Here is a 56,589-nt window from a genome sequence, read left to right as displayed (position 1 = left end):
CTCCGCCGCTCTCGCGCTGGGTGTCTCCCCGGCCCTGGCCTCCGAGGCCACCATCGAGCGGGCCGTGCCGGTCGTCGCCGCCACCGGGTACGGCGAGCCGGACGCCACCGACGAGGCCCCCACCCGCGGGCAGGGTGGCTACGGCACGCCGGGCACCAAGGCGCCGGCCGCCACCGCGGCCACCACGCCGGACACCGACACGCCGGACACCGACGTCCCGGACACCGACACCCCGGGCACCGACACGCCGGGCGACGAGCTTCCGGACACCGACACCCCGACCCGGGGCAACCCCGGCTACGGCCCGACGCCCACCGCCAGCGTCGACACGGTCGCGCCGTCCGCCGCGCCGACCACGAGCACCCCGAGCGGCGCGCTCCCGGCCACCGCCACCCCCGGTGGCGGCGTCAGCGCCGGTGGCGCCCTCCCGGTGACCGGCGCCCCGATGGGCACGGTCATCTCGCTCGGCGCCCTGCTGGTCGCCGCCGGTGCCGCGTCGGTCTGGTACACCCGCCGCCGCCGCAGCGCCTGACCTACCCGCTGCACCCAGCGCCTGACATCCCCGCTGCGCGCGTCGCCGCCACGCTCGACGCGCCCGCCCAGCGGGACCGCGGTGTCAGACGCACCCTGAAAAGAGGCCGCCCGACCCGGGTGGCCTCTTTTCGCGTTCCCGGGGGTGCGGCCGGCTGGGTGACGTCGTCTCGCGTTTCCGGACGGGGTGTGGCTTGCTGGGGGCGTGTCCTTGCGTCCCTGAACGGGCTGCCGGGCGCGGTCTTTTCGCGATTGCGGACGGGTGCGCCCCGCTCGGTCTCGTGCGGACAGTCCGTGGTGCGGTGTCCGCCGTGGTGCGGCGCCTGCCGGTCGGCGGCCGGCGCCGACCTGTCAGCGTGTGGATGCCGCCGGATCGCCGGCGGCCGTCACGGCGTGAGCTGGGCCGCCAAGACCGCGTGGATGTCGGGCGGATGCAGGCTCAGCTCTTCGAACTGGTCGGCGGTGGCCCACAGAAGCTCGAAGCTGTTGTCCGGACCGTTCTCGACGGCTTCCGGGCCGGACAGCACCGGCGTTCCCACGACGTCGGCCATCAGGAAGTAGAAGGCCGGGCGGTCGTTGTGCCGTCCCGCCCACAACTGCCGGTCGATCGTGGCGCGCAACCCGGTCTCCTCGGCCAGCTCGCGCAGCGCGGCCGTCTCGGCGGTCTCCCCGTCCTCGACGTGGCCGCCCGGAAGCACCGCATAGCGATGCCCGAGGCAGTCCGGGCCGGGCCGGCCTTCGTTCGCACACCTGACACAGGCCGCGGACGACTGCCGGCGGAGGAACCGCTTGATCACCAGCACGCGCGGGCCTTCGATCACGACCGCGACCGCCCGGGGAATCGTCACCGCAAAAGTATGGCCCTGACCAGCCCCGGAACGGTGCCGACCACCCACGACACACTCGAATCCACGCTGATCGTCTGCGGTGGGCCGGGCCAACTGTCGGCGGCCTGCGAGCCTGGCGCCGATTACTCGCGTTCCGTTGATGCGGTGCCTGTTTGCGCCTCGTTGTGACGCGCTCACCGTTCATGCCCGGCTGTTCACGGGCAGCGGCCCGCCCGACCGCTGTTCCCACCCGATCGGCTGCGAGCTCGCCCTCGCGGGGGCGGGGAGCAGCGCCGGGTCCGGTTGAAGCGCGGCCGCTCACGCAGGTCGCCCGGTCGGGTCGAGCGTTCTGGGCGCGCCGCGCCCTGCTCGGCGCGGCCGGGCCCTCGGCGGGAGCAGCGATCCGTACGCCCCACCCGGCTACGACCTCAGGCTCTTGATCGAGGCTTTTGACCAGGGCTCGTGATGGCTGATCACCCGGCCACGCTTACAGCACGAAGGCGTCCGTCCAGAGCTGCCGTGATTTGCCGGAGAGCGCCTGCATCAGCCCCACCGCCTGGTTGTCGGTCAGCCCGGCCACGAAGTCGACGACGGCTCGTCCCCGGGCGCGGTCGAGGCGTTCCGGGGTGCCGTCGGGCAGCTCGGCCTCGGCCAGCTCGACCAGGTCGCGCAGGCGGCTCGGGATGCGTTCCTCCTCGTCGGGGTCGATCAGCCAGGCCATCAGGGCGTCGACCAGGGACATGACCAGGCGGCCCTGGCCGCGCTGGTGCAGGGCCAGGTCGGGGCGGGCCAGCACGAAGCGGTTCTGCACGAACTTGAGGATCTGGACCTCGTGCCACTGGGCTGTGGCGAGTTGCACATGGCCGGACCGGACGGCGGGGTCGGCGATGGTCTCGACCGACTCGACCAGGCGCCGCGTCCAGGTGGCCGCGAACGCCGCGACCTGGGCTTCGGCGTCCAGGGAGCCGTCGAAGGGGCGGGCCAGCAGGCCGTCGACGAGTTCGGCCCGCACCAGTTCGACGGCGGCGGCGAAGGCGTCGTCGTCGGCCATCCAGGCGTCCTTGCGGTGCAGCTGGCGCCGCAGGGTCTCGATGGCGCCGCCGGCCCGGGTCAGATCGGTCGAGGGGCCCCAGCGCTGCCAGGCCATCAGCTCGGTGGCGACCGCGCCCTGCTGCAGGACGCCGACCCGGTGCACGTCCTCGAGGTCGTGGATCGCGTACGCGATGTCGTCGGCCGTGTCCATGACCGAGGCTTCCACCGTCTGCTGCCAGTCGGCGACCCGGCCGGCGAACGGCGCCCGGGCCGCGCGCATGTCGGCCACCTCGGTCGAGTAGGCGCCGAACTTGAGCGAGCCGCCCTCGGGGTCGTCGGGCGGTGGGGCGGCGCCGCGCGGGGCCGGGTCCAGGAAGCGCTGGGGGTCGCGGCGGGTCCACGGGTATTTCAGGATCGCGGCCCGGACGGCGTTGGTGAGGTTGAGCCCGATGGTGGCCTGGCCGCGGCTCTCGGTGCTGGTGACGATCCGGTACGACTGGGCGTTGCCCTCGAAGCCGTCGCGCAGCTTGAGCCGCTGGCGGGCCACCCGGTCGAGCACCCGCTCGCCGAGGTGGCCGAAGGGCGGGTGGCCCAGGTCGTGGGCGAGCGCGGCCGCCTCGACCACGTCGGGGTCGCAGCCGCCGAGCTTGTCGGCCAGGTCGGCGTCGACGCGCTCGGCGATGGCCCGGGCCACCTGGGCGACCTTGAGGCTGTGGGTCATCCGGTTGTGCACCAGCAGGCCGGCGCCCCCGGGGCTGATGACCTGGGTGACACCGGCGAGCCGGGCGAAGAACGGCGACGCGACGATGCGGTCGCGGTCGACGCGGAACGGGCTGGAGGCGAGGTCGCCGGGGGCGACCAGCCGGTCGCCGAAGAGGCGCTGGGCCCGGGGATCGTCCATCCCCGGAAGGTTACCGGGCCCGGCGGGCCTCGAAGATCATCGGGCCTGGAGGGCGTCCAGGGCGACGGACATGGCCGCCACCAGGCGACGGTCCACCTGCGGGTCGTGGATCGTGACGACGTAGCGGTCGCGCAGGCCCCACTTCTTGACGACCGAGAAGACCGGGCGGTCGGCCAGGACGAAGTCGAAGTGGTATGGCAGCCACGACAGCGACTCGACGAAACGGCGCAGGATCGCCACGAGCGTGTTGGTCTCGCGGCCGGTCATCTCGCCGTAGTTGGGCTGCTCGAGGTGCCAGGTCGAGCGGATCAGCGATTCCTTGAAGTTCTTGCGGAACAGGCCGATCGGGGCGCCGGCCGCGTCGGTGACGTCGTAGCTGGCGCCGAAGTCGATGCGCTGGCGGGCCTTGAAGCCGAGGACCGGCACCTGCTTGGTGTCGTCGGTGTAAAGGGTCACCTGCTCCTTGAACGCCATCCGCTTCTGCTGCGCGAAGGCGAGGAGACCGGCCTCCTGGCCGTCGGGGGAGACGGCATGGATCTCGTATTGGTTGACCATCAGCTTGACGCGCTGACGGATGATCAGCTGCTGCTGGTTCTGGAGGGTGTCGACAGTCACGGATGAGCAGTGTGTCACAACTGTCATCCGCTGGCGGGAGGCCGGTTGATCCGGTCAGACTGGTCGGATGGCGAAGCGAGGACGTACAGGATCATTGATCGCGCTGGCCCTGGGCGCGGCCGCGGTGTGGGTCGCACGGGACATCCCGCGCCAGATGGGCGCCCGGGCCAAGGGGGAACGGCTCGCCCGCATGCAGGCGTCGCCCCAGTTCGCCGACGGCAAGTTCCACAACACCGTCCCGGCCACGATGCTGGCCGCCTCGTCGATGCCGAAGATCCTCACCGAGACCTTGCGTGACCGGGACCGGCGGCACCCGCGCCTGCCGATCCCGGTGGTCACCCCCGAGACGGGAACGAGCGCCGACGGACTGCACGTCACCTGGTACGGCCACTCGTCCGCGCTGGTCGAGATCGAGGGCAAGCGGGTACTGCTCGACCCGGTGTGGAGTGAGCGCTGCTCGCCGTCGCGCCTCTCCGGTCCCAAGCGCCTGCACGAGCCGCCGGTGGCGCTGCGGGACCTGCCCCCGCTCGACGCCGTGCTGATCTCGCACGACCACTACGACCACCTCGACATGGAGACCATCCAGAACCTGGTCGACCTGCAGGCGGCGCCGTTCCTGGTGCCGCTGGGCGTGGGCGCCCACCTGGAGCGCTGGGGGGTGCCGGCCACCCGCATCGTCGAGCTGGACTGGAACGACACCCACACCGTGGCCGGCCTCGAGTTCGTCGCGACGGCGGCCCGCCACTTCAGCGGGCGTGGGTTCAGCCGGGACGGCACGCTCTGGACCAGCTGGGTGATCAACGGACCGACCCGCAAGGTGTTCTACTCCGGCGACACCGGCTACTTCCCGGGCTTCGCCGAGATCGGTGAGAAGCACGGCCCGTTCGACGTCTCCCTGGTGCAGATCGGGGCGTACAGCGAGAACTGGCCCGACATCCACATGTTCCCCGAGGACGGCGTGGCCACCACCGTCGACGTGCGCGGCGGGCTGATGATCCCGGTGCACTGGGCGACGTTCAACCTGGCCCTGCACGACTGGCCCGAGCCGGCCGACCGTACGTGGCGCGAGGCCAAGGCCCGCGACGTGCGCCTGGCCGTCCCCCGGCCCGGCGAGCGCATCGACGTCGACAACCCGCCCGCGGTGGACGGCTGGTGGCAGCAGATCGCGTAGCGGCCGCGCTCCTGGTCCTCGGCAACGGGCTCGTCCCCTCCCCGTCGGGCTTCACACTTTCGGCGGGGAGCCTGGCCCGGGTGCGGGCTGCGGTCTCCCACCCGTACGGGGAAAGAGTCGTCTTCTCCGGCGGCTGGGAGCAGGCCCGATCGGGCGCGGCCGAGCCACCGCCGGGGTGCCGCGAGGCCGACCTGATGCGGGCGGCGGCCGTGGGCCTGGGCCTGGATCCGGCGGTCGTGCGGGTCGAGTGCCGGTCGCGCAGCACGCTGGAGAACCTGCTGCACGTCCGGGCCGACGGCCTGCTCGACGGGTTGCGGCTGGGCCCGGAGCGGCCGCTCGGGCTGGTCACGCACGCCTGGCATCTGCCCCGGGCCCGCTATCTGGCGGCCAAGGTGCTGGGGCTGCGCGGTGACGCGTTGCTCGACGTGCCGGCGGCCGGGCGGCCGGGGGGCGGCTTCTTCGAGTACGGGATCCGGGCCGCGTCACGACTCTGCTTCCTCGGCGTCCGTGATCCGGACGTGTTGCTGCGGCGGGAGCGACGGATGGTGGCGATGATGCGCCGCGGGGTATAGCAGCGGCCATGGTGGTGCTTGTGCCGGTTTTTCAGCCGGATACCGGGTTGTCCCGTCTGGTGGCCGACGTGCGCGAAGCTGACCCTTCGACCCCGATAGTCCTGGTCGACGATGGCAGCCACAGCCCGGTCGACGTGCCCGGCTGCACGGTGCTGCGGCACCCGGTGAACCGGGGCAAGGGCGCGGCGCTCCGGACCGGGTTCGCGTACATCGCCGAACATCACCCGGACCAGCCGGTGGTCTGCGCGGACGGCGACGGGCAGCACGGGGTGGAGGACATCCTGCGGGTCGCCGCGCTGGTGGAGACGACCGGCCACCTCGTGCTGGGGGTGCGCCGGGTCCGTCGGATGCCGCCGCGGTCCCGGCTGGGCAACGCCGTCACCCGCGAGCTGTTCCGCGCCGCGACCGGGCGGTGGGTGCCCGACACCCAGACCGGCCTGCGCGGCTACCCGCCGGAGATGCTGTCCTGGCTGGGTGAGGTGCCGGGGGAGCGCTTCGAGTACGAGATGAACGCGCTGCTGGCCGCGACCCGCGCCGGGCATCCGATCGAGCAGGTGGAGATCGCTACCACCTATCTGAACGGGAACGCTTCGTCGCATTTCGGGTCGGTCAGCGATGCCGCCCGGGTCTATCGGGCGCTGTTGCGCTTCGCGGTCGACCGGTTCTCGTAGCCGATCGGCCGGCGGTTCGATCGGCTACGAGTTGGTCGGCCGGCGAGTTGGTCGGCCGGCGAGTTGGTCGGCGGGCGAGTTGGTCGGCCGGCGGCCGGTCAGGCTCCCGCGCTGTAGGCGGCCGCGAACAGGGCGACCAGCAGCAGCGCCACGGCAGCCATGATCCGGGCGGTGGGAATCCACGCGTACGGGCGGGTGGTCCGGCCCGGTGCCGGCGCGCGCCGCCCGGGCCGGCCGGTGAAGCGACCGCGACCGACGTGGTAGCCGGCGACGACGACAGCCGCCGCGGTCAGCAGGAAAGCGACGCTCACTGCGGAACTCTGGTGGAACGGCATGGCGTACCCCCGTGGAGATGCGTAGCGGTGCCGGATGGTGAACGCCAGTGTGGGGGCGACCGGCCCCCACAATCCACCGGATATGCGGGCAGATACGACGGGATGCGGCACTTCCGGGGACGAAGCTGCCTGTCGCCTATCCGACTGTCCGCAGCGCCGGACCGAGCCGCCGGACGGCCAGCACCGGCGCCAGCGTCACCACGAGGTAGAGGGCGCCCCCACCGAGCAGGGCGGCGCGGAGGCCGACGCTGTCCACCGACAGGCCACCGAGCAGGCCTCCGAGGGGGATGCCCGCGAACGAGAGCGCGCCGATCACCCCGAGGACACGCCCGCGCAGGTGCGCCGGGACGCGTTCGTAGCTGACCGCCATGAGGATCGGGTTGACCGTCGAGATCGCGATCCCGGCGCCGAACGCGACGGTCAGCATCAGCCACAACTCCTCGGTCAGAGCCATCGTGAACAGCCGTGGAGAGCCGGCGACCAGAAAGCACAGCACGAAGGTGATCGCCCGTGGCAGCCGGACGGCGAGCACCGAGTAGACCGCCGCGCCCAGCCCGAAGACCCCTCCGACCAGGCCGAAAGCGACGATCAGCACAGTCGCCGGGCCGAAGGCCGCCACCAGAACACCGCCGAGCGGCAGGCCGACGAGGAGGGCCGCCCGGCCGAAGCCGTCGAAGAGGGCGGTCGCCCGGGTCATCGGTGTGCCGGAAGCCTCCACCGCGAGCGGGAGCAGGGCCCGCTTGGCGATGTTGCCGCAGCCGCCGACCGCGCCGGCGATCATCACCGCCGCCACCAGCCGCCCGAACGTCAGTTGTCCGAGCAGATGCAGCACCGGGATGACGCTGACCGCCACCGCGCCGGCCACGTCGGCGGCGATGGCGACGCGGCGGGGGCTCGTCCGGTCGACCAGGGCGCCGCCGAGCACGCCGGCCAGGACGAACGGCAGCGTCTGGGCGAGAGCGACCACGCCGACCCGCGTGGCCGAGCCCGTCGTGACGAGGACCAGCCACGGCACGGCGACCGTCGCGATGTGGCTGCCGGCCAGCGACACCGCCTCGGCGGTCAGCAGCCCGGCCGGCGGTTTCATTCGCCGGTGTCGAGCATCGGCAGGATCTGCCACTGCACGCTGACCCGGGCCGTGTCGTCAGGCGCCGCGGCGGCGTACTCGTCGCGAGGGCCTTGAATCGCCGGCTCAGGTCGATGGCCTGCGCCGGGGACAAGTGTCAGGAAACCTCGGACGGGGATCGGGGGACGCAGATCTTCACCGCGCCGGGGACCACCTTGGCCGAGAACGACTTGGTCTTGGTCCGGGCGCCGCCGTCGAGTTCGTACTCCATCTTGGACTCGAGTTTGACGTCGATGCGGCGGGCGCGGGTCGTGCGGACGAACGGGGAGCTGTCGCTGCGGCCCACGGCCATCGTGCCCAGGGCCCGCGCCCACTGCAGGGCACCCTGCGCCGTGGCCACGCCGACGTCGAGCCAGCCGTCGTCGGGCTTGGCGTCGTCGAAGGCCCGGATGCCGCCGGTGATCTTGCTGACGTTGCCGATCAGCACGCAGCTGGCCTCGTCCTCGAACCACTTGGTGCCGTCGATGGTGATCGTCGCTGTGGCCGCCTCGCCGTTCACATGGCGCAGACCGGCCCAGACGTACGCGAGCTTGCCCAGCCGGTCCTTGAGGTTGCGGTCGGCGTCGCTGATCATCGCGCCGTCGAAGCCGATGCCGGCCATCACGCCGAAGTGTTCGCCCTCGAGTTTGCCCAGGTCGATCGCGTGGTCCGAGCCGTGCAGGGCGATGTCGACGGCCTTGCCCAGGTCGGCCGGGATGCCCAGGTTGGTGGCCAGCAGGTTGCCCGTGCCGGCCGGGATGATGCCGACCGGCACCTTGTGCTCGGACCGCGCCACCACGTCGAGGGACCGTTGCACGATGCCGTCGCCGCCCCAGACGATCAACCGGTCGGGTTTGTCCTCCAGCGCCGAGCGGACGGCCTTCGGCGCCTTCTTGCTCTTGGGCACCTCGTACCAGGCCAGGTCGTCGATCTCGGCGTCGGTCAGGCGGCGGCGGAGCTCGTCCAGGCCGCCGCCCAACGTCTTCTTCTGGTGGGCTACAACGGCGATCCTGCTGGGGGTACGCATGGGCTGCGCACTACCCGGACCGCCGGAAAAGTAATCAGCTGACGGTTTCGCGCATGCGCTGCTCGGCGGCCGCGCTGCGGATCACCATGAGGCGCAGCTCCAGCTCGTCGGAGACCATCGAGGCCAGGTGCTGCAGGGCCTGCAGCTGCCGGGTCGTCGCCTCGCGCGGCCGGTTGTCGATCACGTTGACGGTGCCGAGGCGGTAGCCGTCGTGGGTGCGGATCGGCGCCGCGGCGTAGAAGCGCAGGCCGAGTTCGCCCCGGACCAGCGGGTGCTCGAGCGTGCGCGGGTCGACCGCGGCGTTGTTGATCACGTAGACGTCGTCCTGGGCGATGACCGACGCGCACAGGCCCGGCTCTTTCCCCACTTCCCGTACGCCGACCAGGCCCTGGCAGGCGGCCAGCCACACCCTGTCCTGCTCGACGAGCGACACGGTCGCGATCGGAGTGTCGAAGATGGCGCCGGCCACGAACGCGATCCGGTCGTACGCGTCCTCGACCGGCTGGTCGACCAGCCGGTAGCGGCGGACGGCCTCGAGCCGCGCCTGCTCCTCCGGACCGACGGTGTCCAGATATTCGTACGCGTTCGACGACACGGGATTGCTGTTGGTCATGGCTGGTGATCCCCCTCACACGGGCAACGGTCCTGGAGAGCCTAGAAAGGGCATCGGTGTCCTGCAATGCTCTCGATGGGCGAATTCCGTTCACAGCCAAGCCTCAGGCGTGAATGTCGCACAAACAGTCGGTCGGTGGGTACATGTCGTCGCGTGAATCCCACCGCCGCCGTGATCGGGCAACTGGCCCGTGACCTCGTCCTCACCGTCGACCGTTTGCCCGAGCCGGGCAGTTCGGGCGCCGCGGGCAGCCGCCGCGAGCAGCTCGGCGGCAAGGGCGCCAACCAGGCGGTGGCGCTGGCGCAGCTCGGCGTGCGCCCGTCGCTGGTCGCGGTCGCGGGTGACGACGTCATCGGCGACGTGCTGCTGGCCCAGGCTCGGCAGGACGGCATCGACGTCCGCTCCGTGATCCGCCGCCCCGGCACGCTGACCGGGTTGATCGTGGAGATCCTCGAACCCGGCGGCCACTACCGCTACGTCGAGCACCTGCCGCCGCCGGTGCTGCTGAGCGAGGCCGACGTGCGGCGGGCCCGGGACGTCATCGCGGGCGCGGACGCCGTCCTCGTGCAGTTGCAACAGCCCGAGGCGGCGGCGCTGGCCGCGGCCCGGATCGGCCACGAGGCCGGCAAGCTGGTCGTTCTCGACGGCGAGGTCACCGACAAGACCCTCCTCTCGTACGCCGATGTGGTGCGGGCCGACGAGAAGGAGAGCGGTGGCCTCGGCGAGGAGGTGCTGGACCTCGGTCCTAAGCTGCTCGCGCTGGCCCAGGACGACGGCAACCTCTTCGTCTGGCGCGGCGGCCGGGTCAAGATCCCCCTGGACGACGTGAAGGTCGTGGACACCACCGGCGGCGGCGACGCGTTCGTGGCCGGGCTGACCGCCGCACTGCTGGCCGGTGCGTCATACGAAGAAGCGGCGAGCCGGGCCACCGCGGCCTCGGGCGCCACTGTCACCCATGTGAGCGGAAGACCGGAGCTGCGCGATGTCTGAGATCGGACCGGCCGAACCGTGGACCGTGCGGGAGATCGGCCCGCCGGACGAGGACGACGGCGCGCTGCTGCAGGGCGAATCGATCTTCGCGCTGGCCAACGGCCACGTCGGCCTGCGCGGCAACCTCGAGGAGCCGCACCCCGGGGGCATGCCCGGCACCTTCCTCAACTCGCTGTTCGAGGAGCGTGACCTGACCTATCCCGAGGAGGGGTACGGCTTCCCGGAGCGCACCCAGACGATCGTGAACGGGCCCAACGGCAAACGGATCGCGCTCTTCGTCGACGGCGAGAGATTCGATCTGCGGACGGGCGAGGTGCGCCGCCACGAGCGGGTCCTCGACCTGCGCGCGGGCACGCTGACCCGTGAGGTCGAGTGGGTCTCGCCCAGCGGCGTGCAGGTGTCGCTGCGCACCGAGCGCCTGGTCTCCTTCCTCCGGCCGTCGGTCGCGGCGATCCGCTATGTCGTGCGGGCCGAGGCCGAGCTGCGGGTCGAGTCCGATCTGATCGTCGACGAGGAGCTGCCGCCGCCGCGTGAGGACGACCCGCGGGCCAGCGCCGTGCTGGACAACCCGTTCGCCCCGGTCTCGCACGACGACGACGTGCTGGTCGCCCGCACCCGCCGCAGCGGGATCACCGTCGCGGCCGCGGTCACCCACACCGGCGCCGACGGCACGGTCACCTCGGAACCCGAGCTGATCCGGTGGACGAGCACGGGACGCGGCGAGATCGCCTTCGAAAAGATCATCGCGTATCGCTGGCCCGCCTCGGACGACGTGCTGTCCGACCGTGACACGGCCGCGCGGGACGGCTTCGACGTGCTGGCGGCCGAGCAGCGCGACTACCTCGACGACTTCTGGGCCGGCGCGGACGTCGAGGTCGACGGCGACCCGGACATCCAGCAGGCGGTCCGCTTCGGACTGTTCCACGTGCTGCAGGCCGGCGCGCAGGCCGGTCCGCACCCCGTCCCGGCCAAGGGCCTGACCGGCAACGGGTACGACGGGCACACGCTGTGGGACACCGAGACGTACGTGTTGCGGGTGCTCACCTACACCCACCCCGGCTGCGTCGGCCCCGCGCTGCGGTGGCGGCACTGCACGCTCGACCAGGCTCGCGACCGGGCCCGCGAGCTCGGTCTGGGCGGCGCCGCCTTCCCGTGGCGCACGATCAGCGGGCCCGAGTGCTCCGGCTACTGGCCCGCGGGCACGGCGGCGCTGCACGTCAACGCCGACATCGCCGACGCGGTGCTGCGCTACCACGCGGCCACCGGCGACGACGAGTTCATGCGCGAGGCCGGCCACGAGATCCTCAACGAGACGGCGAAGCTGTGGAAGTCGGTCGCCTACTTCGACGACGAGGGCACCGCGCACATCGCGGGCGTGACCGGCCCCGACGAATACACCGCCCTGATGGACGACAACATCTACACCAACCTGATGGCCCAGCGGAACCTGCGAGCGGCCGAGCTCGACGACGAGGCGCTGCGTCTGGCCGACTCCCTGAGCATCCCGTACGCCGAGGGCCGCCAGGTGCACGAGCAGGCGGCCGGCTTCACGCGGCTGCCCGAGTGGAACTTCACCGACGACGACTACCCGTTGATGATGGGACACCACTACCTCAACCTGTACCGCAAGCAGGTGGTGAAGCAGGCCGACCTGGTGCTGGCGATGATGGTGCGGGGCGACGCGTTCACCGACCAGGAGAAGCGGCGCAACTTCGCCTACTACGAGGCCCGCACCGTACGGGATTCGTCCCTGTCGGCGCCGGTCCAGGCGGTCCTCGCGGCCGAGCTGGGACACCTGACCCTGGCGCACGACTACCTGGCCGAGTCGGCGCTGCTGGACCTGCGCGGCGGCGGCGAGTCGGGCGGCGACGGCCTGCACATCGCCGCGTGCGCCGGCGCATGGATAGCGCTGGTGATGGGCTTCGGCGGCCTGCGCGACCACGACGGCGAGCTCTCGTTCGGCCCGCGCCTGCCTCCCGGCCTGCACCGCCTGGCGTTCCGCCTGCACTGGCGCGGCGCCGCCCTGAAGGTGACCGTCACCCGCGACCGGGTCACCTACGAGGCCGACGGCGACGTCACCCTCCGCCACGAGGGCAAAGAGGTCCGGGTACGCGCGGGCGAGCAGCTGACGTTCGCGGTGGACCCGGTCGACGACGTGCCGGCGCCCCCCTCACCGCGCCCGCCACGCAGCCATGCCTAGGACGTATCAGGTGGACCACGCGGGCTGCGGCGTGGCCCAGCCCGCGCCTGACGGCGTCCGCAGAACGGCCCGATAAACCGGTATTGGACCGCCCTGCGGCCTCACCTCGCTCCCACGTGATCCACCAGATACGCCCTGGGGGAGAACGCGAGTCAGCCACCGAGCTTGCGCGTCATCAGGCGTACGAACACCCCGGCGTGGCCCGGGTGGGGCCGGCGCTCGTCGGTCATCCGGAACCCATGCCTCCGGTACAGGCGCGCCGCGGCCACGTTGCCCTCGGCCACCCAGAGATCGACACGCGGGTGACCGTGATCCCCTCCCCAGGCCAGCACTTCCTCGACGAGCAGGTCACCGACGCCCCGGCCCCGCCATAGCGGGTGTACCCACATGCTGTAGAGCTTCGCCGCTCCGTCTCGATCTGGAGGCACCCAGGCGCCGACCAGGCCGGCTCCGTCGGCGGCCACAACTCTCAACCCGTGGGCGGGATCGAGCTTGTCGCGCCAGTCGCTCTCGGCGTAGCCCTCCTCTTCGGCCAGCGAAGAGGCAAAAGCGCGGGGCGACTCGGACAACGCGGCCAGCCGGGTGTCTCTCCAGGTCTCCCAGTCATCAGGCTCGAGGCGACGCAAGGCCGGGCGCATCCTGTCGTCCTTTCGGGGTGAAGGCGGCCAACGCTGGAAAGCCGAGCTCGCTCGGGCAATCGATATTGATCCGTCCCGGGCTGTGGCCCGGCTCGACCATGCTGGCGAGGGCTGCTGCGACGTAGCGGACGTGGCCGGCCGTGCTGCCACGACACTGGTGTCACGGACGGCAGCAATCTCAGCCACGGCGGCGGGCAGGCGGTTCCTCGACGCGTAAAGGCGTCCCACGGCGGCTTCAGGAGCGGGCGGCCTCCAAACTCAGTGGTGGCCCTCGCCGAACTCCTCGGCCCACACCCGCCAGTTGTCCAGGACGCCGTAGAGCGACGGCGTCAGCCACCCCGGGGCGGATCGGCGGAAGACGCCCGGGTCCATGCGGCCCGCCCCGGCGGGCAGCGCGCCGATCAGGTGGGGGACCAGCTCGCCGAGGTTGGCCCAGTGCACCAGCTCGGGGTCGGTGGGCCAGGCCCCGATCACCACACCGGCGGGTATCCCGCGGCGGGTCAGGGCTTCCAGGGTCAGGGCGGTGTGATTGAGAGTGCCCAGGCCGGCCCGCGCCACCACGATCGTGCTGATGCCGAGCGTCGTCGCCAGGTCGGCCATCGTCCAGGCCTCCCCGGAGGGCCGCACGCCCATCGGGACCAGCAGACCGCCGGCGCCTTCGACCAGGACCAGGTCGTGCTTGTCGGCTTCGGCCCGGATCGCGTCGACGACGTCCGAGAGCTCCAGCGGTGGCAGGGATGCCACCGTGGCCGCGGCCAGCGGGGCCAGCGGGTCCGGGTATTCGGCCAGCGTGCGGGTGGTGTCCGGGCCGGCCAGGCGGGTGACCACCTCGATGTCGGTGGGCGCGCCGGTGGCGATGCCCGTCTGGCCCGGTTTGATGACCGCCACGCGCAGGCCCGCGGCCTGGGCGGCCGCGGCCACGGCGGCGGTGACGATCGTCTTGCCGACTTCGGTGTCGGTGCCCGTGACCAGGACGATCCCCCGCCAGTCGCCGGCGTCGGGCTGTTGCGGCGCGGGCTGCGCCGACGGCGGGGCCTGGGCGGCGAGCTCGGCCGAGATCTCAGCACTCAGCGATTCCGCCTCGGGCGGACTACCGGCCCCCGGGCCGCCTGGCGCCGGAGCGCCGGGCACGGGTGACACGGGTGCCGGTGAGTCGGGGATCGGGTGGCCGGGTGCGGGTGAGATGGGTGCGGGCGAGTCGGGGCTCGGGTGGCCCGGTGCGGGCGACACGGGTGCGGGCCAATCAGGAACTGGATGGCCGGGAGCCGGTGAGATCGGAATCGGGGAATCCGGCTCCGGATCATCTGGGGCAAGGGGATCCGGAGCGGTCGGCGGCGTCTCGGTCGGCAAGAGCGGCTCAGGCGCGGCCGGAGGGGCAGTCGCGATGCCCGTGCGATCGGCAGAATCCGGAATGGACTCCGGGGCGGAGGGCCGCCCGCCGATCACGACACCGGCCTCGCCGGTGTCCGGTGCGCTGGGACGCGTGTCGCCGTGGGCCGGTCGCTTGACCGGTGAGGTGGTCTGCTCGAGGGAGGAGACGCTGCCGGTGGCGTCGCTTGCCGCAGGATGGGGCGATGGCCCGGCGGTCGGAGCGCCGAAGAACGTGTTGCTCCCGGCTGCGGGCGCGAACGGTTGATCGGCCGCCCGGAGGTCGAGCGGCCTGTCGCCCTCCAACCGCGCGGACTGCGCCCGGCTGTCGCGTTCGCTGGGGATCGCGAGCGATGGTCCTTCAGCGGCTTGCAGCGGCGCGGTCTCGGCCCGGTCGTCGCGTTCGCTGGGGGCCGTGGGCCCGAATGGTGGGTCGCCGGGGGCTTCGAGCGGCGTGGGCTGGGGCCGGTCGTCGCGTTTGCCGGGGGTCGCGAGCGATGGTCCTTCAGCGGCTTGCAGCGGCGCGGTCTCGGCCCGGTCGTCGTGTTCGCTGGGTGCCGTAGGCGCGAATGGTGAATCGCCGGCGGCGTCGAGCGGCGTGAACCGGGCGCGGTCGTCGCGTTCGCTGGGGGCCGTGGGCCCGAATGGTGGGTACCCGGCGGCTTCGAGTGGCTGGGGGCGGCCGTTGCGGTTGCTGGGGGCCGTAGGCGCGAGCGGTGGGCCGGCCGCGCCGGTTGTCGTGGCGAGTGATCTGTCGCCGTCTGCCGCCGGCGCGGCGCCGGGGGCCAGAGCCTCGCTGACGGCGGCGAACGCCTCAGCGTCGGGAAGGGTTGTCGGCGCGAGCGCCAGGGCGGCGGCTGGGGCCTCGGACAGCGTCGTGAACGGCTCCAACTCGACCGGTGTGAGCACCCCGCCCGCGTCGACCAGGGTGGAGCCCGGCCGCACGGTGAAGCCGTCGGTCCCGGCTGTGAGGATCACGGTGGCGTGGGGGAGGCGGGTCAGGACCTCGCGGAGGTCGGGGGAGACCGCGTCGCGGTCGGTGGGGCGGGGGCGGGTCATGGGGCGCACTCCACGATGACGTCCAGGGCATGGGCGAAATCGATGTCGGGGACTCCCGCGTTCAGGGTCAGGCGCAGGCGGGAGGAGCCGTCGGGGGTGGACGGTGGGCGGAAGCAGCCGACGGCCACGCCGCGGTCGCGGCAGTCGTCGGCCCAGGTCACGGCGGCCTCGGGGCCGGGGGCGGGGACGGAGAGCACGCCGGCGGCGGGCACGGAGACGTCGAGGCCGGCGGCTCGCAGGCGGGTGACGGTCAGCTCGGCCCGGGCGCGCAGGACTGCTCGGCGGTCGTCGGCGGCGCGGGCGACGCGCAGCGCCTCGTGGACGCCGGCGGCCACCGCGGGGGGCAGCGCCGTGTCGTAGATGAAGGTGCGGCCGGTGTCGATGAGGTGCTGGATGAACGGCGCGGGGCCGGCCACCACGCCGCCCGCGCCGCCGAGGGATTTCGACAGGGTGGCGGTGACGATGACGTCGGGCCGGTCGGCCAGGCCGGCCGCGGCCACGCCACCGGCGCCCGCGGGGCCGAGCAGGCCCAGCGCGTGGGCGTCGTCGACCAGCAGCAGCGCGCCGCGGGACCCGGTCACCTCGTGGAGCGCGGCCAGCGGGGCCAGGTCGCCGTCGACCGAGAACACCGACTCGGTGACGACCACCGCGCGCCGGCCGGGGTGGGCGTCGAGGATGCCGGCCACGGCGGCCGGGGAGTTGTGGGGCGCGACCACCGTCCGTACGCCGGAGATCTTGCAGCCGTCGATCAGCGACGCGTGGTTGTAGGCGTCGGAGACGATCAGGTCGCACACGGGGGCGAGACTGCGGACGGCGGCGAGGTTGGCCAGGTAGCCGGACGAGAACACGAGCGCCGCCGGTGTGCCGACCCAGGACGCCAGCGCGGCCTCGAGCTCGGCGTGGACCACGGACGACCCGCGGACCAGGCGTGAACCGGTGGCCCCCAACCCGTACGCCGCCAGGGCCTGAGCCGAAGCCTCGACCACCGCGGGATGGGCGGCCAGGCCGAGATAGTCGTTGCCGGCCAGATCGACGATGGAGTCGCCGGCCGGGCGGGGCCGCAGCCGACGGGTCAGCCCCGCCTTGGACCGGCTCGCGGCCAGGCCCTCCAGCGTTTCCAACCAGCCCGCCAAGACGCCTCCCAAGCCCACGAGATCACCCACGCGGGCGATCACGAGAAGGGGAAACTACCACCCACCACCGACAGTCCCACCGGCGCTGAGACTTCCGTCCAACCGCCGCGCCCACCCCCGTGGAACGGACTGAAGCCTTGTTAGGGTGCGGGACATGTCAGAGATCCTCGACCGGGCACGCGCCCAGGTGCTCACCGACGGTGTCGGCCTCGACGAGGCAGCGATCCTCGAGGTGCTGCGGTCGCCCGACGAGGACCTGCCCGCGTTGCTGCAACTCGCCCATGACGTACGGATGAAGTGGTGCGGCCCCGAGGTCGAGGTCGAGGGCATCATCTCGCTCAAGACCGGCGGCTGCCCGGAGGACTGTCACTTCTGCTCGCAGTCGGGCCTGTTCTCCTCGCCGGTGCGCTCGGTCTGGCTCGACATCCCGTCGCTGGTCGAGGCGGCGAAGCAGACCGCGGCCACCGGGGCGAGCGAGTTCTGCATCGTCGCCGCCGTCCGCGGTCCCGACCGGCGCCTGATGGACCAGATGCGCGAGGGCGTCAAGGCGATCCGGGCCGAGGTCGACATCCAGGTCGCGGCCAGCCTCGGCATGCTCAGCCAGGAACAGGTCGACGACCTGGTCGACATGGGCGTGCACCGCTACAACCACAACCTCGAGACCTGCCGCTCGCACTTCCCCAACGTGGTGACCACCCACTCGTGGGAGGAGCGCTGGAGCACGCTCACGATGGTGCGCGAGTCGGGCATGGAGGTGTGCTGCGGCGGCATCCTGGGTCTCGGCGAGTCGCTCGAGCAGCGGGCCGAGTTCGCGGCGCAGCTGGCCGAGCTCGACCCGCACGAGGTGCCGATGAACTTCCTCAACCCGCGGCCGGGCACGCCGCTGGGCGATCAGCCGGTGGTCGAGGGCAAGGACGCGCTGCGGGCCATCGCCGCCTTCCGGCTGGCGATGCCGCGCACGATCCTGCGATTCGCCGGTGGCCGCGAGATCACCCTGGGCGACCTGGGTACGCGGGACGGGCTGCTGGGCGGCATCAACGCGGTGATCGTGGGCAACTACCTGACGACGCTGGGCCGCCCGGCCACGGCCGACCTCGAGCTGCTGCAGGACCTGAAGATGCCGGTCAAGGCGCTGTCGGCGACCATCTGATGTATTGCGACCGGTGCGGCGACCCGGCCGCCGACGGTGATCACACGGCGTGCGCCGCGGCGCGGGCGCTGGAGCCGCCGCGCTTCTGTCCCGACTGCCGCCGGCGGATGAAGGTGCAGGTCGTGCCGACCGGGTGGACCGCCACCTGCGTCGAGCACGGGACCCGTACGTCGTAGGTGGCCTCCGGGTCAGCCGAAGGCAGCCGGGGTCTGCCGGCCCGCCGGACGATTGCCGGCGATCGGCAGGGTCACGCTGACCAGCGTGCCGTCCCGCTCGGCGGCGCCACCGCCGAGACGACGCAGCGTGCGCAGCATCGCGACGTTGTCGGCCGCGGTGTGCGCGACCAGGGCGGCGAAGCGGGACTGCTCGGCGTACGCGTACAGCCGGCGCAGCAGGGCGGTGCCCACGCCCCGGCGCTGCCAGTCGTCGTCGACCAGCATCGCGATCTCACCCAGGTCACCCTCGGCGAGCAGGTTGCCCATCGCCACCACCCGGTCGCCGGCCAGCGCCAGCAGGGTGCGGCCGCCACCGGCCGGCTCGAGCAGCCGGGCCAGCCGCGCGTCGCTGGGGACGCCACTGCCGAGGTAGCGGCGCTGCAGGGAGGCCGCCGAACCGCGGGCGTGCAGATCGCGTACGGCGTCGAGGTCGTCGATCGTCGCGGCCCGGAGCACGAGCTCGGCGCCGTCGGGGAGCAACAGGACCGTCTGCTCCTGGTGGCGGCGCAGCATCGCGCCGGACAGCTCGACCAGGGACTGCGCCCGCGCGTACTCGGCCGGGGTGAAGGCCGGCAGCGACCGGAGCACCTCGAACGAGCCGCCGGCCGGGTCGGCCAGGATCATCCGCGCCGCCTCGTAGCCGGGGCGGTCGGTGAGCGGCTCGGGGCGCCAGCGCACCTCGGTCGCATCGAGCAGGGTGACCAGCGCCTCGGCCAGCGTGTCGGGCTCGTGCACCAGCCGGCCGGCCAGCGCGAGCGCCCGGGTCGGCTGGTCGACCAGGCCCTGGGCCTCGGCGCGGGCCACGAAGGCGTCGCGACCGCGGCCCTTGGCGATCGCCGTGAGCAACTCGGTCTCGGTCATCGAGTCGGGCGCGTCGACGAGGAAGTCGTCGACCGCGCCGGCCTCGGTCGTGTGTACCTGGACGGCGAGAATGTTCACCGACCGCAGGGCCAGGCTAGCGGTCAGAACGGAGAGGTAACCCGGCCGGTCGTCAACCGTCGCCCGGATCCGCCACAGCGCCATGGTGGGCACCCCTTTCGGCGTTTCACATCAGCTGTTGCCGTCTCCAATACTCCACCGCCGCTGTTAAGCGGACATTGCTTGAGCTGCTATTTCCTGGAGAGTCGAATCACAGGGCGGACGGTACGGCGGCCGCGTCCAGACGGTCGCCGAGGATCACCGCGGCCGCCCGCACGAGCTGGGCCACCCGGTCCACCTCGGTGACGTGGAAGGCGGCCGCGGGCAGCTCGTCCTCGTCGGTCCGGGCGACCACGAGCACCAGCCCGGCCCGGCCGAACGGGGCGATCGCGTAATGGGTGCTCTCGGGGCCGGCCAGCGGCCGGGCCCGCAGCGGGGTGATCTCAGGAAGCTGGAGCGGGGTGGGCGCGCGCCAGCTGGCGTAGGCCACGGTCGGCTCGGCGCCGAGGCTGAGCCCGGGCTCGGCCGGCAGCGGGCGCGGCGCGCCGGAGCGGGCCGCCCAGTCGGACGGCACGATCGCGGCGGCGGCCCAGTCGGCCGCCAGCAGCCCCGGCACGGCGTCGACCAGCGTGGCCAGGCCGTCGGCTGGGTTCGCGGCGACCTGGGCCAGCAGCTCGGCGTCGTGACCGCCCGAGACGGGGGCACCGATCGCCTTCCACACGCCGTCGACCTGCACACCGGGGATCGCGGCCAGACCGGCCAGCAGACGTTCCACCCGGTTGGCGCCCGGCCACACGACCGAGAAGTCGTCGACGGCCCGGCCGCCCAGACGTTCCAGCACGACCACCTGCACGATGTCGGCACCGGCGACGCCCAGCGTGCGAGCCACCTGACCGAGGGCACCGGGGCGGTCGGGCAGGGTGACTCGAACCCGCAGCAACATGCGACTCCTCCCGTTTCGAGGACGGCACGGCGAGGCCGTCCCCGTAGGCGTACAACCTGCCAATTCGGCGTTTCGCCGGGGTTGCGGCGCCGTGTCCGACGCGTCATGCGGGCCGGATATGCCGCGGATCACAGCAGCGTACGAGGAAACCGGTACCCACCGCATCCGTCTGCAAGCGGTCGTTCACACCCACCGGTGACGGTAAAGTGCGGGGGTGATCTGTGAGGCCTGCCGGGAGCGGAGGCACGAGGAGTGCCGCGGCGGTTCCTGGTGCGACTGCCAGCACCGTCCGGCCGAGCCGAAGCCGCCGGTGACCGGACCGCCCGGCCCATGACCGCGTTCCCCGCCTGGCCGTCCTCCGCCGAGGGCCTGGTCGAGCTGTATCCGCGCACCCCGTCGCCGGCCCTGCGGGTCAACTTCATCGCCAGCGTCGACGGCGCGGCCACCGTCGACGGCCTCTCCGGCGGGCTGCACGGCCCCGGCGACAAGGAGATCTTCGATTCGCTGCGGATGGTCTGCGACGCCCTGGTGGTCGCGGCCGGCACCGTACGGGCGGAGAACTACGACGGGTTACGCCTGAGCCCGGCCGCGCGGGCCTGGCGGGTGGCTCACGGCCTGCCCGAGTTCCCGCTCATGGTGATCGTCTCGCGCTCGCTCGACCTCGATCTCGACCAGCTGGTCTTCTCCGACGCGCCGATCCCCCCGATCGTCGTGACCACGACCCGGGCGCCGGCCACGCGGCTCGACGGGGTGGCCGACGTCATCGCGGTCGGTGACGACCAGGTCGACCTGGCCGCGGCCGTGCGCGCGCTGCACGACCGCGGGGCGACGCAACTGCTCTGCGAGGGCGGCCCGCACCTGCTCGGCGCCCTGATCGAGGCCGACCTGATCACGGAGCTCTGCCTGACGGTGTCGCCGCTGCTGGCCGGCGGGGGCCCCGGCCGCATCTCGGCCGGAGCCGCCACCGAGCCGCGCCGCCTGTCGTTGCGCCATGTCCTGACGCTCGACGACATGTTGTTCCTCCGCTACACCCGTCAGGGCAGCTGACCGGCCTTGTCGACGATGGCCACCTCGAGCTGCGCGGTCCAGCCGATCAGCGCGCCCTTCGGATAGGGCGGCGTACGGTCGGTCACCGCGACCTGGCGTTCACCGAGGAAGCGGTGACTACCGGCATCGAAGATCAGATCGTGCCGGATGCCGTCGTCGTCGGTGCGGGAGACGGCCACCCCCGCCCGCCCGGCCAGATCGGCCTGTCGCACCACCTCGGTGCCGGGGATGGTCGCCGCCGCTTCGAACATCGCGGCCCTGGAGGGTGCGGTCTCATGGGAGCCCCTTCGGGTCTCGGAAATGGCTTCATCGGGCTATTGGCCGATCGGCTCACATCGGTTCGTTTCCGGGCGCGCCTCCGCCACCGGAGCAAGATCTTGTGGATAACTCTGTGTATGACCACCAGAAGTTGTGGACAACGTGTGCCAACCGACGCCTGGTGTGGGTTCTGTCGTACCCCTGGTGCACGATGAGCGGCGTGTCTGACGATGCTGTGCTTCCCCGCGGCGAAAAACTGAACAGCAAAACGGCTGATAACCCGGTGGGCCGGGTGCTCGGCACGGCCGATGCCACACCGCTCCAGTTCTGGACGGCCGTGACTCCGGGCAGTTACTTGCAGCTCGACGATGTCGTGGTCACTCAGCGTGATCTCCCCGACCGTGAACCGGTCACGATCGCCGGGGTGGTCACCCAGGTGCGGGCGCGGCACGAGGGGGCACAGTTCGACTCCGACGTCTTCGCGATCGCCGAGGGCACCCTGCCGGCCCTGGTGCAGGAGGCGGCCGAGATCACCACCACCCGGGTCGACCCCGAGCTGTACGTGCCACCCGCGCCCGGCGCCGTCGTGCACCGCGCCACCGGGGAAGCCCGGGACGCCGCCCTGCACTTCGACCGCATGGAGCGGCGCATCCCGATGGGCACCGGCCGCGACGGCGTGCCCGTCTTCCTCAACGCCGACTTCCTCGACGGCACCCGGGGCGCGCACGTCTCGATCTCCGGCATCTCCGGCGTGGCCACCAAGACCAGCTTCGCCACGTTCCTGCTGTACTCGGTGTTCCGCTCGGGTCAGCTCGGGGCCGACGGCGCCAACGCGCGGGCCCTGATCTTCAACGTCAAGGGTGAGGACCTGCTCTTCCTCGACCACCCGAACACGAAGCTCGACGATGCCACCCGCTCGGCGTACAAGCTGCTCGAGCTGCCGGCGACCCCGTTCTCCGACGTCCGCGTCTACGCCCCGCCCCGGGCCGGCGACTCGTCCGGCGCCCCCGACGTGAGCAGCCGCCTGACCGGTGTCGACGCCTTCTACTGGACTCTCGAGGAGTTCTGCGAGAAAAGGCTCCTGCCGTACGTGTTCGCCGACGCCGACGACGAGCGCCAGCAGTACACGATGGTCGTCCACTCGGTGACCGCCCACCTGAACCGGTACGCCGTGCCCGCCGAGGGTGGCATCAGCATCGACGGCCGTCGCATCGGCTCGTACGGTGATCTGGTCGACCACATCGTCGAGCAGCTCACCGACGACGAGACCCGGTCGACCTGGGCCGGCAGCGCGGTCAACATGGGCACCGTCAACGCGTTCGCCCGGCGGCTGATCGGCAGCAAGCGCGACCTGGCCCGGCTGATCCGTGGCGACCTGGCCCAGCGCCGCCCCCACCAGATCAAGACGGCCGAGTCGGCCCAGGTCACCGTCGTCGACCTGCACAACCTGCCCGACCGGGCCCAGCGGTTCGTGGTCGGCGTGACGCTCAAGACCGAGTTCGAGGAGAAGGAGAAGGCCGGCACCGGCCGCCCGCTGCTCTTCGTCGTGCTCGACGAGCTCAACAAGTACGCCCCGCGCGAGGGCAGCTCGCCGATCAAGGAGGTGCTGCTCGACATCGCCGAGCGGGGCCGGTCGCTCGGCGTCATCCTGATCGGCGCCCAGCAGACCGCCAGCGAGGTCGAGCGTCGCATCGTGACCAACTCGGCGATCCGGGTGGTCGGCCGGCTCGACCCGGCCGAGGCGGCCCGGCCCGAGTACGGTTTCCTGCCCCCGGCCATGCGCCAGCGCGCGCTGCTGGCCCGGCCGGGCACGATGTTCGTCAACCAGCCCGACATCCCGGTGCCGCTCTGCGTGGAGTTCCCGTTCCCGGCCTGGGCCACGCGCAAGTCCGAGTCCGGCCCCCCGCCCGCCGAGACGATGAAATCGATCGTCCAGGGGGCCGATCCGTTCGCCGTCGTGGGAAGCCGCGGCGGTTCGTCCGACGACGACATTCCGTTCTAAGGTTCCGCGATGCGCATCCTGCACACGTCCGACTGGCACGTCGGCAAGGTCCTCAAGGGCCGCGGCCGGCACGAGGAACACATCCGCGTGCTGGCCCAGGTCGTCGAGATCGCCCGCGCCGAGCGCCCCGACCTGGTGATCATCGCCGGTGATCTGTACGACACCGCGGCCCCGACGGCCGACGCGACGCGGGTGGTCACCCGGGCGCTCACGGCCCTGCGGCAGGCCGGCGCCCAGGTGGTGGCCATCGGCGGCAACCACGACAACGGCCCGGCGCTCGACGCGCTGCGCCCGTGGGCCGAGGCGGCCGGCATCATTCTGCGCGGCGCCGTGCGCGACAAGGCCGACGAGCTGCTGATCAAGGGCGAGACCGCCGGCGGCGAGAAGTGGCAGCTCGTGACGCTGCCGTTCCTCTCCCAGCGCTACGCGATCCGGGCCGCCGAGATGTACGAGCTGACCGCGGCCGAGGCCAACCAGACGTACGCCGACCACATCGCCCGCCTGATCGAGCGGCTCAGTGACCAGTTCGACCAGCCCGGGGTGATCAACCTGGTCACCGCCCACCTGACGATCGTCGGCGCCTCGACCGGCGGCGGCGAGCGGGAAGCGCACACGATCATGGGTTACGCCGTGCCGGCCACGGTCTTCCCGCGCAACGCCCACTACGTCGCGCTCGGTCACCTGCACCGCGCCCAATCGGTGATCGCCCCCTGCCCGACCCGCTACAGCGGCAGCCCGCTCGCGGTCGACTTCGGCGAGGAGGAGAACGTGTCCTCGGTGGCCGTCGTCGATGTCGCCACCGACAAGGCGGCCCGGGTCCGTGACGTGCCGATCGGCTCGGCCATCGCGCTGCGCACGGTCCGCGGCACGCTCGAACAACTGGCGACGGTGAACCTTCCGGACGCCTGGCTCCGTGTTCTGGTGCGCGAGAAGCCACGGGTCGGCCTCCGCGAGGACGTGCAGGAGCTCCTGCCCAACGCCCTCGAGGTGCGCATCGACCCCGAGATGATGCCCAACCGGGCGGGGGAGCGGATGGCACAGCGGGCCGGTCGGTCGCCGCGCGAGCTCTTCGGCGACTACCTGGACAGTCGCGACAACGCCGAGGACGGCGTGCGCGAACTGTTCGACGAGCTCTACGACGAGGTGAGCACGGTGGCCTCCGGGTCGGCGGAGCGAAGCGGAGCCGGATCATGAGGCCGATTCGGTTGGACATGGCCGGGTTCACCGTGTTCCGGGACGAGACCACGGTGGACTTCACCGACGCCGACTACTTCGCGCTGGTCGGGCCGACCGGCTCGGGCAAGTCGACGGTGCTCGACGCGATCACGTTCGCCCTCTACGGCACCGTCCCGCGCTGGGGCGGCACCCGGGGCATCGGGAACGCGCTCGCGCCGTCGGCCACCGAGGCCCGGGTCCGGCTGGTCTTCGAGTCGGCCGGCGACCGCTACGTGGCCACCCGCGTCGTCCGGCGCGACGGCCGGGGCAACGTCAAGACCGCCGGCGCCGGGCTGCAGCTCATGCCCCCCGGTTTCGACGTGTCCAAGCTCGACACCGGCATGGATCTCGACGACCTCGGCGAGGTGCTGGCCGGCACCCCGGCCGAGATGGACCAGGCCGTGCTCGACGCCGTCGGTCTGCCGTTCGAGCAGTTCACCAGCTGCGTCGTGCTGCCACAGGGCCAGTTCGCCGACTTCCTGCACGCCAAGCCGGCCACCCGGCAGCAGATCCTGGTCAACCTGCTCGGCTTGCACATCTACGAGGAGGTGCAGACCCGGGCGACCGGCCGGTCCCAGACCGCCGAGGGCAAGCTCGCCGTGGTCGACCAGAGCCTCGCCGGGCTGGCCGACGCCACCGACGAGGCGGTCGAGGCGGCCGAGCAGCACGTCGCCCGCATGCGGGAACTGACCGCCGCTGTCGAGCAGGCCGTGCCCGGGCTGCGGGCCAAGCGCACCGCCGAGGCCGCGGCCGCCGCCACCCGCGACGCGCTGGACGCCGAGGTGCGGCTGCTGTCCTCCGTCCGTACGCCCGCGGGAAGCGTGGAAACCGCCGGCGTGACCGCCGCGGCCCGGGCGACCGCCGCCGAGAAGGCGGACGAGGTCCGCGCGGCCGAGGAGAAGGAGGAGAAGGTCCGCGGCGAGCTCGCCGCGGCCGGCGACGCCGGATCGCTCAACCTGATGCTCGACCGGCACGCCGAGCTCGAACGGCTGATCGGCCAGGCCGAGTGGTTCGCCGGCGAGGTCTCCGTGGCCGAGGTCGAGCACAAGGACGCCGCCACCTCGGCCGGGCTCGCCCACAGCGCCCACCTCGGCGCGACCCAGCTCCTCGAGCAGGCTCGTCTCGACTACACCGAGGCCCAGCGCATCGACCGGGCCGCCGCCCTGCGCGCCCACCTCGCCGCCGGCGACCACTGCCCGGTGTGTGAGCAGACGGTGACCACGGTGCCGCCGGTGCCCGAGGAGTCCGCGGTGCGGGCGGCCGAGACCACCGGCAAGGCCGCGCGGGCCGCCGCCGAGGTCGCCGAGAAGGCCTGGCAGCAGAAGGACGCGATCGCCCGCAAGCTCGAGAGCAACCTCGAACGCAAGCGCGCCCAGCACGAGCACCACCTGTCGCGGCTGGCCGAGGCCCGCGCCGCCGTGGCCGAGTCGCCCGGGGTCGAGGCCCTGCGGCGGCAGCTGGCCGAGATCGGGCGGCTGCAGAAGCAGCTCGACACGGCCGGCGCGGCCCTGCGCGCCGCCCGCTCGGCCAACCGGCAGGCCCAGGCCGCGGTCATCGCGGCCGAGGAGCGCCAGCGCTCCGCGTGGCGCGAGTTCGACACCGTACGCGATCAGGTCGCGCGTTTCTCGCCGCCGCCGGCCGACCGGGAGGACCTCGCGGGCGCCTGGGCGCTGCTGGTCTCGTGGGCCTCGGGGCTGGCGGTCGAGCGGGCCACCGCCCGCGACGAGGCCGAGCAGTCGGTGGCCGCGGCGCACCGGGTCACGGCCGCGGCGCTGCGGGAGATCGGCGGTCTCTTCACCGCGGCCGGCGTTGCCACGCCCGCGGCCGAGGAGGACGCCCTGATCCGCGCGGCCGCCGTCACCGCCGAACGGTCGGAGGCGGCCCTGCGCCGGCTCGTCGACCGCCGGGAGCAGGCCCACCAGCTCACCGAGCAGCGCATGTCGCTGCAGCGGGAGATGCGGGTGGCCAAGGCGCTGGCCGGGCACCTGCGGGCCAACAACTTCGAGCGGTGGCTGCTCGAGGAGGCGCTCGACCTGCTCGTCGATGGCGCGTCGCGGATTCTGCGCGAGCTCACCGGCGGTCAGTACGACCTGATCCACGACAAGGGCGAGTTCTTCGTGATCGACCACCACGACGCCGGGCTGAGGCGCGGGGTGCGCACGCTCTCGGGCGGCGAGACGTTCCAGGCCTCGCTGGCCCTGGCGCTCGCCCTGTCCGAGCAGCTCGCCGGCATGTCGACCACGGCCGCCAGCCTCGAGTCGATCGTGCTCGACGAGGGCTTCGGCACGCTCGACGCGGCCACGCTCGACGTGGTGGCCGCGACCCTGGAAAACCTGGCCGCGCGGGGCGACCGCATGGTCGGCGTGGTCACCCATGTCAACGCGCTGGCCGAGCGGGTGCCGGTGCGGTTCGAGGTACACAAGGACGCGCGGACGGCGCACGTGGCGAGGGTGGGCCTTTGACCAGGATGTTCGTGGACGCGTGGGACCCGTCCTACGGTTCGTCGTTCGAGGGCGGCGCCGACGGCGGGGACGGGCCGGCCTCGGCGAGCAGCGCGCAGGTCGACACCGACGTCGAGGTGCCGGCGGCCGAGTGGGCGCCGATCGACGTGTCCTCCTCGGTGCGCTCTCCCGACGTGGTCTTCCTGGTCGACGGGGTGCGGCGCAACGATGCCGGACTGTGGACGGCCGAGGAGGACGGCACGTCGTACGCGGGACTCGCCGCCTCGTACGCCGCCGGGGTGGTCCGGTGCGACCTGGCGCGGGGCGTGGCCGAACTGGTGGGCGCGCGGATCGGGCGGGGTCTGTTCACGGCCAGCCCGTCGGCGGAGGACCTGCAGGCCGGGTCGGTGCGCTACGAGGTGCACCGCATCCACGGCACGGGCGAGGCGAGCAAGCTGCCGGCGGCTGTCCAGGGCCCGCTGACCGCGCTCGAGATCGACATCTCGGCCTCGGCCCGGGACACCAGCTCGGACGGCCGTGACCTGCTGGTGGTGGACGGGCCGCTGCGCAACCGGCGCCAGCTGCCCCGCACGATCGGGTACGTCAAGACGCAGCAGAAGCAGTACCTGCCGGCCGCGCTGACCGCGGTAGTGACGTCGTTGCGGCCGACCCAGCGCACGCCGGTCTTCCACCTCGGCACGGTCTGGGGCGGCTGGTCCTGGTATCTGCGTCTGCCCGGTGCTTCCGGGGCGCCCTGGTCGGGCATCGTGCGGGTGGAGTGCTCACCCGATCTGACCCCGGACGAGGCGATCGAGCTGGCCGACCTTTCCGGGGCCACGCTGCCGCGGTTCGCGTCGTCGCCCTACAAGGATCCGCGAGCCCCGCAGAACCTGGTCCCGATTGCCGGTCTGGAGCGGCGGTTGCGCGGGCTGCTGGGCGACTCGCGGGTGTTGCATCGGGCGCTGGCCCTGGCCACGGCCCGCTCCCGCTGACCGCGGGCGCCGGCCGGCCTTCCAGCCCGCGCTTTCATCCCACCACGCTGTTTGCTTGCCTGGGTGCTTGGTCGATCTTTGGGCGGCCTACTCGGGTGAGGGTGCTTCGGTGCGGTGGTTGGTGCCGGTCAGGATCGCGGCTACGAGGTCGCGGAGGGCGGTGTGGTCGGGCGTCGTACGGTCGCGGTCCGCGAGAATCAGGTGGGCCGTGCCGACCAGGGTGAGCGCGAGCGTTCCGGGGTCGGCGCCGGCGGGCACCCGCCGGCGGCCCTGCTCGGCGGTCAGGTAGGCCGCGAGCACAGCGGTCGTCTCGGCCAGCAGGGGCAGACCGGCCGGGCGGCCGTCCCGGCGCAGGCGGGCGCGCAGGTCGTCGCGCGTGAGGACCAGGCTGATCAGGCCGAGCCCCACCGGGTCGAGCACGCCGGTCAGGACGTCGGCGATGTTCTCGTCGACCGTTCCGCCACCGGCAGGTGGCGGAGTCGTTCGGCGTCGACGCCGAACGCTACGACCGCGCCCGGCCGCACTATCCCGACGAGCTGATCGCGCGCGTCGTGGCCCGCAGCCCCGGCGGTGGACCCGAGGGCGACGGGTCCCCGGCGGTTCTGGACGTCGGCATCGGCACAGGCATCGTGGCCCGGCAGCTCCGCGCCGCCCGGTGCCGGGTGGCCGGCGTCGAGCCCGACCCGCGAATGGCCGCCTTTGCCCGGGACGGCGGCTTCGACGTCGACGAGGCGACCTTCGAGGAGTGGGAGCCGGCCGGCCGCACCTTCGACGCCGTGGTCGCCGGGCAGACCTGGCACTGGGTCGACCCCGTCGCCGGGGCGGCCCGGGCGGCGTCCGTCCTGCGGCCCGGCGGGCTGCTGGCGCTGTTCTGGAACGCCGGTCAGCCCGCACCCGCGGCGGCGGCCGCCTTCGGGGAGGTGTTCGAGCGGCTGATGCCGGACAGCCGGATGACTCAGGCCTACCGTTTCGCGGTGCCGGCCGCGCAGGGCTACGCCGCCCTGCTGGACCCGATCGACGACGCGATCCGGGCGACCGGCGCCTTCACCGTGCCCGAGCGGTGGTCCTTCGCGTGGGAACGCGTCTACACCCGCGACGAATGGCTCGACCAGCTGCCGACCCAGGGCCTGTTCACCACGCTGCCGCCCGACGATCTGGCCGCGCTGATCGCGGCCACCGGCGCCGCCGTCGACGCGCTGGGCGGCAGCTTCCCGATGAGTTTCACCACCCTGGCCACGGGGTCCACCCGGCTGCCCTGACTGCCGATCGTGCCGGTACGCCACCGCGATCCGGTCGGTGTGCCACCGCCATCGGGCTGGCATGTCACCGCGATTTTGCCGGTGGCCCGCAGTCGTGCAATCCGAACCGGCGGAGCTTGCCTCCCGTGCAGCCATGGCGAGTTCTCGCCGGAACCGTGGCCGTCGGTGGCTGGGCGGGCAGACCGGATCGCCGCCGGGCCCACGCGCCAGCTGGGCCGTTGTCCACGGCGGGTCCGCACGCTACATCCGACAGATCGACCGAATCGTGGGCGGTTGGGGCAGGAGGCGCTCGAAGAACCCGGATGGAGACGAGACCTCCTCCGAACGGGCAGGACACCGCACTGGGAGCGCTCCCGAAGCGTGGGACACCCACGCTCCGTTGGGGCTCGCCTACTCAGCGGTAACGCCGCACTGCCAGTGCGTCAGTCCTGCTCAGTTGCGTATTTCATGGGGCGGGTGCGGCTGAGTATTATTCGGCTGCCCAGGCAGTCATATCGGTGCAGATCGATGGTTTGACATCGTCTGCCGACGCGCCTCGTGACCCCCCACAAGACGCCGGAGGATCGTTTGAGACCGCTCCCGGAAATTTTCCCGTCCGCGTTGATCCCGAGGGCTGTCCCCAGCCGTATCTCAGGCGACGGGGAAATCTCCGGGCGGAGGTATCGATGCATGCGGTGGCCGAACATCGGCTGGCGCCAGGCGACGGGGTGCGCCTGATGACACAGCAGCATTCCGGTGGACGGTGGCAGTCACTCGACGGAGGCCGTAGTGCGGGCGATGGTGGTTCAGTGATTCCCCGGCAGGCGCCGCGGCACGAGGCCGCGAACCCGGGCGGGGCGACTCACGAGGACACGCTGGTCAAGATGCTCTACGAGGAGCACGCGGGCCCTCTCCTGATGTTCGTGCTGCGCCTGACCGGCGGTGACCGGCAGCGCGCCGAGGACATCGTGCAGGAGACCCTGCTGCGGGCCTGGCGCAACGCGCACCGGCTCGGCGCCCAGGGGCAGCAGTCGCTGCGCCCGTGGCTGGTGACCGTCGCGCGGCGCATCGCGATCGACGACCACCGCAGCGCCAGCGCGCGGCCGGCCGAGACCTACGACCGCGAGCTGGAGAGCTTCCCCAGCCAGGCCGACGACACCGATCGCGTCCTGCAGTCGATGACGGTCTCCGACGCGCTGCGCGAGCTCAGTCAGTCGCACCGCGAGATCCTCATCGAAACGTATTTCCGGGGCCGCACGGTGCCGGAGGCGGCCGAGAAGCTCAACCTTCCGTTGGGCACCGCCAAGTCACGGGTGTATTACGCTCTGCGTGCGTTGCGGACCGCGTTGCAGCAGCGGGGGGTGACCGAATGACTCAGGAAGATCACTTCGACGTCGCGTCGTACGCCTTGGGTGTGCTCGACGAACGCGACGCCGCCCATTTCGAGGACCACCTCATCGAGTGCTCGAGATGTGCGTACGAGCTCGAGTCGTTCGTCGAGGTCGCCGATCTGCTCGCCGACGTCGACGCGAACGCGGTGGTCGCGGCCGAGGAGACCCGGCGCGACGGCTTCATGCTGCAGAAGGTCATCGGTGAGGCCTCGAGGGAGCGGCACCGGGCCAACAGCCGGCGTCTCTACTCGCTGGCCGCCGCCGTGGTGATCTTCGCCATGCTGTCGATCGGCGCGTTCTTCGTCGGTGGTCAGGTGCTCGGCGGCGACAGCGACCCGGCCACGACGAACACGGCTCAGCGCGACAGCACCCAGCTCGACCCGTTGCCCAACACGGCCGACGGCCCGGGCATCGGTGGCCCCGACCTGACCGGCGAGCGCCTCACCGGCTCCGACCCGCGGACGGGCGTCACGGCCTCGGTCGGTCTGGAGAAGAAGGACTGGGGCACCCAGATCTCGTTCGCCATCTCCAACATCACCGGGCCGAAGGTCTGCCGGCTGGTCGCTGTGCACACGGACGGCACGACCGAGCCGCTCGTGTCGTGGAAGGTGGGGGACAAGGGCTGGGGCACCGCGGCCAATTCCGAGCCGCTGCTGCTGCAGGCGGTCACCGCCACGCCGCGCGACAACATCGCCCACGTGCAGGTGCAAGAGGTGGCGGCGAACGGCGCCGGCGAGACGCTGGTTCGCGTTCCGTAACCGTTTCTGTACTGAAAGGGATCCCGGCCGATCGGCCGGGATCCTTTCTTTTTCCTTAGAGAAGCAGCTCCGGTGGGGGCTGGCGAGAAACTCGGAAATTGATGGGAACTTTCTTCAACCGCCGCGCCCCGGTCCTCGTACTACTGCCCGGAAACGCCAGACGAAGAAACACCCTGGAGGGCACGTGCTACCGGAGAAGCGAAAGTTGATGGTCGTCGGCGCCGCAATCGCCGCGGCGTTCGCAGTGACCGGCTGCGCCCCAGCGGGATACAACGCAGCCGACTACGGCGACTCGGCCGAGCCCGCCTCGGAGAACGTCGCCGCGACACCCGGCGCGACCGCTGACCCGGCTGCCACGGACGCCCCCGAGGCCGACCCGGACGCCACGGCGCCGCCGGCCGCCGCGAACGCCGCGCCCGAGCTGAGCGAGGAAGAGGCGACCACCGAGCTGATCGGCACCAAGGTGGCCCGGATGGGCAAGGTCGTGACCAACGACGAGGGCTTCGTGCTCTACCGCTTCGACAAGGACGGCAACAAGCCGGCCAAGTCGAACTGTGTCGGCGTCTGCGCCCAGACCTGGCCGCCCGCGCTGACCAGCGACGGCAAGCCCGGCGTCAAGGGCGTCGACTCGAAGCTCGTCGGCACGGTCACCCGGGCCGACGGCAGCAAGCAGCTGACCCTCAAGGGCTGGCCGCTCTACACCTACATCGGTGACAAGAAGCCCGGTAAATGGAGCGGCCAGAACGTCAGCGGCACCTGGTTCGTCATTCAGCCGGACGGCGCCAAGAACCTGACCTGCCTGCCCAAGGTGTCCAAGCCGGTCGCCCCGCCCGCCGACGATTCCGCGGGTGATTCCGACGCCGATTCCGGTGACGCCGGCGGCACCGGCAGCGACTACAGCTACTGACGTCCCCAGTCCTACAAGAATTCGCTGATCCGGAGGTTGAGAGAAAATGCTTACCGCTCGCTCTACGCGCCGATCGACGCGTTGGTTGGTGGGCATTTCCGCGGCGGCCCTCACGTTTCTGCTCGCGCCGGTGGCACCGGCTCAGGCCGCTCCCGGGGACGGTGTCCCGGTGCCGATCCCGTCGTCGACCGGCCTGTCCAACAAGGGCGTGGGCGCACTCAGTGACGCGGACAAGGACTTCGTCATCAAGGTGCGGCTGGCCGGCCTCTGGGAGATCCCGGCCGGCAACATGGCCCAGGAGAAGTCGAACGACCCGCGCATCGTCAAGATCGGCAAGTCGATCGCCGCGCAGCACGTGGTGCTCGACAACCTGGACCGCGCGGCAGCCAAGAAGCTCAACATCGATCTGCCCAACAAGCCGAACAGCGACCAGAGTTTCTGGCTGCAGGAGATGCGCGACGCCAACGCGACGACGTTCGACCAGATCTTCATCGACCGTCTCCGCGCCGCGCACGGCAAGATCTTCCCGGCCATCGCCACCATCCGGGCCACCACGCGCAACGACACCGTTCGCAAGCTGGCCCAGGAGACGAACCAGTTCGTCATGACGCACATGACGCTGCTGGAGTCGAGCAACATCGTCGACTACGCGCAGCTTCCCACCGCTCCCGCCCCCGCAAACGCCGGCGCCGGCCCGGTTCCCGTGGACGGGCAGATGCTCGCAGCCGCCAGCAGCAGCGGCGGCATCCCGGGCGTCAGCACCACCGTGATCCTGCTCGTTCTCGCCGCCGCGCTCGTGGCCGGCGTCATCACTTCCATGCGCATCTTCCGGGCGCGGTAGCCCCAACCGCGTCCTCAGGCGTAAGAGAAAGGTGTCACCCCCATGCGAAGGTCCAAGTACCGGCGCGCATCCAGGAGCAACAGTTGGTTCTCCGGCAAGCGCCGCATCATCGCGGTGGCTGCGACGCTGGTGGCCTTCGGCGGCATCGTGACCGTCACCCAGGTCTCCAACGCGAGCACCGACAAGACGCAGCGTAAGGCGCTGGCCGCCTGCGACGACATTCAGGCTCCGCAGCGCGCCAAGCTCTCCACCGAGACGCGCAAGAGCACCTACACCACCAACGGTGGCAAGGTCACCCAGCACCCGGATGACGGCGCCGGCGAGACGGTGTCGACCCAGACGCTGCGCAACCGCTGCCGCACCTGGGTGATGAACAACGTCGGCGACACCAAGGACGACGCGACCACGCCGCCGACCGAGGCCGCGACCACGCCGCCGCCCGCGGAGGAGTCCGCGCCTCCGGCCGACGGTGAGTCCGCTCCTCCGGCCGACGGCGAGTCCACGCCTCCCGCCGAGGGCGGCGAGTCGACGCCTCCCGCCGACGGTGAGTCCGCTCCTCCGGCCGCCGAGCCTTCCGCCGGTGGCGACCAGGGCCAGGGCAACGGTGAGCAGGGCAACGGTGAGCAGGGCAACGGCGGCGAGCAGCAGCCCGACCCCCAGCCCTCCGAGGAGCAGACCACGCCGCCCCCCGGCGCCGGTCTGGGCGTTCTGACCAACAGCTGTGACACCAGCAACCTGACGCCGCACAACGGCTTCCAGGAAGGCAGCCGCTGCGTCTCGACCGAGTTCGGTGAGGTCGGCGAGGCCGCGCAGAACCCGACGCTGCTGATCACCCGGGCCCCGCGCTCGGTGGGCGTCAACCAGGCGTTCACGCTGCGCATCAGCACCCGCAACCTGATCCGTGACCGCTTCCTCGCGGCCGGCAAGGGTGGCTACTACGTGGAGAGCTCGGTCCTGGCCAACGGCCTGGTCCGCGGTCACTTCCACACCGCCTGCCGCCTGCTGCCCAGCACCAACGAGGCCCCGGCCTCCGACCCGGTCCCCGCGTTCTTCGTGGCGACCGAGGACAGCCGCGGTGGGGCGACCCCCGACTCGGTCGACATCCAGGTGCCGGGCCTGCCGAACGCCGGCACCGCGCAGTGCGCCTCGTGGGCCGGTGACGGCTCCCACCGCATCCCGATGATGGTGCGGGCCAACCAGATCCCGGCCTTCGACTCGGTCCGGATCACTGTTCGCAACGGACGCCGCTGATCCAGGAGCCACGCCGCTCGTAACCCGGAGGCGAACCCGGACGGGACGAGGTCACCGACATGACCTCGGCCCGGACGGGACCCCCCGTCGACTCCGGGCAGTCGTCCTTCCCCCTGACGGACGACAGAGCGGCAAGCTCCTCGGGCGAACCGGACCAACTCGGGTGTCCGGTAGCCCTTCCGATGGCCCTGACCGGGAGCGCGGTCAGGGCCATCGGCCTGTCCACCGATCATCGGGTGGGCAATCGGCGATCGAAGTGGCAGGCTGAGCCGGTGACCCGCACGTTGACCGCCCCGGAGCGCTACCACTTCGGCTCCTCGGTCCGCTCGCTGCTGGTTCCCCGGCACGACCCCTGCGGGGTCTTCACCGGCGACGACTTCTGGCTCGCCGCCCGTACTCCGGAGGGCCCGGCCACCCTGCACCTGGCCCGCAGCGGCCGGCAGCTGATCGCGACCGGCTACGGGCCGGGTGAGGACTGGATCGTCGACCGCGCCGACGCCATCGCCGGGCTGCGCGACGACCTCAGCGCGTTCCCCGACCTGGTCGCCGGCCACCCGCTGGTCAAGCGTCTCGCCCGTACCTTCGAGGGCGTCCGCATGCCGGCCACCGGCCTGGTGTTCCGCAGCGTGCTGCGCGCGGTCCTCGAGCAGAAGGTCACCGGCAAGGAGGCCCACCGGGCGTACCGGATGATCTGCAAGAGTCTCAGCGAGCCGGCGCCGGGGCCCCTCGAGCTGATGCTGCCGCCCGACCCCGCGGTGATCGCCGAGACTCCGTACTGGGTCTTCCACCCGTTCGGCCTGGAGCAGCGCCGCACGCAGGCCCTGCAGCGGGCCGCGGTGGTCGCCGCCCGGCTGGAGGAGTGCGCCGGTTCGGCCGAGGCCACCAAGCGCCTCACCGCCCTGCCCGGCATCGGCGTGTGGACCGCCGCCGAGGTGGTCCGGGTCGCGTACGGCGATCCCGACGCGGTCAGCGTGGGCGACTTCCACATCCCCAACACGGTCGCGTGGGCGCTGGCCGGCGAGGCCCGAGGCACCGACGAGCGGATGCTCGAGCTGCTCGAGCCGTTCCGCGGCCACCGGGCCCGGGTGTGCGACCTGCTGGCCCACGGCGGCCTCGGCGCGCCGAAGTTCGGCCCACGCATGCCGATCCGTTCGTTCGCGCGGTTCTGAGCCCTCTCAGCCCTCGGCGGTCAGATCCGACGTGCTTGCCACGTCCTCGGCCAGCGCCACCAGGTCGGCCAGCAGCGGGTTGTCGCGACCGGGCAGCCACGCCACCACCGTCTCGGCGCGTTCGCCGGCCGACGGCACGAAGACCACGCCGCCGCGGCGAATGCTGCTCGCCGACCGGGCCAGCCGGGCGACGCCGACACCGGCCGCGACCAGGCCGAGCAGATTCGGTACGCCGGCGGCGCGCTGCGCCACGCGGGGCTCGAACCCGGCCGCGGCGAAGTCCCGGTCGTACTTCTCGTGCCAGGGCGGCCACGAGTCGCGCGGGGTGAGCACCCAGCTGTCCCCGGCCAGCTCGGGCAGCGACACCGACGCGCGGCCGGCCATCGGGTGGCCGGCCGGCAGCACGGCACAGACCGGCTCGGACACCAGCACGCGGGTCGCCAGGTCGGGCACCAGCGGGGGACGGGTGAACGCGGCGTCGTACCGGCCCTCGCGCAACCCGGCCACCAGCTCCGCGATCGGCACGTTGTGGGTCGTCAGCGCGGCGTCGGGGAAGCGTTCCCGGACGGCGCGGACCACCGGCGGCAGCATGTAGTTGGCGGTCGACTCGAGGAACGCCAGGTCGAGCGTGCCCGCCACCCGGCGTACGTCGGACACGGCGACCTCGACCCGGTGCAGGATCTCGCGGGCGGACGGCAGGAAGGCCGAACCCGCGGCGGTGAGCCGGGTGCCCCGGCTGTCGCGGTCGAAGAGGCGCACGCCCAGCAGCCGCTCCAGGGCCGCGATCTGCTGGGACAGCGACTGCTGGGCGATGTGCAGGCGCTGGGCGGCCCGGCCGAAGCTGGACTGTTCGGCGACCGCGACGAAGTAGCGGAAGTGCCGCAGCTCGACAGCCGTGAGCGCCCCGGGCGGGCGGTGCGGCGGCAGGGGAGAGCTCACAGGTCTGGACTGTAGCGGTGTCAGGCAGTCGATGTTGGACCGCCGCTTCGGGACCGGCCAGGGTGGACACCATGAAGAACTGGCTCATCACGGGATGTTCGGCGGGCTTCGGACGGGCGATCGCCGAGGCCGCGCTGGCCGCGGGCGATCAGGTGGTCGCGACCGCCCGCCGGCTCGAGACGCTGGCCGGGCTGGGCGCCACCCGTACGGCGGCCCTGGACGTCACCGACGGGCGGCAGGTCGACGACGTGGTCGCCGGCGCCGTCCGCGACCTGGGCCACCTCGACGTGATCGTCAACAACGCCGGGAACGGCAGCGTCGGCGCGGTCGAGGAGTTCACGATGGACGAGCTCCGGCGGCACCTGGAGGTGATGTTCTTCGGCGCGGTCGCGGTGACCAAGGCCGCGCTGCCGCACCTGCGGATCCGGGGCCGCGGGACGATCGTGCAGATCAGCTCGATGGGCGGCCAGGTGACGATGCCGGGTTTCGGGGCCTACTGCGCGGCCAAGTTCGCGCTCGAGGGCGTCTCCGAGGCCCTGGCCGCCGAGGTCGCCCCCTTCGGCGTACGGGTTCTGATCGTCGAGCCGGGAGCGTTCCGCACCGAGTTCGGCGGCGCCCGGATGCACCGCTCGCGCACGATCGACGCGTACGCGGTCTCGACCTCGGCGACCCGCGCGGCCGTCGACTCCATGGACGGCCGGCAGCCGGGCGACCCGGCGAAGGCGGCGGCCGCCATCCTGGCCGCGGTGAACAGCCCGGAGGCGCCGCTGCGGCTGGCGCTCGGCGACGACGCGACCGACGCGATCGCCGGGGCTCTGCGGCAGCGCGAAGCCGACCTGCGGGCCTGGGAGAAGGTCAGCCGCGGGACCGCTGCCGGCTGACCTCGTAGAGCACGACCGTCGCCGCCGTCGCCGCGTTCAGAGAGCTGGCGGCGCCGGTGATCGGGATGCGGACGAGGACGTCGGCGGCCGACCGCCAGGCCGTGCTCAATCCCGTGGTCTCGTTGCCGATGAGCAGCGCGGTCGGCCCGGTCAGGTCGTGGTCGGCCACTTCCACCGCGCCGTGCTCGTCGGTGGCGACCAGCTGCACCCCCGTCCGTGACGCCCACTGCAGCACCTCGTCCGGGCCGTCGGCCTGGATCACCGGCAGCGCGAAGATCGAGCCCGTGCTGGCCCGTACCGACTTCGGGTCGTACGGGTCGGCGGCGTGCCCGGTGACCACCACCGCGGCGGCGCCGAAAGCGTCGGCCGAGCGGATCAGCGTGCCGATGTTGCCCGGTGCGCTCGGCCGGTCGAAGACCACGACCAGCAGGTGCGGGTCGCCCGACGAGGGCAGCGGCGGCGCGGCGGGCAGCGCCACCACGGCGATGAGCTCGGCCGCGTCCTTGTCGGCCAGCTCGGCCACCAGCTCGGGGGACATCGCCACCGGCCGGGCGCCGCTGCGCTCCAGGATGTCGCGCGCCCACGACGACAGCGACTGGCGGTCGGGGTAGATCAGGTCGCGGATCTCCCAGCCGTGGTCGACGGCGAGCGAGATGGGGCGTACGCCATGGACCAGGAACTCACCGGCCCGGTGACGCTTGGTGCGGTTGGTCAGCAGCGCCTGCCACTGCTGGAAGCTCGCATTGCGGGTGCTCACCCGGACGGCCCTGGACACCGCAGCGACGATACCGGGTCACAATTGCTGTGCGAGGAGGTGTACTCCATGCAAACTGGCGGCGTGGCTTTCACCCTGACGATCGACTGTGGCGGCGGAGGCATCAAGGGTTCCGTGCTCGACGAGGCCGGAACGATGCGGGCGCAGCCGTTGCGGGTGCCGACCCCCTACCCGTTGCCCCCGGACCTGTTCGTGAAGACGCTGGTGCAGCTGGGCGAGCGGTTGCCGGCGCACGACCGGGTCACCGTGGGCATGCCGGGCATGCTGCGGCACGGCGTCGTCGTGGCGACCCCGCACTACATCACCCGGAGCGGCCCCCGCACCAAGATCGACCCTGACCTGCAGGAGGCCTGGTTCGGCTTCGACGCGCGGACGGCGCTCGAGGACGCGTTCGGCCGGCCCACGCTCGTGCTCAACGACGCCGAGGTGCACGGGGCCGGTGTGGTCGCCGGGACGGGCTGCGAACTGGTGCTGACGCTGGGCACCGGGCTGGGCTGCGCGCTGTTCGACGGCGGTGCGCTTGCCCCGCACCTCGAGATGTCGCAGGCGCCGGTGCGGTGGGGCATGTCGTACGACACGTACATCGGCGAGCACGAACGCCGGCGCCTCGGTGACGCGCTCTGGTCCCGCCGGGTGCGCAACGTCGTGGAGGGGCTGCGGCCGGTGTTCCTGTGGGACCGGGTCTACCTCGGCGGCGGCAACTCGCGCCTGATCACCCCCGCCCAGCTCGCGCGCATGGGCGACGACGTGGTCGTGGTCCCCAACACGGCGGGCATCGTCGGCGGGGTGCGCGCCTGGACCCTCGGCACCTCCCGCTGACATGCGTCCCGCTGCGATCCTGCTCGACTTCGGGGGAGTGCTGGCCGACGCGCCCCCGCAGCGCACCGCGCCGCCCGGTCTGGTGCTGCGGATCTTCAACCTGGTCCACGGGGCGCTGACGCCCGGCGAGATCCAGCGGTCGCTCACCGACGGCGCCGTGGCCTACCGCGCCTGGCGGGACGAGGACTGGCCCGACGAGCTGAGCCAGGGCGAGGTGTGGGAACGGTTCATCCTGCCCGGGTGGCCGCCGGCCGCCCAGGTGCCGGTGCGGGGAGCGGTGCGCAAGCTCAGCTACGAGTGGGCCTGGCGGGACAAGTGGGCGCTGCGACCGGGCATCCCCGAGGCGTTGCAGGCGGCCGCGGACGCCGGGATCCCGCTGGCCGTGGTCTCGAACACGCTGTCGGGGGCGGCCCACCGCGACTTCCTCGACAAGGCCGGGCTGGGGCACTTCTTCGCCGTGCAGGTCTACAGCGACGAGGCCGGCGTCCGGAAACCCAACCCGCAGATGATCTGGAACGCCACGGACGAGCTGGGGCTGCCGCCGGAGGCGTGCTGGTTCGTCGGTGACACCCCGCGCCGCGACGTCGTCTGCGCGCGGCGGGCCGGGGTGGGGCGGGCTGTGCTCATGCCGTCGGCGCGGACGTCGCTCGAGCCGGCCGGCCCGGACGCCGACGACGTGGTCGAGGACGGTTTCGGCCTGCGGATGCTGCTCGAGAAGAATCTCTGAAAGTGTTGAGCATGGCGAGGAGGGTGTCGCGGACCTGCTCAGTGTTATGACCGTCGAGCAGGTGCAGCAGCATCCGACAGCCGGCTCGAGCGCTCGACGGGCGGGCCGACGACGGACTTGTTGAAGCGGCCCAGCACCTGAGCCGGGCACTTGGTCTCGTGACAGACCCACGGGTGGATGGTCACGGCTGGCAGGTTCAGCAGCGGTGCCGGCCGACGGGGGCCGCGTTCGAGCTCGGCCCGCGGCTACGAAACAGACCCTAGCTTGAGTTTTAACCTGCGGCTGGGTGGCATCGACCCCGGCTGATCATGGGGACAGCCCTTGATCGATCATCTCTTCTTGTCGAGGGAAGAAAAACCGAATCAAGGGCTGTCTGATGATCAGTGTGCCTGATGTGGATCCGGCCCTGGGAACGCCCGGCAACGCCGCAACGGCTCACCCCAGCCCGGGTCGGGCGAGGGTTTCGGAACCCTCGACAACCCCACGGCCTCGCCGAACGGGTCAAAGCTCAAGCTAGGCCGTCGTCAACTGCCAGACCTTGGTACGGCGGGTGTCGACGCCTTCCAGCGACACCGGCACCGGGATGTCGTAGGTCGCCCGCTCCACCAGCCCCGACCCCGGCAGATAGGCCCGCCCCGGGTCCCCCACCAGCACCAGCGACCCCCGCCCGGCCGCCCGCCGCAGGAACGGCAGCACCCGCCCCGCCATCTCCCGGCTGTAGAACACGTCACCGGCCAGGACCACCCCGTACGACTCGTCCGAGTCGAGGATGTCGGCCTCGAGCAGCCGCACCGAGACGTCGTTGACCGCGGCGTTGGCCTCGGCCGCGGCCAGCGAGTAGGGGTCGATGTCGTTGGCCGTCACCGGCGTCGCCCCGGCCCGGGCGGCGGCCACCGCGACCAGCCCCGACCCGGTGGCCAGGTCGAGCACCGAGCGCCCCTCGACCAGGTCGCGGTGGTCGAGCACATGCCGGGCCAGCGCCTGGCCCCCGGCCCAGGCGAAGGCCCAGAACGGTGGCGGCTGCGAGACGCCGCCCTCTTCGGTCTTCTCCCACAGCGCGATCGGCTCGTCCGCCTGGTAGAGGGTGATCTCGGGGACGAACGGGACGGTTGCCGGCTTGGTGTTGCCGCGAATGAACTCCAGGAGCACCCACTGATTGTGCCCGGTTGCTCAACTACGACCCTCGGCGGCCGATGAGACGGCTCGCAACGGAGGTCCCCCGAGACAACCAAAGGAACGCGCATGCCCCCACGGTGGGTCGCCGCTTTGTTCGGCGGCTGGATGGCGTTGCTCGCGGCGCTGTTCATCGCCGCGCCGGCCGGGGCGCAGTCGGTGTTGCGCCTGCTCGCCGGGACCTCGGCGGTCCTGGTCGTGGGTCTCGGGGTGCGCCTCAACCGGCCGGCCCGTCGCCTGCCGTGGCGGCTGCTGGCCACCGCCATCGCGCTCACCGCGGTCGGCACCGCCCTGCACCGCGCGCCGGACTCGCTGACCACCCACATTCCCGGCCTGGTCACGGCGGGCGCGATCCTGGTCGTCGCCGGTTATCCGCTGTTCGCCGGCATGCTTTTCGTGCTGCTGCGACGCCGTACGGGGGGAGCGCGGGACCGGGCCGCCATGCTCGACGCCCTCACGCTCACCGCCGCTGTCGCGCTGCTGGCCTGGACTTTCCTGGTCGCCCCGGGCCTGGCCGGCGGGGATTCGTGGACGGCGGTCGCCTTCGGAGTCGGTGACCTGCTGCTGCTCGGCATGCTGACCCGTCTGCTGATCAGTGACCGGCCGGTCTTCCCGGTGCGTCTGCTGGCCGGCGGCGTGCTGGTGTTCCTGCTGGTCGACGTCGGCCACGCGCTGTCGCTGGTCGAGGCGCCGGTGGTCGCCCTGGGCCGGTTCGCCCTCTACACCGCGGCCGGGCTGGCCGCCCTGCACTCCTCGATGGCCGACCTCGACGGCCCGGCCGGCCTGCCCGCTCCGGGGCTGGGCCGTGGCCGTCTCACCCTGCTCGGGGTCTCCGCGATGGCGGTCCCGGCGGTGCTCCTGACCAGCATGTTCCGGGAGCAGCCGGATCTGACGGTGGTGGCCGTCCTCAGCGTGATCACGTTCCTGCTGGTCCTGGTGCGGGTGGCCGGGATCACGGCCGGTCACCGGCAAGCCCTGGCCCGGGAGCGGGCGCTGCGGGAGGCGTCCGCGGCCCTGGTCTCGGCGGCCGACACCGACCAGGTCTCCGAGGCCGTCCGGGTCGCGGTGGCCCACCTGTTGCCGCCGGACACCCCGCATGCCGTCGTGCTGGCCGTGACGATCGCCCAGCCGGGGCTGTTGTCGCCCGAGGCCGTCGCGCAGGCGGCCGTGGACCGCTCGACCGGCACCGCGGCCCGCCTGTTGGCGACCCGCGACGTCGACTGGGCGGTCGCCGTGCGGCTCAACCACTTCGCCATGACCCTGCGCTGCCCGATGGTGCTGACCGACCGGCCGACCGGCGATTCGCTGGTCGGGGTGCTGCACGTCGGCGGGCCGACGCCGGCGCTGGGCGGGCTGCAGCGGGCGATCGAGGTGCTGGCCACCCAGGCCGCGCTGGCCCTGGAGCGCATCGGTCTGAGCCAGGAGGTCATCCGCCGCAACAGCGAGACCTATTTCCGTACGCTCGTCCAGAAGACCTCGGATGTCATCCTCATCGTCGACGAGCAGGACGAGATCCGGTACGCGAGCCCGTCGGCCACCGCCGTCCTGGGCGCCGACCCGGTCGCGAGCCCGATGGCCGCGGTCATCCACCCGGGTGAGCGTTCGCGGCTGGCCGAGGTGCTCGCCGCCCTGCGCACCGGCGACGGGTTGCAGGAGGGTCTGGACTTCCGGGCGCTGACCGCCGGGCGGGCCGAGGTCCTGCTGGAGATGCACGGGCAGGATCTGCGCTCCGACCCGACCGTGGCCGGTCTGGTGCTCACGTTGCGCGACGTGACCGAGCGCCGCCGGCTCGAGCAGGAGCTCACGCACCGGGTGTTCCACGACTCGATGACCGGGCTGGCCAACCGGGTGCTGTTCCACGACCGGCTCGGCCACGCGCTGCAGCGCGGCGCCCGCGACGGCTCGGTGGTCGGGGTGCTCTTCATCGACCTGGACGACTTCAAGAAGGTCAACGACACGCTCGGCCACGCCGTCGGCGACCAGCTGCTGATCGGGGTGGCCAAAAGGATCGCGGCCGCCCTGCGGGCCGACGACACCGCGGCCCGTCTCGGCGGGGACGAGTTCGCCGCGCTGGTCGAGAACGTCCAGGACCCGGGTGCGGTCGAGGAGACGGCGCAGCGGATCCTGGCCGCGCTGGCCGAGCCGATCGCGATGGACGACGGCTCGGAGCTGACCGCGGTGGCCAGCATCGGCATCACCACCACGCCCGAGGCCGACACCCCCGACGAGCTGCTGCGCCAGGCCGACCTGGCCCTTTACGTCGCCAAGGGCGCCGGCAAGAACCAGTGGCGGCGCTACCAGGCCCACCTGCACAGCTCGATGGTCGAGCGGCTGGAACTGCGCTCGGCCCTGGACCACGCCGTGCACGAGGGGCACTTCCTGCTGGCCTACCAGCCGATCATCGAGCTGGCGACCGACGAGCCGGTGGGCTTCGAGGCCCTGGTCCGCTGGCACCACCCGACCCGCGGGGTGGTCGCGCCGGCCGAGTTCCTGGAGGTCGCCGAGGAGAGCGGCCTGGTCGTGCCGATGGGCCGCTGGGTGCTCGACCAGGCCCTGCACACGGTCGCGCAGTGGCGGCGCATCCTGCCGCGCACCCGCCAGCCGTTCGTCAGCGTGAACGTGTCGGTGCGGCAGTTCCGGGAGGGCAACTTCGTCGACCTGGTGCGGCAGGCCCTGTCGTACGCCGGGGTGCCGCCGCAGGCGCTGATGCTGGAGCTGAGCGAGAGCCTGCTGGACGGCGACCACGAGGCGATGTGGGACGACCTGGCCGTGCTGCGGGACCTCGGTGTCCGGGTGGCCATCGACGACTTCGCGGCCGGCTCGTCGGCGCTGGGCAGCGTGCGCCGCCGCCCGATCGACGTGGTGAAGATCGACAAGGCGTTCGTCGACGGCGTGGTGGACGACCCGCACCAGCGCGCGCTGGTGGCCGGGCTGGTCAACCTGGCCCAGGTGCTCGGTCTCACCGTGATCGCCGAGGGCATCGAGGACCCGGCCCACCGCGACCTGCTGGCCCGGCTGGGCTGTCCGCTGGGCCAGGGCTACCTGTACTCGAGCCCGGTCGACGGCACCGAGGCGCTGAGCCAGATCACCGACCGGATGCCACTGGTGGCGTGAGAAGCGCTTCGAGGAGGCGGTCGACCTCGTCCGCGGTGTTGTAGTGGTAGATGCTCGCCCGTACCGCGCCGCCGGTGGACCGCAGCCCGGCCGCCTCGAAGTACTCGACCGCGTAGTAGTCGCCGTGCGAGACGCAGATGCCCCGCTCGCCCAGCCGCCGGGCGGTGTCGGCCGGCGCCTCGCCGGCGATCCGGAACGAGACCGTGGGGCAGCGCTCGGCGCCCGCCGCGCAGATCGTCACCCGGTCGTCGGCGGCGAGCCCGTCGAGCAGCCGGGTGAGCAGCGCGTTCTCGTGTCGCTCGGCCGCGGCCAGGCTCGCCAGCACGCGGCTGCGCCGGTCGCCCTCGGCGCCGGTCAGCCCGGCCAGGAAGTCGACGGCCGCGGTGATCCCGGCCAGCAGCTCGAAGCTCAGCGTCCCGTACTCGAAGCGGTCCGGCGCCCCGGCGGGGGAGGGTATCAGCTTCACCGGGTGCAGCGGCTCCCAGACCGACGGGTCGGCGACCACCGCCGCGTAGTGCGGGCCCGACCACTTGTACGCGCTGGTCACGTAGAAGTCGGCGCCGAGCGCGGCGACATCGGTCGGGCGGTGCGCGGTGGCGTGGACGCCGTCCACGTACACCTGGGCGCCGGCCGCGTGCGCGAGGTCGGCGATCTCCCGGACCGCCGGCACGGTGCCGGTGGCGTTGCTCGCCGCGGTGATCGCCACCAGGCGCGTGCGGGGGCCGATCAGCGAACGGTACTGCTCCACCGAAAGCTCGCCGGTCTTCACGTCCACGTCGGCCCAGCGGACGGTCGCGCCGGTCTGCACCCACGGGCGGACGTTGGCGTCGTGGTCGAGCCGGGAGACCACCACCTCGTCGTCCGGGCCCCAGCCCGCCGCGAGCGTGCGCGCCACCAGATAGGTCAGCGCGGTGGCGCTCGGCCCGAACACCACACCGGCCGGGTCGGCGCCGACCAGGTCGGCCACGGCGGAGCGGGCGGCGGCGACGATCTCCCCGGAGCGGCGGGCCGGCTCGTGCGCGGTGCCACGGTTGGCCACGGCCGTGCGCATCGCTCCGGCGATCGCCGCGATCACCGGCTCGGCCGGCTGGGTGCCGCCCGCGCCGTCGAAGTGCAGGAAACCCTCCCCGAGGGCGGGGTAGTGCGTGCGGAGGCGCTCGGCGTCGAAGATCATGCGCCGAACCTAGTAAGGATTGCCGGTGCCGGGAAGGCGGCCCTTCAGCAGGCCACCCAGCCGGCCGGGCAGCGCCGGGTCACCCGAGAGCGGCGGCCCGCCGTCGTCGTGGGCGCGGTCGGCCATCCCGGCGATCAGTTCCTTGAGGGCCGACACGGCGTCGCGGCGCGGGTGCCAGCCGAGTTCGGTCGCCGCGCGGTCGCACGACATCAGCGGCGCCTTCAGGCCGAGCTCGACCCAGCCCGCGTCGACCGGCTGCAGCCGCAGCCACCAGCTCGCGGCGGCCGCGCCCTTCAGCACGAAACCCGGGACCGGCACCTGGACGCCGTGGAACGTCCGCGCCGCGACCCGGGGATCGAGCACCGGACCGGCCGCGATGTTGAACGCGCCCTGGGCGTCGGACAGGATCGCCCGGGCGTACGCGTCGGCCACGTCGTCCGCGTGCACCGCCTGGACCCGCAGGGCCGGATGCGAGGGCACCACCGGCAGCCACTGCGGTCGCAACAGCCACGCCGGCAGCAGCGGGCCCGCGAAGTAGCGGGAGATCTCGGTGCCGACCGCGCGCTGGAAGATCAGCCCGGGGCGCAGCCGGACGATCCGCAGCTGCGGGTGGTCGGCCTCGATCTGGTCGAGCATCCACTCGACCAGCGCCTTGTGCCGGCTGTAGGACGACGGCAGCACCCCGGCCCGCGGCCAGCTCTCGTTGACGTACGCGTCCTTGGGCCCGGGTGAGTAGACCCCGACCGAGGAGGCGAAGATCAGCGCGGGCACCCCGGCCCGCAGCACCGCCTTGGCCACGGCGCGGCTGCCGAGCACGTTGGTGCGGTAGAGGACCCGCTGGTCGTGGCTGGGCTGGATCTGCCAGGCCAGGTGGACCACGGCGTCGGCGCCCGCGAAAACCTCGGCCAGCTGGTCCTCGGCCCCGGCGACGCCGATGTCGACCGAGCTCCAGGTCGCCTTGGCGTACACACCGGTCGGGGACGGCAGCCGCCGCGCCACTCCCGCGACGGACACGTCGGGTTCGGCGTTCAGGCGCCGCAACAGCGCTGTTCCGGCGTTCCCCGTGGCTCCCACGATCACGACTCGCATGCCTTATCGCTACCCGGGGCCGGACGGTTGAACCACCTTCGTCCGGGTAGGAGCCGCTCATGGATCTCGTCGTGAACGGCGTCGAGCACAGTCTCGACCTCGACCCGCGCACCACCCTGCTGGACACCCTCCGCGAACATCTGGGGCTCACCGGCTCGAAGAAGGGGTGTGACCACGGGCAGTGCGGCGCCTGCACCGTGCTGCTGGACGGGCGCCGGGTCAACAGCTGCCTGATCCTGGCGATCAGCCAGCAGGGCGCGTCGGTCACGACGATCGAGGGCGTCGACCACCCGGTGCAGCAGAAGTTCGTCGAGCACGACGGCTTCCAGTGCGGCTACTGCACCCCGGGGCAGATCTGCTCCGCCGTCGGGATGCTCGACGAGGTGGCCAAGGGCTGGCCCAGCGCCATCGGCGACGAGGAGCTGACCGACGCGGAGATCCGCGAGCGGATGAGCGGCAACCTGTGCCGCTGCGGCGCCTATCCGAACATGATTCCGGCCATCCGCGAGGCGGCCGGCCGATGAAGACGTTCACCTACCGCACCGCCACCGACGTCGCCCAGGGACTCGAGCCGGGCGCGACCTTCCTGGCCGGCGGCACCAACCTGGTCGATCTGATGAAGCTGGGCGTGGCCACGCCCGACGTGCTGGTCGACGTGAACCGGCTCGGGCTCGGCGAGGTCGGCGACCTCCCGGGCGGCGGGCTGCGGATCGGCGCCGGCGTCCGCAACAGCGACCTGGCCGCCGACCCGCGGGTGCGCCGCGACTACCCGGTGCTCAGCGAGGCGCTGCTCGCGGGCGCCTCGGGGCAGTTGCGCAACATGGCCACCACCGCCGGCAACCTGCTCCAGCGCACCCGGTGCCGCTATTTCATGGACGCCACGATGCCGTGCAACAAGCGCCGGCCCGGCTCCGGCTGCCCGGCCCGCGAGGGCGACCACCGCAACCTGGCGATCCTCGGCGCCTCGCCCTCGTGTGTGGCGACGCACCCGTCGGACATGGCGGTGGCCCTGGCCGCGCTCGACGCCGTCGTGCGGATCAGCGGGCCGGCCGGGGAGCGGACGGTGCCGGTCACCGAGCTGCACCGGCTGCCCGGCGACACCCCCGACCGCGACACCGTCCTCGAGCACGGCGAGCTGATCACCGCGGTGGACGTGCCGTCGCTCGGGTTCGCCGCCCGGTCGGCCTATCGCAAGGTCCGCGACCGGGCCTCGTACGCCTTCGCGGTGGGCTCGGTCGCCGCCGCGGCGCAGATCACCGACGGGACGGTGACCGACGTCCGGCTCGCCTTCGGCGCGGTGGCCCACAAGCCCTGGCGTGCCTTCGCCGCCGAGGAGGCGCTGCGCGGCCGGCCGGCCACCCGCGAGTCGTTCCGGGCCGCCGCGGACGCCGAACTGGCTGCCGCCGAGCCGTTGCGCGACAACGCGTTCAAGGTCCCGCTGATCCGCAACCTCGTCGCCTCGGTGCTGGAGGGCCTCGCATGACGACCACGACCGACCGGGCCGTCGGGCAACCGATCGAGCGCCTCGAGGGACAGGACAAGGTGCGGGGAACGGCCCGCTACGCCGCCGAGTATCCGGTGGGCGATGAGCTCGCGTACGCCTGGGTGGCGCAGTCGACGGTCGCCCGCGGCACCCTGACCGGGGTGACCGTCGACCCGCTGGTCGAGGCCGACGACGTGATCGCCGTGCTGTGGCACGGCAACGCGCCGCGGCTGAGCGAGGCCGACGATCCCGAGCTGGCGGTGTTCCAGTCCGATGAGATCCGCTATCGCGGGCAGGCGCTGGCCCTGGTCGTGGCCCGCACCCTGGAGGCGGCACGCCGGGCGGCCGGGTTGCTGGTGGTCGAGATCGACGAAGAACCGCACGACTGCGTGCTGCGGACCGACCACCCCGATCTCTACACGCCGGACAAGGTCAACCCGGCATTCCCGAGCGAGACCGCGTCGGGCGATGTCGACGCCGCGTTCGAGTCCTCGCCGACCACGATCGACGTCACGTACCGCACGCCGGCGCTGCACAACAACCCGATGGAACCGCACGCCACGACCGCGTTGTGGGACGGCGACGACCTGGTCCTGTACGACTCGAACCAGCACCCGCCGGGCATCGCGGCCGCGGTCGGGACGGTTTTCGACCTCCCGCCCGAGCGCGTGCACGTGATCACCGAGCACGTCGGCGGGGGCTTCGGCTCCAAGGGCAGCGCCCGCCCCAACGCCGTGCTCGCCGCCATGGCGGCCCGGGTCACCGGTCGTCCCGTCCGCCTGGCCCTGCCCCGGCAGGCGCTGTTCAGCATGGTCGGCCACCGCACCCCGACGATCCAGCGGGTGCGGCTCGCGGCCTCGTCGGACGGCCGGCTGACCGCGATTGATCATGAGGCCGTCGAGCACTCGTCCCGGCTTTTCGAGTTCGCCGAGCAGACCGTGGTGGCGACCCGGCACATGTACGCCGCCCCGAACCGCCGTACCGGACACCGCCTGGTCCGTCTCGACATGCCGACCCCGCGGTGGATGCGCGCGCCCGGCGAGGCGCCCGGCATGGTCGCGCTGGAATGCGCGATGGACGAGCTCGCCGTGGCTCTGCGGCTCGACCCGATCGAGCTGCGCGTGCGCAACGAGCCGTCGGTCGAGCCCGAGTCGGGCGTGCCGTTCAGCAGCCGGCACTACGTCGAGTGCCTGCGCCGGGGAGCAGAGCGGTTCGGCTGGGCGGACCGTGACCCCCGTCCGCGGCAGCGTCGCGAGGGTGACTGGTGGATCGGCACGGGAGTGGCCGGGGCGACCTACCCGACCATGGCCCAGCCGTCGACCGCCCGGGCCCGCCGCCTGTCGTCCGGGGACTACGAGGTGTCCATCGCCGCGACCGACCTGGGCACCGGTGCCCGGACGATCCTCACGCAGATCGCCGCCGACGCGCTCGGCGTCCCGCTCTCCCAGGTGCGGGTCCGTATCGGCGACAGCACGCTGCCCAAGGCCTCGGTGGCCGGCGGCTCGTCGGGCAGCGCCTCGTGGGGCTGGGCCGTGACCGGGGCGTGCCAGGCTCTGCGGTCCGGCGACCCCTCCTCGGACGAGGCGGTCTTCGACAGCACCGAGCTGGTCCAGCAGCAGGAGAAGGACGGCAAGCACGCCTTCGGCGCCCACTTCGCCGAGGTACGCGTCGACGCCGTCACCGGGGAGGTGCGGGTGTCCCGCCTCTTCGGCATGTACGCCGCCGGCCGCATCCTCAACCCGCGCACGGCCCGCAGCCAGTTCCTGGGCGGCATGATCATGGGAATGGGCATGGCCCTGCACGAGGAGTCGGTGCTCGACCCCGCGATGGGCGTCTGGGTCAACCACGACCTGGCCGAATACCACATCCCGAGCCACGCCGACATCGAGTCGATCGAGGCCGAGTGGCTCGACGAGCAGGACGACCAGATCAACCCGATGGGCAGCAAGGGCGTCGGCGAGATCGGCATCGTCGGCTCCCCGGCCGCCATCCTGAACGCGATCTGGCACGCCACCGGGGTGCGCGTCCGCGACCTCCCGGCCCGCCTCGACAAGATCCTGCCGCACCTCTGACCGCGGGCGCCTGTTTCGCAGTGAGAGCCGGCGCCCCCACCGCGAAACAAGCGCTAGAGCCGTCCTTTGATCTCGTCCTTGCCGGCCGCCTTTCCGGCGTAAATGCGGTCGGCCAGGGCGGGGAGGAGATGGGCGGCGACGATCGCGGCCCGATACTTCACCGGGACGACCATGCGGCGGCGGGGCCGGTTCAGGGCCTTCTCCACCGCCGCGGCGACGATTTCCGGGCCGGGCAGACCGCTGCGGTGGTTGTTGCCGGCGGTCGCGATGTAGCCGGGCTCGACCAGCGTGACGCCGATTCCGGTTCCGGCGAGTTCCCGGCGTACGGAATCGGTCAGGCCCCGCAGGGCGAACTTGGTCGCCGAATAGGTGCCGCTGATGCCGACCTCGCCGGCCACCGAACCGATGTTGACGATGGCGCCGGCCCGCTGCGTGCGCATGATCGGCACGACCGCCCGCATGAGGCGGATCGGGGCCAGGAGGTTGACCTGAAGCATGGCCTCGACCGCCTCGTCGGCGGCCAGGATCGACGCCGCGCCCCCGATGCCGGCGTTGTTGACCAGGCCGTCGATGCGACCGGTGACCGCGGCGGCCCGCTCGACGAGCCGCTCGATCGCGGCCGGGTCGCGGACGTCGGTCGGCACCACGACGGCGCCCGGCAGGCGGGCGGCGAGCGCCTCGAGTTTGTCGGCCCGGCGGGCGGCGAGCACCACCGTCGTGCCGTTGCCGGCGAGCCGTTCCGCCGTGGTGCGCCCGATTCCGCTCGACGCGCCGGTCACGATCACCACGGGCATAGCGTTCTCCTCGGACGAGAAACGGCGCCGCCGGAGATCGACGACGCCGTTCATTCTTGCCGATGAAACTAACGCTTGCTGTGGTACGCCTCAACGATGTGACTCGGGATGCGGCCGCGCTCGGAGACCTCGAAGCCGTTCTTGTTCGCCCACTCGCGGATCGCCTGATTCTGATCGCGGCTCGCGCGGCCCGTGCTCGCGGGAGCGGTACGCCGGGTCGGCGAGACGACAGCCGTGCGTCCCACCCGGGTGGCCGCGGTCAGGAATGGGTCGAGCGCCTTGCGCAACTTCCCCGCGTTCTTCTCGGAGAGGTCGATCGTGTAGTTCACACCGTCCAGTCCGAACTCGACGGTGCGATCGGCCTCTCCGCCATCGAGGTCGTCGGTCAGAAGGGTTATTACCTGCTTGGCCATGGTGTGCCCCGCTCCTGCAGCGATGTCATTTGAACCACGACAATGCTCATGCCGCTTCGCCGTGAATGTCGATACGGTTGCATTCTGTCTCGCGACAGTTCTGAGTGCAAATTGCGCCCTTCCGCATGTCGCAATTCTGCCCGGCGTTACACCCGTGGAGGTGGATCGAGGAGACCTCTTTTCATGCTCGTGAATGTCCTGTAACGTCACCTGGGAGCGCTCCCACCGTGCCCGTCCCCACGGGATCCCCCTCCTTAGGAGCTCGGAATGAGACGTCTTCTCCGCGCCACCCTGGCCGCCGGCCTGCTGGCGACCGCAGCCGTGACGGCCTTCGCCGCCCCCGGCCCGGCCTCGGCCGATGCCGAGATCTGTGAGCAGTACGGGCAGACCACGATCGGCGGCCGCTACGTCGTGATGAACAACCGCTGGGGCACCTCGGCCCAGCAGTGCATAGACGTCACCGGCAACGGCTTCACCATCACCAGCCAGCAGGGCGTGGGCAGCACGAGCGGCGCCCCGGTGTCCTATCCGGCGGTCTATTTCGGCTGCCACTACACCCGGTGCTCGCCCGGCACCAACCTGCCGATCCGGGTCAGCGACATCTCCAGCGCGACCAGCAGCGTCAGCTACCGGTACGTCTCCGGTGCCACCTACGACGCGGCGTTCGACATCTGGCTGGACCCGTCGCCGCGCACCGACGGCGTCAACGCACAGGAAATCATGATCTGGTTCAACCGCCAGGGACCGATCCAGCCCATCGGCTCGGTGGTCGGCAACGCGACGATCGGCGGGCGCACCTGGGAGGTGTGGCGCGGCAGCAACGGCGCCAACGCGGTGATCTCGTACGTCGCGCCGTCCCCGATCACCAGCTGGAGCTTCAGCGTCCTGGACTTCATCCGCGACACTCAGAATCGCGGTGCGATCACTAATAGTTGGTATCTGACGAGCATCCAGGCCGGATTCGAGCCGTGGATCGGCGGCACCGGCTTGGCCGTGACCGATTTCTCGGCCACGGTAAACGGCGGCGGACTTCCGCCGACCACCACCCCGCCGCCGACCACCCCGCCCACTTCGCCCCCGCCGGCCTCGAGCGGCTGCCGTGTCACCTACGCGACCAACTCGTGGAATAACGGCTACACCGCCAATGTGACCGTCGCGAATACCGGATCGACCGCGCTGAACGGCTGGGCGCTCGGCTTCACGCTGCCCGCCGGCCAGACGATCACGAGTTCCTGGAACGCCGCATTGACCGGTTCGAGTGGCGCCGTGACCGCCCGGAACATCGCGTGGAACGGCGCGATTGCACCCAACGGCAGCACGTCGTTCGGTTTCCAGGCCACCCATGGCGGCTCCGCCACCGCGCCGTCCGCCTTCACCCTGAACGGTTCCGCCTGCACCATCGCCTGACGCCGTCCGTCACCCGATCCCGAGCCGCCTCGTCGCTGATTCTCCGGTGCCGGGGCGGCTCGTCCATTGCTCCACAGCCTTTGCGGTTCGCCGCCCGTCCGCGGCGCTTGCCCGACGGGCTCGGCGCTTGTCCGACGCCACTCGGTGCTCGCTTCGAACCTCGGCGGCTGTTCGACGGTCTCGGCGTTGTCCAAAGGTATGGCGCTTGTCCGGCGGCCTCGCTGTTTCGTCCGGCGTGCCTGCTTCGACGTCGACATCCGATTCGCCGACGACGACCCGAGCGGCCCGCAAATCCATTCAGGTTCATGGATTGATTCCCGCCCGCGACGCTTGTCGAGAGGCCATGGCATTCGCTTCGCGGCCGCGACGCTCGTTTCGAAAGCTCCGGCCTTCGCTTCGCGGCCTCGGTGGCTATCGCACGGTCTGGGCGTTCGTTTCGCCGGCTTGGCGCTCGTCTGACAGTCCTGGAACTCGCCTCAAGAGCCATCCCGCTCGTCAAGAGTGGCTGTGCCGCGACCAGAAGAAGGGGGCCGAGTTCCGCTGTGGCAGGCGAGGAGTCGGGTCTCTCTTGCTCGTCGAGCGTGGCGGTGCCGCGACCGGAAGAAGGGGGCCGAGTTCCGCTGTGGCGGGCGAGGAGTCGGGTCTCTCTTGCTCGTCGAGCGTGGCCGTGTCGCGACGACAAGGAACAGCCGAGTTCGACTGTGGCGGGCAAGGAGTCGGGGCCATCCTGCTCGTCAAGCGTGGTGGTGCCGCGAGGACAAGGAGGGGGCCGAGTCCGGCTGCGGCGGACGAGGAAGCCGCGGAACGGGGCAGCTCACAGTCTTATCGCGTCGGCGATCCGGTCGGCCGTCATCGCTTGCGCATCGAACGTCTGGTCGGCCGGAATGCCGGGCCGCAGCGCCCGGAAGCGGCGATGCGCGGCCCGATGGAATTCCGGGTCGCGCGACAACCCTCGGCCCGGATCGTCTCGAGCCCGGACGAGCGTCACCGTGACCGGCGCGTCCAGCAGCACCCACAGCGGCGCCGCGCCGTCGGGCAGCGCTTCGGTCAGTGCGGCCTGTTCCTCGGCGGAGTAGATGTTGCCGACCGCGATGACAAAGTCGACCGGTGAGCGCATCCAACGTCCGACGAGGGCGCCGTGGGCCCCGTGGGCCGAGAACCAGAGGTCCCGGCGTGCGGCACCGGCCGGCATCACCATCGCGGCGATGTCGTCGACGTCCGCCACCACAACCGTATGACCCGGCCCGGTCAGACGACGGACGAGGTGATCGGCAACGGCGTTCTTGCCCGAAGCGATCGGCCCGGTGACCACCACGAGCCTCGGCATCGCTCAAGCCGCCGGCTGGAGGCGGATGCTGAGCTGGGCGCCGAGCTCGACGAAGCCGAGAGCCCGGGCCACGCGCCGGGACGCTTCCGGCCGGGCCCGCCACTGGGACACCAGCCCGGCCGCCGACGCGTCGGCCACGGCAGCCGAGGCCACGGCACGGGCCAATCCCCGGCCCCGATACTCCGCCGCCGTCAGCACACTGAGATGCGCGGTCCCCGCGGGCCAGATCGCGTATCCGGCCGCCGCGACCATCTCGCCGCCGGAGCGAAGAACGAAAACCGGCGACGTGACCTCGTCCAAGCCGGCCTCACCGGCCTCGGCCTCGCTCACCTTGCCGACCAACGACGTCAGCTCCGCCGCCGAGGCCTGCTCGATCCGGGCTGCGGCGGCTTGCTCGTTCCAGGCTGGGGCGGTCTGTTCGGTTCGGGCTGCGGCGCGCTGCTCGATCGGGGCTGCGGTGACTTGTCGGAGGTGGTCCGCGGCGCCCGGCTCGATCTGATCCGTGGCGGGGCGTTCGGTCCGGCTCTCGACAAGGCGGAGGCACGAGGCGTCGCCATACGCCAGCGTCGCCGGGCCGAGCACGTCGGCGACGGGCAGCCTGTGTCGCAGGAACGCCGGATCGGTCAGGGCTTTCACGCTCACCCCGGCGAGGGCCTGCCGCACGGCTTCCGCGCTGTCCTCGTCCGGCGCTGTGACGACCGCGCCCCCTCGCAGGGCGACAAGGCCGACCCAACCCGGCGGGCACAGCAACGACCGCTGCGACACGGTCACCTCGAAGCCGGTGGACGGAAAGGCGACCGTCGCTCCGGACAACTCCGCCCAGAGCCGCCGCGCGTGGTCGAGCAGAGCCCTATCGATCATCGTCGCAGTCTGACGACCACCCCGCGATCACACCACCGCATTCATCGATGCGCGGTCCACCATCAGCGCATCACGGAACCCATTCGACCGAAACGGTAACGCGCCAGCGAACTCGCCCGTTCGGCTCGCATGCGCCGGTGGCCGTGGCCGCATCTGCGCCTAGGTGACCGACCGGAGAGCGGCCGGAGCGTGCGCCGGCACGGCGGGGGCGTGCGGGGCGACCGGCGTCAGCCGGCGGTACGGCTCGCCGGCCGTGGGGCGTGGGTCGGGCTCGCCCTTGTTGGGCCACAGGGCCACGGCCCGCTCGGCCAGCGCCGTGATGGTCAGCGACGGGTTGACGCCCAGGTTGGCGGGCACGGCCGAGCCGTCGATGACGTGCAGGCCCTCGTACCCGAAGACGCGGTGGTAGGGATCGACGACGCCGGAATCGGGGGACGCGCCGATCGTGGCGCCGCCGAGGATGTGGGCGGTCATGGGGATGTCGAAGATGTCGCCGACCGTGCCGCCGGGGTAGCCGCCGATGTGGGTGGCGATGCGCCGTACGGCGTCGTGGCCGACCGGGATCCAGGTGGGGTTCGGGGTGCCGTGGCCGGGGCCGGTCGTGAGGCGGCCGGCCCGGGTGCGGCGGACGGTGAGCGAGTTGTCGGCCGTCTGCATGACCAGCGCGATGATCGAGCGTTCGCTCCAGCGCCGCACGGACATCGACTTCATCAGCACGTACGGGTGGCGCAGCGCCTGGGCGAGGAAGCGCAACGGGCGCGGCAGCCGCCCGCCGCCGTCGACCAGCAGCGTGGAGAGCAGGCCCATCGCGTTGCTGCCGGGGCCGTACCGCACCGGCTCGATGTGCGTCGTCTCGTCGGGGTGGAACGACGACGTGATCGCCACGCCGCGCGAGTAGGGCTCGGCCGGCACCGAGGTGGCCTGGGCGCCGAGCAGCGCCTCGGAGTTGGTGCGGGTGAGGGCGCCCAGCCGCGGGGAGAGGCCGGGCAGCACCCCGGTGTCCCGCATGGCGTGCAGCAGCCGCTGGGTGCCGAGCGCGCCCGCGGCCAGGACGACGTCGCGGGCGGTGAAGTCGCCCCGGGAGGTCGTCAGCCGCCAGCCACCGTCGGCCGGCCGCAACGCGGTGACCTCGGTGGACGGGTGAATCACGGCGCCGGCCCGCTCGGCCAGGTGCAGGTAGTTGACGTCGAGGCTGTTCTTGGCGCCGATCCGGCAGCCGATCATGCAGTTGCCGCACTCGACGCAGCCGGTGCGGTCGGGGCCGGCGCCGCCGAAGAACGGATCGGGCACCGTCCGGCCCGCCTCGCCGAAATACACCCCCACGGGCGTACGCCGGAAGGTGTGGCCCACTCCCATCTCGTCGGCGACCCGGCGGATGACCAGGTCGGACGGGGTCATCGTGGGCTGCTCGGTGACGCCGAGCATGCGCGAGGCCCGGTCGTAGAACGGCGCCAGCTCGCCGGCCCAGTCGGTGATGCCGGCCCAGTGCCGGTCGGCGAAGAACGTCGCGGGCGGTTGGTACAGGGTGTTCGCGTACACCAGGGAGCCGCCGCCGACCCCGGCCGCCGACAGCACCACGAGGTCCTTGAGCAGCGTGATGCGTTGCAGGCCGCGCAGACCGAGCTTGGGCGCCCAGAGGAAGTTCCGCACGTCCCACGAGGTCTTGGGCAGCGTGTCACGGGTGAACCGGCGGCCCGCCTCGAGCACCCCGACGCGATAGCCCTTCTCGGCCAGGCGCAGAGCGCTGACGCTGCCGCCGAAGCCGCTGCCCACGATCACGACGTCGTAATCCGCCATGGCCCCACTGTCGCATTACCGGCCGGTAACCAACAGGGGTCGCTGTGGACAACTCCGGAATGTGGATAACTCCGGGCCGGGCCCGGAGACGCCCTAAAGTCGGCCGGAGCCCACGGCGGACAGGAGGACCTTGAGATGGCGACCCGAGGAGGCATCGGCGAAGGCCGTGGCCGCGTCGGCCAGCGGATGCACGGCGGTGACCATGCCCGAGACGTCCACC

52 protein-coding genes and 1 pseudogene (2 of these 53 cut by a window edge) are annotated in these 56,589 nt (G+C 72.2%); 28 read left to right on the top strand and 25 right to left on the bottom strand.

Annotation, left to right across the window (positions count from 1 at the left end):
- On the top strand, window positions 1–532 hold the 3' portion of the coding sequence (locus HJC40_RS29705; protein WP_250006084.1) for a hypothetical protein. The gene continues 50 nt to the left of window position 1, outside the view; 532 of the gene's 582 nt are visible here — the last part of the coding sequence; its start codon lies beyond the left edge, outside the window; its stop codon occupies window positions 530–532.
- Window positions 533–917: 385 nt separating this feature from the next.
- On the opposite strand, the gene HJC40_RS29700 is transcribed toward HJC40_RS29705, so the two are convergent.
- From HJC40_RS29700 to HJC40_RS29690, 3 genes are all read right to left on the bottom strand, one after another.
- On the bottom strand, window positions 918–1,379 hold the full coding sequence (locus HJC40_RS29700; protein ID WP_250006083.1) for an NUDIX hydrolase: 462 nt from the start codon (window positions 1,377–1,379) through the stop codon (window positions 918–920).
- Window positions 1,380–1,845: 466 nt separating this feature from the next.
- Window positions 1,846–3,291 carry a deoxyguanosinetriphosphate triphosphohydrolase family protein gene (locus tag HJC40_RS29695; protein ID WP_250006080.1) on the bottom strand — a complete coding sequence of 482 codons (1,446 nt, stop codon included), beginning with the start codon at window positions 3,289–3,291 and terminating at the stop codon, window positions 1,846–1,848.
- A 36-nt stretch (window positions 3,292–3,327) separates the two neighbouring features.
- Window positions 3,328–3,906, bottom strand: coding sequence for a hypothetical protein (locus tag HJC40_RS29690; protein ID WP_250006079.1), 579 nt, complete (start codon window positions 3,904–3,906; stop codon window positions 3,328–3,330).
- A gap of 67 nt (window positions 3,907–3,973) precedes the next feature.
- On the opposite strand from HJC40_RS29690, the gene HJC40_RS29685 reads away from it, so the two are divergent.
- The 3 genes from HJC40_RS29685 to HJC40_RS29675 are packed head-to-tail and all read left to right on the top strand — an operon-like array spanning window position 3,974 to window position 6,320.
- Complete coding sequence (locus HJC40_RS29685) at window positions 3,974–5,077, top strand: MBL fold metallo-hydrolase (RefSeq protein ID WP_250006077.1); 1,104 nt, start codon at window positions 3,974–3,976, stop codon at window positions 5,075–5,077.
- Window positions 5,059–5,649, top strand: a complete 591-nt coding sequence (locus HJC40_RS29680) for a YdcF family protein (RefSeq protein WP_250006076.1) — start codon at window positions 5,059–5,061, stop codon at window positions 5,647–5,649. The genes HJC40_RS29685 and HJC40_RS29680 overlap by 19 nt, the downstream gene beginning before the upstream one ends.
- An 8-nt stretch (window positions 5,650–5,657) precedes the next feature.
- Window positions 5,658–6,320, top strand: a complete 663-nt coding sequence (locus HJC40_RS29675) for a glycosyltransferase family 2 protein (RefSeq protein ID WP_284043893.1) — start codon at window positions 5,658–5,660, stop codon at window positions 6,318–6,320.
- Window positions 6,321–6,418: 98 nt separating this feature from the next.
- Here the strand turns inward: HJC40_RS29675 and HJC40_RS29670 are convergent, their stop codons facing one another.
- The 4 genes from HJC40_RS29670 to HJC40_RS29655 all read right to left on the bottom strand — a co-directional run bounded on the left by HJC40_RS29670 (window position 6,419) and on the right by HJC40_RS29655 (window position 9,400).
- Entirely contained in the window at window positions 6,419–6,631 is a 213-nt protein-coding gene (locus HJC40_RS29670; protein WP_250006071.1) for a hypothetical protein, read from the bottom strand.
- A gap of 160 nt (window positions 6,632–6,791) precedes the next feature.
- Window positions 6,792–7,742 (bottom strand): MFS transporter, encoded by a 951-nt coding sequence (locus tag HJC40_RS29665; RefSeq protein WP_250006069.1) that lies wholly within the window; start codon window positions 7,740–7,742, stop codon window positions 6,792–6,794.
- A 136-nt stretch (window positions 7,743–7,878) separates the two neighbouring features.
- Window positions 7,879–8,787: a diacylglycerol kinase family protein gene (locus HJC40_RS29660; RefSeq protein ID WP_250006067.1), complete on the bottom strand. Its 909-nt coding sequence runs from the start codon at window positions 8,785–8,787 to the stop codon at window positions 7,879–7,881.
- 34 nt (window positions 8,788–8,821) lie between these two features.
- Window positions 8,822–9,400 (bottom strand): GAF domain-containing protein, encoded by a 579-nt coding sequence (locus HJC40_RS29655; protein WP_250006066.1) that lies wholly within the window; start codon window positions 9,398–9,400, stop codon window positions 8,822–8,824.
- A 153-nt stretch (window positions 9,401–9,553) separates the two neighbouring features.
- Here HJC40_RS29655 and HJC40_RS29650 point away from each other — a divergent pair, with 153 nt between their 5' ends.
- The gene (locus tag HJC40_RS29650; protein ID WP_250006064.1) at window positions 9,554–10,390 is read left to right on the top strand and encodes a PfkB family carbohydrate kinase; all 837 of its coding nucleotides are present in this window, start codon (window positions 9,554–9,556) and stop codon (window positions 10,388–10,390) included.
- Complete coding sequence (locus HJC40_RS29645) at window positions 10,383–12,590, top strand: glycoside hydrolase family 65 protein (protein WP_250006062.1); 2,208 nt, start codon at window positions 10,383–10,385, stop codon at window positions 12,588–12,590. The genes HJC40_RS29650 and HJC40_RS29645 overlap by 8 nt, the downstream gene beginning before the upstream one ends.
- A gap of 152 nt (window positions 12,591–12,742) precedes the next feature.
- Here the strand turns inward: HJC40_RS29645 and HJC40_RS29640 are convergent, their stop codons facing one another.
- The 3 genes from HJC40_RS29640 to HJC40_RS29630 all read right to left on the bottom strand — a co-directional run bounded on the left by HJC40_RS29640 (window position 12,743) and on the right by HJC40_RS29630 (window position 16,788).
- Complete coding sequence (locus tag HJC40_RS29640; protein WP_250006060.1) at window positions 12,743–13,228, bottom strand: N-acetyltransferase; 486 nt, start codon at window positions 13,226–13,228, stop codon at window positions 12,743–12,745.
- 258 nt (window positions 13,229–13,486) lie between these two features.
- Entirely contained in the window at window positions 13,487–14,206 is a 720-nt protein-coding gene (gene bioD / locus HJC40_RS29635) for a dethiobiotin synthase (protein ID WP_250006142.1), read from the bottom strand.
- Between the two features lie 1,445 nt (window positions 14,207–15,651).
- A complete protein-coding gene (locus tag HJC40_RS29630) occupies window positions 15,652–16,788 on the bottom strand; it encodes an 8-amino-7-oxononanoate synthase (RefSeq protein ID WP_250006058.1) in 1,137 nt (378 codons plus the stop codon).
- 154 nt (window positions 16,789–16,942) lie between these two features.
- On the opposite strand from HJC40_RS29630, the gene bioB reads away from it, so the two are divergent.
- Together bioB and HJC40_RS46705 are read left to right on the top strand one after the other, a co-directional pair.
- A complete protein-coding gene (gene bioB / locus HJC40_RS29625; protein ID WP_250006056.1) occupies window positions 16,943–17,938 on the top strand; it encodes a biotin synthase BioB in 996 nt (331 codons plus the stop codon).
- Window positions 17,851–18,114, top strand: a pseudogene (locus HJC40_RS46705) (hypothetical protein); the annotation flags it as partial. The gene bioB and the pseudogene HJC40_RS46705, both read left to right, overlap by 88 nt.
- Before the next feature lie 12 nt (window positions 18,115–18,126).
- Here the strand turns inward: HJC40_RS46705 and HJC40_RS29620 are convergent.
- Together HJC40_RS29620 and HJC40_RS29615 are read right to left on the bottom strand one after the other, a co-directional pair.
- Window positions 18,127–19,176, bottom strand: a complete 1,050-nt coding sequence (locus HJC40_RS29620; protein WP_250006054.1) for a GNAT family N-acetyltransferase — start codon at window positions 19,174–19,176, stop codon at window positions 18,127–18,129.
- 106 nt (window positions 19,177–19,282) lie between these two features.
- On the bottom strand, window positions 19,283–20,014 hold the full coding sequence (locus tag HJC40_RS29615) for an amino acid-binding protein (RefSeq protein WP_250006052.1): 732 nt from the start codon (window positions 20,012–20,014) through the stop codon (window positions 19,283–19,285).
- Between the two features lie 330 nt (window positions 20,015–20,344).
- Here HJC40_RS29615 and HJC40_RS29610 point away from each other — a divergent pair, with 330 nt between their 5' ends.
- Complete coding sequence (locus HJC40_RS29610) at window positions 20,345–21,061, top strand: pyrimidine reductase family protein (protein ID WP_250006050.1); 717 nt, start codon at window positions 20,345–20,347, stop codon at window positions 21,059–21,061.
- Here HJC40_RS29610 and HJC40_RS29605 read toward each other — a convergent pair.
- The gene (locus HJC40_RS29605; protein WP_250006048.1) at window positions 21,049–21,312 is read right to left on the bottom strand and encodes a hypothetical protein; all 264 of its coding nucleotides are present in this window, start codon (window positions 21,310–21,312) and stop codon (window positions 21,049–21,051) included. The genes HJC40_RS29610 and HJC40_RS29605 overlap by 13 nt on opposite strands.
- 218 nt (window positions 21,313–21,530) lie before the next feature.
- Here HJC40_RS29605 and HJC40_RS29600 point away from each other — a divergent pair, with 218 nt between their 5' ends.
- From HJC40_RS29600 to HJC40_RS29585, 4 genes are read left to right on the top strand one after another with little or no spacing between them, the layout of a single operon-like run.
- Entirely contained in the window at window positions 21,531–23,321 is a 1,791-nt protein-coding gene (locus tag HJC40_RS29600; protein ID WP_250006047.1) for an ATP-binding protein, read from the top strand.
- A gap of 9 nt (window positions 23,322–23,330) precedes the next feature.
- Window positions 23,331–24,515, top strand: a complete 1,185-nt coding sequence (locus HJC40_RS29595) for an exonuclease SbcCD subunit D (protein WP_250006045.1) — start codon at window positions 23,331–23,333, stop codon at window positions 24,513–24,515.
- Entirely contained in the window at window positions 24,512–26,998 is a 2,487-nt protein-coding gene (locus tag HJC40_RS29590) for an AAA family ATPase (protein ID WP_250006042.1), read from the top strand. The genes HJC40_RS29595 and HJC40_RS29590 overlap by 4 nt, the downstream gene beginning before the upstream one ends.
- Window positions 26,995–27,969, top strand: coding sequence for a hypothetical protein (locus HJC40_RS29585; protein WP_250006040.1), 975 nt, complete (start codon window positions 26,995–26,997; stop codon window positions 27,967–27,969). Before HJC40_RS29590 ends, HJC40_RS29585 begins: the two co-directional genes overlap by 4 nt.
- A gap of 87 nt (window positions 27,970–28,056) precedes the next feature.
- On the opposite strand, the gene HJC40_RS45575 is transcribed toward HJC40_RS29585, so the two are convergent.
- The gene (locus HJC40_RS45575; RefSeq protein ID WP_284043891.1) at window positions 28,057–28,389 is read right to left on the bottom strand and encodes a hypothetical protein; all 333 of its coding nucleotides are present in this window, start codon (window positions 28,387–28,389) and stop codon (window positions 28,057–28,059) included.
- Window positions 28,390–28,439: 50 nt separating this feature from the next.
- Here HJC40_RS45575 and HJC40_RS29575 point away from each other — a divergent pair, with 50 nt between their 5' ends.
- From HJC40_RS29575 to HJC40_RS29545, 7 genes are all read left to right on the top strand, one after another.
- Complete coding sequence (locus tag HJC40_RS29575) at window positions 28,440–29,228, top strand: class I SAM-dependent methyltransferase (RefSeq protein WP_250006038.1); 789 nt, start codon at window positions 28,440–28,442, stop codon at window positions 29,226–29,228.
- A 665-nt stretch (window positions 29,229–29,893) separates the two neighbouring features.
- Window positions 29,894–30,580 carry a sigma-70 family RNA polymerase sigma factor gene (locus HJC40_RS29570; RefSeq protein ID WP_284043890.1) on the top strand — a complete coding sequence of 229 codons (687 nt, stop codon included), beginning with the start codon at window positions 29,894–29,896 and terminating at the stop codon, window positions 30,578–30,580.
- Window positions 30,577–31,356: an anti-sigma factor gene (locus HJC40_RS29565; RefSeq protein WP_250006036.1), complete on the top strand. Its 780-nt coding sequence runs from the start codon at window positions 30,577–30,579 to the stop codon at window positions 31,354–31,356. Before HJC40_RS29570 ends, HJC40_RS29565 begins: the two co-directional genes overlap by 4 nt.
- Before the next feature lie 208 nt (window positions 31,357–31,564).
- The gene (locus HJC40_RS29560) at window positions 31,565–32,263 is read left to right on the top strand and encodes a hypothetical protein (RefSeq protein WP_250006034.1); all 699 of its coding nucleotides are present in this window, start codon (window positions 31,565–31,567) and stop codon (window positions 32,261–32,263) included.
- A gap of 88 nt (window positions 32,264–32,351) precedes the next feature.
- Window positions 32,352–33,104: a DUF4142 domain-containing protein gene (locus HJC40_RS29555; protein ID WP_308200959.1), complete on the top strand. Its 753-nt coding sequence runs from the start codon at window positions 32,352–32,354 to the stop codon at window positions 33,102–33,104.
- 42 nt (window positions 33,105–33,146) lie between these two features.
- Window positions 33,147–34,355, top strand: a complete 1,209-nt coding sequence (locus HJC40_RS29550; RefSeq protein ID WP_250006030.1) for a Pecanex-like protein 1 — start codon at window positions 33,147–33,149, stop codon at window positions 34,353–34,355.
- A 272-nt stretch (window positions 34,356–34,627) separates the two neighbouring features.
- Window positions 34,628–35,524, top strand: coding sequence for a DNA-3-methyladenine glycosylase 2 family protein (locus HJC40_RS29545; protein ID WP_250006028.1), 897 nt, complete (start codon window positions 34,628–34,630; stop codon window positions 35,522–35,524).
- A 6-nt stretch (window positions 35,525–35,530) separates the two neighbouring features.
- Here HJC40_RS29545 and HJC40_RS29540 read toward each other — a convergent pair whose 3' ends face one another.
- Window positions 35,531–36,463 (bottom strand): LysR family transcriptional regulator, encoded by a 933-nt coding sequence (locus HJC40_RS29540; protein WP_250006026.1) that lies wholly within the window; start codon window positions 36,461–36,463, stop codon window positions 35,531–35,533.
- Window positions 36,464–36,534: 71 nt separating this feature from the next.
- Between HJC40_RS29540 and HJC40_RS29535 the strand changes: the two genes are divergently transcribed.
- Window positions 36,535–37,344, top strand: coding sequence for an oxidoreductase (locus HJC40_RS29535; protein WP_250006024.1), 810 nt, complete (start codon window positions 36,535–36,537; stop codon window positions 37,342–37,344).
- On the opposite strand, the gene HJC40_RS29530 is transcribed toward HJC40_RS29535, so the two are convergent.
- Complete coding sequence (locus tag HJC40_RS29530) at window positions 37,319–38,119, bottom strand: RNA methyltransferase (protein WP_250006022.1); 801 nt, start codon at window positions 38,117–38,119, stop codon at window positions 37,319–37,321. The genes HJC40_RS29535 and HJC40_RS29530 overlap by 26 nt on opposite strands.
- A gap of 63 nt (window positions 38,120–38,182) precedes the next feature.
- Here HJC40_RS29530 and HJC40_RS29525 point away from each other — a divergent pair, with 63 nt between their 5' ends.
- Window positions 38,183–38,938, top strand: a complete 756-nt coding sequence (locus HJC40_RS29525) for an ROK family protein (protein WP_250006020.1) — start codon at window positions 38,183–38,185, stop codon at window positions 38,936–38,938.
- Between the two features lies 1 nt (window position 38,939).
- On the top strand, window positions 38,940–39,665 hold the full coding sequence (locus tag HJC40_RS29520) for an HAD family hydrolase (protein WP_250006018.1): 726 nt from the start codon (window positions 38,940–38,942) through the stop codon (window positions 39,663–39,665).
- A 513-nt stretch (window positions 39,666–40,178) separates the two neighbouring features.
- On the opposite strand, the gene HJC40_RS29515 is transcribed toward HJC40_RS29520, so the two are convergent.
- Complete coding sequence (locus HJC40_RS29515; RefSeq protein ID WP_250006016.1) at window positions 40,179–40,814, bottom strand: methyltransferase; 636 nt, start codon at window positions 40,812–40,814, stop codon at window positions 40,179–40,181.
- Between the two features lie 93 nt (window positions 40,815–40,907).
- Here HJC40_RS29515 and HJC40_RS29510 point away from each other — a divergent pair, with 93 nt between their 5' ends.
- Entirely contained in the window at window positions 40,908–43,952 is a 3,045-nt protein-coding gene (locus HJC40_RS29510; RefSeq protein ID WP_250006014.1) for a bifunctional diguanylate cyclase/phosphodiesterase, read from the top strand.
- On the opposite strand, the gene HJC40_RS29505 is transcribed toward HJC40_RS29510, so the two are convergent.
- Together HJC40_RS29505 and HJC40_RS29500 are read right to left on the bottom strand one after the other, a co-directional pair.
- Complete coding sequence (locus HJC40_RS29505; protein WP_250006012.1) at window positions 43,924–45,126, bottom strand: cysteine desulfurase-like protein; 1,203 nt, start codon at window positions 45,124–45,126, stop codon at window positions 43,924–43,926. The genes HJC40_RS29510 and HJC40_RS29505 overlap by 29 nt on opposite strands.
- A 9-nt stretch (window positions 45,127–45,135) precedes the next feature.
- Window positions 45,136–46,215, bottom strand: a complete 1,080-nt coding sequence (locus HJC40_RS29500; RefSeq protein ID WP_250006010.1) for an NAD-dependent epimerase/dehydratase family protein — start codon at window positions 46,213–46,215, stop codon at window positions 45,136–45,138.
- 59 nt (window positions 46,216–46,274) lie between these two features.
- On the opposite strand from HJC40_RS29500, the gene HJC40_RS29495 reads away from it, so the two are divergent.
- From HJC40_RS29495 to HJC40_RS29485, 3 genes are read left to right on the top strand one after another with little or no spacing between them, the layout of a single operon-like run.
- Entirely contained in the window at window positions 46,275–46,739 is a 465-nt protein-coding gene (locus HJC40_RS29495) for a 2Fe-2S iron-sulfur cluster-binding protein (protein WP_250006008.1), read from the top strand.
- Window positions 46,736–47,698 carry a xanthine dehydrogenase family protein subunit M gene (locus HJC40_RS29490; protein WP_250006006.1) on the top strand — a complete coding sequence of 321 codons (963 nt, stop codon included), beginning with the start codon at window positions 46,736–46,738 and terminating at the stop codon, window positions 47,696–47,698. Before HJC40_RS29495 ends, HJC40_RS29490 begins: the two co-directional genes overlap by 4 nt.
- A complete protein-coding gene (locus HJC40_RS29485; protein ID WP_250006004.1) occupies window positions 47,695–49,770 on the top strand; it encodes a xanthine dehydrogenase family protein molybdopterin-binding subunit in 2,076 nt (691 codons plus the stop codon). The genes HJC40_RS29490 and HJC40_RS29485 overlap by 4 nt, the downstream gene beginning before the upstream one ends.
- A 53-nt stretch (window positions 49,771–49,823) precedes the next feature.
- On the opposite strand, the gene HJC40_RS29480 is transcribed toward HJC40_RS29485, so the two are convergent.
- Both HJC40_RS29480 and HJC40_RS29475 read right to left on the bottom strand, forming a co-directional pair.
- The gene (locus HJC40_RS29480; RefSeq protein ID WP_250006002.1) at window positions 49,824–50,564 is read right to left on the bottom strand and encodes an SDR family oxidoreductase; all 741 of its coding nucleotides are present in this window, start codon (window positions 50,562–50,564) and stop codon (window positions 49,824–49,826) included.
- A gap of 68 nt (window positions 50,565–50,632) precedes the next feature.
- Window positions 50,633–50,977 (bottom strand): Lsr2 family protein, encoded by a 345-nt coding sequence (locus HJC40_RS29475; RefSeq protein ID WP_250006000.1) that lies wholly within the window; start codon window positions 50,975–50,977, stop codon window positions 50,633–50,635.
- Window positions 50,978–51,244: 267 nt separating this feature from the next.
- Between HJC40_RS29475 and HJC40_RS29470 the strand changes: the two genes are divergently transcribed.
- Window positions 51,245–52,384: a cellulose binding domain-containing protein gene (locus tag HJC40_RS29470; protein WP_250005998.1), complete on the top strand. Its 1,140-nt coding sequence runs from the start codon at window positions 51,245–51,247 to the stop codon at window positions 52,382–52,384.
- 814 nt (window positions 52,385–53,198) lie between these two features.
- Here HJC40_RS29470 and HJC40_RS29465 read toward each other — a convergent pair.
- The 4 genes from HJC40_RS29465 to HJC40_RS29450 form a co-directional block, all read right to left on the bottom strand.
- The gene (locus HJC40_RS29465) at window positions 53,199–53,711 is read right to left on the bottom strand and encodes an AAA family ATPase (protein ID WP_250005996.1); all 513 of its coding nucleotides are present in this window, start codon (window positions 53,709–53,711) and stop codon (window positions 53,199–53,201) included.
- Window positions 53,712–53,714: 3 nt separating this feature from the next.
- Window positions 53,715–54,572, bottom strand: a complete 858-nt coding sequence (locus HJC40_RS29460; RefSeq protein ID WP_250005994.1) for a GNAT family N-acetyltransferase — start codon at window positions 54,570–54,572, stop codon at window positions 53,715–53,717.
- A gap of 159 nt (window positions 54,573–54,731) precedes the next feature.
- Entirely contained in the window at window positions 54,732–56,369 is a 1,638-nt protein-coding gene (locus HJC40_RS29455; RefSeq protein ID WP_250005992.1) for an FAD-dependent oxidoreductase, read from the bottom strand.
- 93 nt (window positions 56,370–56,462) lie between these two features.
- Window positions 56,463–56,589 carry the end of a zinc-binding dehydrogenase gene (locus tag HJC40_RS29450; protein ID WP_250006141.1) on the bottom strand. 917 nt of this gene lie beyond the right edge of the window, so 127 of the gene's 1,044 nt are visible here — the last part of the coding sequence; its start codon lies beyond the right edge, outside the window; the stop codon is at window positions 56,463–56,465.

It is taken from the genome of Actinoplanes sp. M2I2, from assembly GCF_023544445.1.
In the GTDB taxonomy this organism is placed as follows: domain Bacteria; phylum Actinomycetota; class Actinomycetes; order Mycobacteriales; family Micromonosporaceae; genus Actinoplanes.
The sequence above is the reverse complement of the archived record's forward strand: the minus strand, read 5'-3'. Positions and strand labels throughout refer to the sequence as shown.

Bases quoted from the DNA above. Each gene is read 5' to 3' on its own strand.
- HJC40_RS29675 (WP_284043893.1), top strand. From the start codon at position 5,658: ATGGTGGTGCTTGTGCCGGTTTTTCAGCCGGATACCGGGTTGTCCCGT.
- HJC40_RS29460 (WP_250005994.1), bottom strand. From the start codon at position 54,572: ATGATCGATAGGGCTCTGCTCGACCACGCGCGGCGGCTCTGGGCGGAG.
- HJC40_RS29660 (WP_250006067.1), bottom strand. From the start codon at position 8,787: ATGCGTACCCCCAGCAGGATCGCCGTTGTAGCCCACCAGAAGAAGACG.
- HJC40_RS29495 (WP_250006008.1), top strand. From the start codon at position 46,275: ATGGATCTCGTCGTGAACGGCGTCGAGCACAGTCTCGACCTCGACCCG.
- HJC40_RS29595 (WP_250006045.1), top strand. From the start codon at position 23,331: ATGCGCATCCTGCACACGTCCGACTGGCACGTCGGCAAGGTCCTCAAG.
- HJC40_RS29475 (WP_250006000.1), bottom strand. From the start codon at position 50,977: ATGGCCAAGCAGGTAATAACCCTTCTGACCGACGACCTCGATGGCGGA.
- HJC40_RS29510 (WP_250006014.1), top strand. From the start codon at position 40,908: ATGCCCCCACGGTGGGTCGCCGCTTTGTTCGGCGGCTGGATGGCGTTG.
- HJC40_RS29500 (WP_250006010.1), bottom strand. From the start codon at position 46,215: ATGCGAGTCGTGATCGTGGGAGCCACGGGGAACGCCGGAACAGCGCTG.
- HJC40_RS29565 (WP_250006036.1), top strand. From the start codon at position 30,577: ATGACTCAGGAAGATCACTTCGACGTCGCGTCGTACGCCTTGGGTGTG.
- HJC40_RS29550 (WP_250006030.1), top strand. From the start codon at position 33,147: ATGCGAAGGTCCAAGTACCGGCGCGCATCCAGGAGCAACAGTTGGTTC.
- HJC40_RS29695 (WP_250006080.1), bottom strand. From the start codon at position 3,291: ATGGACGATCCCCGGGCCCAGCGCCTCTTCGGCGACCGGCTGGTCGCC.
- HJC40_RS29665 (WP_250006069.1), bottom strand. From the start codon at position 7,742: ATGAAACCGCCGGCCGGGCTGCTGACCGCCGAGGCGGTGTCGCTGGCC.
- HJC40_RS29465 (WP_250005996.1), bottom strand. From the start codon at position 53,711: ATGCCGAGGCTCGTGGTGGTCACCGGGCCGATCGCTTCGGGCAAGAAC.
- HJC40_RS29560 (WP_250006034.1), top strand. From the start codon at position 31,565: ATGGTCGTCGGCGCCGCAATCGCCGCGGCGTTCGCAGTGACCGGCTGC.
- HJC40_RS29600 (WP_250006047.1), top strand. From the start codon at position 21,531: ATGAGCGGCGTGTCTGACGATGCTGTGCTTCCCCGCGGCGAAAAACTG.
- HJC40_RS29605 (WP_250006048.1), bottom strand. From the start codon at position 21,312: ATGTTCGAAGCGGCGGCGACCATCCCCGGCACCGAGGTGGTGCGACAG.
- HJC40_RS29490 (WP_250006006.1), top strand. From the start codon at position 46,736: ATGAAGACGTTCACCTACCGCACCGCCACCGACGTCGCCCAGGGACTC.
- HJC40_RS29620 (WP_250006054.1), bottom strand. From the start codon at position 19,176: ATGGCGCTGTGGCGGATCCGGGCGACGGTTGACGACCGGCCGGGTTAC.
- HJC40_RS29480 (WP_250006002.1), bottom strand. From the start codon at position 50,564: ATGCCCGTGGTGATCGTGACCGGCGCGTCGAGCGGAATCGGGCGCACC.
- HJC40_RS29640 (WP_250006060.1), bottom strand. From the start codon at position 13,228: ATGCGCCCGGCCTTGCGTCGCCTCGAGCCTGATGACTGGGAGACCTGG.
- HJC40_RS29615 (WP_250006052.1), bottom strand. From the start codon at position 20,014: ATGTTGCTGCGGGTTCGAGTCACCCTGCCCGACCGCCCCGGTGCCCTC.
- HJC40_RS29590 (WP_250006042.1), top strand. From the start codon at position 24,512: ATGAGGCCGATTCGGTTGGACATGGCCGGGTTCACCGTGTTCCGGGAC.
- HJC40_RS29535 (WP_250006024.1), top strand. From the start codon at position 36,535: ATGAAGAACTGGCTCATCACGGGATGTTCGGCGGGCTTCGGACGGGCG.
- HJC40_RS29655 (WP_250006066.1), bottom strand. From the start codon at position 9,400: ATGACCAACAGCAATCCCGTGTCGTCGAACGCGTACGAATATCTGGAC.
- HJC40_RS29645 (WP_250006062.1), top strand. From the start codon at position 10,383: ATGTCTGAGATCGGACCGGCCGAACCGTGGACCGTGCGGGAGATCGGC.
- HJC40_RS29685 (WP_250006077.1), top strand. From the start codon at position 3,974: ATGGCGAAGCGAGGACGTACAGGATCATTGATCGCGCTGGCCCTGGGC.
- HJC40_RS29505 (WP_250006012.1), bottom strand. From the start codon at position 45,126: ATGATCTTCGACGCCGAGCGCCTCCGCACGCACTACCCCGCCCTCGGG.
- HJC40_RS29470 (WP_250005998.1), top strand. From the start codon at position 51,245: ATGAGACGTCTTCTCCGCGCCACCCTGGCCGCCGGCCTGCTGGCGACC.
- HJC40_RS29610 (WP_250006050.1), top strand. From the start codon at position 20,345: ATGACCGCGTTCCCCGCCTGGCCGTCCTCCGCCGAGGGCCTGGTCGAG.
- HJC40_RS29520 (WP_250006018.1), top strand. From the start codon at position 38,940: ATGCGTCCCGCTGCGATCCTGCTCGACTTCGGGGGAGTGCTGGCCGAC.
- bioB (WP_250006056.1), top strand. From the start codon at position 16,943: ATGTCAGAGATCCTCGACCGGGCACGCGCCCAGGTGCTCACCGACGGT.
- HJC40_RS29455 (WP_250005992.1), bottom strand. From the start codon at position 56,369: ATGGCGGATTACGACGTCGTGATCGTGGGCAGCGGCTTCGGCGGCAGC.
- HJC40_RS29570 (WP_284043890.1), top strand. From the start codon at position 29,894: ATGCATGCGGTGGCCGAACATCGGCTGGCGCCAGGCGACGGGGTGCGC.
- HJC40_RS29485 (WP_250006004.1), top strand. From the start codon at position 47,695: ATGACGACCACGACCGACCGGGCCGTCGGGCAACCGATCGAGCGCCTC.